Genomic DNA, 57671 nt, shown 5'->3' with positions numbered 1-57671 from the left:
TTTGTAGCATCAAATGGCGTTAAGATTATCCTCTGCGACTTATATTCCATTAGTCTGCTAAAATTCGATGTAGATATCCGTTTTGCAGATGCACACTTTCTATGAGTTAGCAATCATTCTAAATATGATGACATCATTCCTTTCGCCTATTTAAACTCAAACAAATGATCTTCAGAAAAAATAGGCGTAATATTTTCCGTGTCAAGAAAATATAAAGATACTTTTAACAAAAAGGCATCCGATTTTTGCTAAAAGTGACAAAAAAGGCGATGAAATCCGCAAAATACTCCATGAACACTAAAACAATTCAATACCTTTACCAGTGGGACCGATATTATGACAATTTATCAAGCACGCACGGATCGAGAGCTCATAGATATCTTAAGAAAAGATGATCACGAAGCCTTTAACGAGATTCACGAGCGATACTTTGAAGATTTATTAAAGTCGGCCTATAATATTCTCAGAGATCGAGATGCCAGCATGGACGTCGTTCAGGAGGTTTTCGTATGGTTCTGGGAACACCGACAGAATCACCACATTAATAGCGTTAAGGGATATCTCTTAACCGCAGTCAAATATCAGAGCTCTAATCATATACGTAATGGCAAAGTACGCGAAAATTTCAGATTAGCGAATACAGAAACCAGCTTTACTGTCAATGAAGAAAGCCTCGAACTAAAAGAGCTACAGTCTATTATAAAAAGCTTCACAGGGAGTCTTCCTGAAAAATGTGCTGAAATTTTCAGGATGAGCAGGGAAGAACACCTTTCCAATAAAGAAATCGCACAACAACTGGGAATCTCAGAAAAAACCGTTTCCGGTCAGTTATCCCGTGCCCTCAATAAACTGCGGTCGGACTTGGGAAAAATGCATTTTTGGATGTATTTCTTTATGTAAAAAAAATATTTTCATTTCTTGTAAGTAATTCGCTTTCTGAAGTTACTTACTTATATGATGGCATTAAAATGAATAAGGAAGAATTCATAATTCTAGCGGGAAAAGTAGCAGATGGCCTGGCAAACGCAGAGGAACTTTCGTTGTATACTGCTGGCTATGAATCATATCAGCAGGATCCGGAAATCTGCGCTGAATTGAGCAAAGATGTTGATCAACTAAAAAAACATTCTCTCACAGCGGTCTGGGCGCAGATCAAGTTTGATCCACCTGCATCCTCAACGTTAAGTACTCCAATCCAGTCTATAGCTCTGGAAAATTCCGGCAAAAAATCTCACAGGTCTAAATGGATATTTACCGCCGCCGCTATCGCTACTATTGTGCTTGGTTTTTGGTTTTTCAGCTATCGAACATCCAGCTTACCAGGCACCTTCCATGACAAGAATTGGGTAAAAAGCGATATCGGCCCTGGCAGCAGTGGTGCGACAATCACTTTGGCAAATGGGAAAGTGATCCCGTTGAGTGAAGCTAAGAATGGAGTGATCATCAGTGGATCTTCTCTAACCTATAACGATGGCTCGCATATCGCTTCAGACAATGACAGGCAGGTAGGAAACATAATCGCGAACACGACCAAAGGTCAGACCTATCAACTTACGCTGCCGGATGGCTCCAATGTGTGGCTCAATGCTGCAACAACTCTGAAATTTCCTTCGACCTTCACAAACAAAAAGTTTCGGGAAGTGGAGCTCGACGGTGAAGCATACTTTGAGATTTTTAAAAATAAATCGCAGCCATTCGTTGTGAGAACCAAAGCAAACGGGTCACTCCCGGTGCAAGAGATTAAAGTGCTCGGAACGCACTTTAATGTAAATGCTTATGCAGATGAGCGTCAGATTACAACAGATTTACAAGAAGGAAGCGTGCAGGTGTTTGCCCAAGGCTTCTCAACCCGTGTACTCAAGCCGAACCAACAGGCACGCTTAACCGCGGAACAGCTGGATGTAGCAGAAGCAAACGCTGCCAATGCGATGGCATGGAAAAATGGCGAACTTAAATTCGATGATGAATCCCTTGGCTCGATCATGAGAAAAATTTCCAGATGGTACAATGTGGAAGTGATCTATGAAGGAACAGCTGCTGACCAGACTTTCTGGGGAACCATCTCTCGTTTTCAGAACGTATCAAAAGTTCTTGAAAACCTAGAATTGACAAGCACCGTTAACTTTAGGATCGAAGGAAGAAAAATAATTGTCTATCAACTAAACCAAACCAACAAAAACATGAAAAGAAATCTACGACAGCGGGAATAGTAAAAGGTCACGGTTAGTTTAATAAGGCGTGAAAGTCTCTGAACCCTTTCACGCCTAAAATCTGGGCTAACCCTCATCCGGATAAGATTCGGATAAAAAATCAGCTAAACGATTAATGTATTAACCCAAACCAATACGAAGGTATGAATTATTATGCTTTTAACAACCCAATAGTGCCTAAAACGCTATTGCAACAAATAACGAGAGTTATGCGAATTACAGCATTGCTTATGCTCGCTGTGCTGACACAGGTAAGCGCGGCAACATTTGCCCAGAAAATTACGATGAGGAATAAAAACGCCTCATTGAGGGATATTTTTGAACAGATTAAAGTGCAAACCGGCTACAACGTAGTGGTAAATTCCGCGGAGCTAAAGAATGCAAAGATACTGAACGTCAACTTTAATAAGCTGGAGCTTGAAAAGGTCATGGATGAAATTTTGCAGCCACAAAACTTGGAATATGTATTCAATGACAAAACCATCATCGTACGGGCAAAAGAGAAGAGCATTCTTGATCAGTTAGGTAACTTACTGTCTGCCGACATGAGTGTCCAGGGCCGGATATTGGATGAAACGGGCAACCCTGTAACCGGGGCTACAATTACCCTTAAAGGAACAAAGCGGGCCGTAATTTCACAGGGAAATGGGACATTCAGATTGGACAATGTGGAACAAGGCGGAATTCTTGTAATCAGCTTTACCGGCTATACAACTATGGAACTCATGGCTGAGGCCGATATGGGTAACATCACGCTGAAAATATCTGAATCCAAGCTGGATCAGGTACAGGTAATAGGATATGGAACTACAACCAGGAGGTTTAATACGGGTTCAGTCAGCACAATAAAATCTGAGGAAATCAAAAATCAGACAGTAATCAGTCCGATACAGGCCTTGCAGGGAATGGTTCCAGGATTGTTTATCCAACAAGGTAACGGCATGCCTGGAGCTGCGTCCCAAGTATCCATCCGGGGAAAGAACTCACTCACCTCCGGAACTGTTCCTTTGTACATTATTGACGGTGTGCCGTTTGACGGAAACCCGATAGAGCGTTCTGGATCGATGTCCAGTGACCAGGCAAACGGCAGTTCAGACCCGCTTAATGCTATAAATCCTAGCGACATCGAAAGCATTGATGTGCTTAAAGATGCGGATGCAACCTCAATATATGGAGCCAGAGGTGCAAACGGGGTCATTATCATAACAACAAAATACGCCAAGTCCGGGGCGACCACCTTAAACGGAAGCGTATTCACAGGCGCATCTAAAATTAATAACTTTGTCCCAGTATTTAGCACGGCCCAGTTCCTAGCTGTTCGTAGAGAAGCTTTTGCCAATGATAACATCACTCCCACAACCCTGAACGCTCCGGATTTGCTGTTATGGGATAAAAATTCAGATACTGACTACCAACGATATTTAATGGGCAAGTTGGCACCTCAAACCGAAGCGAATATTTCCTTTTCAGGAGGTAACAGCAGCACAGGATTATATATCAGTGGCTCCTATCGCGAGGAGGGATCAGTTTATCGTTCCGACTTTAAATATCAGCGTGGTTCCCTGCATGCAAAATCATTCCATACTTCAGACAACGGTAAATTTAGGGCTGAATTCTCTGTCATCTATTCAGGGGATCTCAACAAAATGCCCGCCTCAGATATCGCAAACCTTACCACTAACTATCCCAATAATTACCCTTTAAATAATCCGGACGGGACCCTCTATTTTCATCCCCAGTTCAACACAAATCCGCTTGCCTTACTGAGAAATTACGGGAAAAACACCGCAAAAACTTTTGTAGTGAATGCTGCTTTAAATTATAGCTTCCTTTCGAATCTTAAGATGAAAATCAATGTTGGTCAAAATTCTCTTTCCCAAGATGTCATGTTCATTTATCCAAGTACTGCGATGAACCCTACACAGATGACAGTTAATGGTGGCGGAGGCAACTATACCAATAATAACAGCACAACATACATAGCTGAACCGCAATTGGATTTTAACACACAAATTGCAAATGGAAAGCTTAATGCGACCTTAGGCGGAACTTACCAATTCAGGGATTATAAGCAGCCATACTATGTTGCAGCTGGGATGTTTTCTTCTGATGCACTTTTGGAAAACTACACTTCAGCAGGGAGGATTTACTATCAGACCAGCTCAAGTTCACAATATCGCTTCGCTTCTGCTTTCGGTAGGGCGGTATATAATTGGGACAGCAAATATATCTTAAGCGGAACTTTCCGCCGGGATGGATCCTCGAGATTCGGACCCGGGAAGCAGTATGGAACTTTTGGATCTATCGGCGCTGCCTGGCTGTTTACAAGTGAAACATTTATGAAGGAAGTGTCCTGGTTAAGTTTTGGAAAAGTTAGGGGAAGTTATGGAACAGTAGGCAACGACCAAATTGGAGACTATGGTTACTTACAAACTTATGATGCTATGTATACGCCGTATGGTGACAACCCAAGTATTCAGCCATCAGGTATCGAGAATAAAGAACTTAGCTGGGAAACGACCAGAAAATTAGAGATAGCGTTCGAACTTGGTTTCTTCAATGACAAACTAATGTTCAATACGGCATGGTTCAGGAACCGTTCCAGTGATTTGCTTTCGTATTTCCCAATAGGGGGACAGACTGGCTTTACCGGTTATACGGCTAACATGGACGCATTGGTGCAAAACATGGGTTGGGAATTTGAACTGAAGGCATCTCCAATTAGCAAAGGGCCTTTCAATTGGAATTTATCCTTCAATATAAGTGCATCCAACAATAAACTCCTTTCATATCCGGGACTTGCGGGTTCTTATAATGCAAGTCGCCTGATGATTGGCCAATCATTGAATAGCCTTACACTTTACCAGTTCACCGGTTTTAAAGATGGCATTGCCCAGGTCGCGGACATAGATGGCGACGGACAGATCAGTCCCGGACTCAAGGCCAATGGTATGGGTGACTACATCATCGCAGGCAACACTGATCCTAAGTTTTACGGCGGTTTTTCCAATAATTTAAAGCTTGGAAATTTTCAGTTGGATGTGTTTTTAAATTTTGTTAATAAGGATGGCCTCGCACCTACCAGCTTTCCGGGTTTATTGAAAAATCAATTAACTGGGGTAATGAACAGTGGATTTAAGCCAAGCACCAATGTAGGTTCAGCCTCTTATTCGTCCTATGAGAACTACTATGTAAATTCTGATGCCAAAGTCGTTGATGCATCTTTCATCAGGCTTAGAAACGTTACCCTTTCTTATAACCTGCCGGAAAAATGGATCTCGAAAGTCAAAATCAAGAGTTGCAGGATTTTTGCATCGGGACAGAACCTATTGACCATCACCAATTACAAAGGATTTGACCCGGAAACCCTTCAATACAATCCCGTGGGCTATCCTATCCCGTTACCAGCACCAGTTTTCCCTCCACTGCGGACAATTACCGGAGGTTTACAGTTTTCACTTTAAGGCACATATCATGAAAAAAAGCATATATATACTGACCATCGCAATTTGCGTGTTTATCTGGAATACCTCGTGTAAAAAATTAATCACTGTACCACTACCTAACAACAAGCTGGTTTCCTCCACGGTGTTCCTAGACTCTGCAACCTCTCAATCTGCAGTATACGGACTTTATAGCAAATTTTATAACGGTTTTGTGGGTGGGATCGGTTATTACAGCTACAACATCACCCTCCATCCCGCACGACTGGCCGATGAGATGTATCCAGTCTCCAGTACAGCTGATAATTTTTACAGCAACAGCCTGGTCTCCACCAACGGTGATGTGGAAGGTCTCTGGAATGACTCTTATTCCTGCATTTATATTGCCAATAGCATTATCCAAGGGGCGCAAAATTCACCAGCAATTTCTGCTGGATTGAAACAGCAACTGATAGCGGAGGCCAAGTTCGTGCGTGCACTTTGTTATTTCTACCTCGTTAATTACTATGGACCGGTACCACTGGTCACCACCACTGATGTCAGTATAAGCAGCAAAATACCAAGAACATCCGTTGCACAAGTCTATGATCAGTTGGTTGCCGACCTTAGTGAAGCTGAAAATTCGCTTTCCGCGGACTATTCATGGTCACATGGAACTCGTACCAGGGCCAATAAATGGGCCGCCAGTGCGATGCTATCCCGTGTGTACCTGTACATAGGCAAATGGCCGGAAGCTGAGGCTGCGGCCACAAAAGTGATCTCCCAGGAAGGCTTATATCGTGTTGTCAAAGACGATCTGGCGAATGTTTTTCTCAGTGAGAGCAAAGAAACTATCCTGGCATTTTACAATGGGGGAAATGGTTTTCCATACCAGAGTTTATATACCCAGCTTAGACCAAATACACTTCCAAATTTCGCTTTGAACAGCGCACTACTCAATGCATTTGAAAAGGATGACATTAGACCATCTAAATGGATAAGCAGTATCAGCTATGATGGAAACAATTACAGTTACCCTTCAAAATACAAAAGTTCGGGTAACAATGAAGAATACCAGGTTTTCTTGCGTATTTCCGAGTTATTGCTGATCCGTTCAGAGGCTAGGGCATATCAGAACAATTTCCTTGGGGCTAAATCAGATATAGATCAAATACGCAGCAAGGCAGGGCTTGGGGGAACTTCTGCTAATGATTTGCCTTCATTTAAAATAGCTTTGGAACATGAACGCCAAACTGAACTTTTTCTTGAATGGGGAGACAGGTGGTTAAACCTAAAAAGAACGGGACGCGCTGATGCTGTATTAAAACCAATAAAGGGGTCAATATGGCAATCAACTGATGTGCTCTACCCGATTCCCCTACAATCTATCAGCACTAATCCAACACTAATACAAAATCCTGGCTACAATTAATTCATACATCATGTGTCCGCATCCTTGCAACACCATATTTAAACTTGAACAATGAAAAACTTATATTTATTGCTATTATGTCTTCCAATGATATCATTTGGTCAATCCGGAAGATACCAGATTAGCGGCAAAATCGGCAGTGCTAATGATCAGCATTCGATTTATTTATATAGAAGTGAAGCCGGAGCTTCGCAAATAGATTCCTGTATCATCCAACATGGAAACTTCACTTTTACCGGATCTGTTGCAAAATCCGATTGGGCACACTTGACCCTGACCAAACCAGGAAATCATAGATCCTACGTATTTCTGCCTACTCCGCTTATGATATATTTGCAACCCGGACAGATCACCTTACACAGCGTGGATTCCTTACTGCATGCAAAGGTAAAGGGGAACCCGCTAACAGAAGATTATCAGCAATTTCGTGACGAAATATTACCTTACGAGGAGCAGCTCTACCAATTCCGGGAATCATACATGAATGCAATTGAATCAGGCAGTATCCCTGCTTTCAATGCGGCGCACGGGGAAAAGCTTACCGAGGTGAACAAGTCCGTTGATAAAGTAATCGAAAAATTCATTAAAAGCCATCCTGAGTCATTGGTGAGTGCACATCTTATCACAGACAGGCCAGGACCAGGTCCGGATCTGGGCAAGAAGGAAGCCCAGCTCAATAGCCTGTCTTTAAAAATCAGAAACACACCCGCAGTTAAACAACTTTATCAAGTGATAGCAGCTACCAGCAGAACCGAAATTGGTAAACCTGCTCCTGAGTTTTCTCAAAATGATACGACAGGAAAAGCTATTGAGTTGAAAGACTTCAGAGGAAAATATGTGCTGCTTGACTTTTGGGCAAGTTGGTGCGGGCCTTGCAGGGCAGAGAATCCAAATGTAGTAAAAGCATATAACGCCTATAAACATAAGAATTTTACGATAATCAGCGTTTCGCTTGATAAAGCCATTGGGCGAAAATCCTGGATAGAGGCGATAAAAAAAGATGGTATGCCCTGGTTACATGTTAGTGATTTGAAATATTTTGAGAACGAAGTGGCCATACTTTACGGTATACAATCGATTCCACAAAATTTTTTAATTGACCCGAATGGTATAATTGTATCAAAAAACTTAATGGGGGAGGAATTAGAAAAGCAATTGGGAATACGACTCGGAAAAGACTAATATTGTACTTGGCTTTTAAACAGCCCTTGGAATATTCTTTTCCGACGGATGTTGTCCATTTAGCTAGCTTAGGAACCTCTCGTACATTACACCCATAATTAAACAATCAGCTTATGAAAACTATCGAAGAATCAATCACACAATATGGCCATGCCTGGAACGTACAAGGACTGGAAAACATAAAAACGGCACTAGAGGATTGCTGGATCCAGCAAAGTACTTATGTTGACACTCAAAATGAAATGGTTAAGGGCATCGATGGCCTTGCCTCACTTATCAACGGATTCCACCACGTGGCTCCGGGTCATACACTCCGACAATTGTCCAAAGTCGATTTTCACCATAATTGCGGGCGATTTAAATGGGAAAATATTGGCCCAAACGGTGATAAAATGGAAGGGATGGATTATTTTGAGTACAACGACGATAACCAAATTACCTGCATTGTAGGTTTTTTTGGCCCCTTTACTAATCTTTAAAAGCAGGCATTGATTGTGTATTGGATAATTTACCTAGTTTCAGCTGTTTTGCCTAGAAACTAAGCGCTGAAATTAGGTTTGGACTAAATATTACAGGCAGCTAGCTAGTTGACGTAATACTATGATCGCGGGCCTACTTATCTCAATAAAGGAATTTTGGTTATGAAAGTCCCGATTATAAATTCAGATTAATGATTTGCAATTATCCAAAGTGGGCACTACCTTGGCTCATATTCATAAAAATATCTATGCTTCTCAATAAAAAATTATTTTGTTTCGCATTATTCACCGTATTTGCTTTCTGCTGTAACGCCTATGGTCAATCCGATTTAAACCATGTAGAAGGCGACATGAAAGCAATCAATACCCTTTTAGATCGGGGTAAGTTCAAAGAGGCTACCTTAGCTGTAGACAGGATCATATCCGCTGGAACAATGATGCCACCTGAAATGATATATGAGTATGCTAGGATCTATGGCCTGGCCGGTGACAAGGTGAAATCGGTAAAACTGCTAAATGTAGCGATCGACAAAGGTTTCTGGTCAATAAACAGGGTTAAGGAAGATAACGAGCTAAAAGCCATAATCGGTGACGCTGAAGTAGACCATGTACTGAAACGGATCAGGGGATTTACGGCACTCTATACTAGTGGAAAAGCATTTCTTTCCAATGAAGAAAAGAAATTAGTCATTGACCTGGTTAGACAAGGGTTAAAAACTCATTATTTTGATGCGAAAAAGGCTAATGAAATGTCCGAGGAAGTTTTGCGTATGTTCGATGAGGGTTTTTTTAAAGGAAAAGATACGCTCAACGTCTTTACCGATGAATTAGTCAAATACTTCCGTGATAAAACCAATGATAAACATTTTTACATTGGAGTTGATTACAACGAGCTGACCGAAAGGGTGCCTAATTTAAGCGTGACCACTGAAGAGGAACGAAACTTTGGTTTTCGGGAGGTGGCAGTTCGAAACGGCAACATTGGCTATATTCGATGGGATGAATGTATAGCTGGGCCAGAAGCTTATGAGACAGCGCAAAATGCACTTAATCTGCTACGTTATACCAGGGCAATTATTATCGACATCAGCGAAAATGGCGGTGGCAATGGAGAAATCTCAACTTTTCTTTATCATTATTTATTCAAATCCAGCGACAAGCGGTTTGAGACACTGTTGGTTAAGAAGTGCAAAGATGAGTCTGAATGGCACCGAAGCGAACCTCCTGTAGCACCATTGTCTGGAGGGCCAGATCTGGGAGATAAGCCCATCTATATCCTCACTTCTGGCAATACATTTTCTGCAGCAGAATACTTTGCATTCATGATGAAAGAACTCAGGCGTGCTACCATCGTCGGTAAAAACACGGGTGGAGGCGGAAACCCGGTAAATTTTGTCAGCGACGGTCGGTTTATGATGTACGTGCCGACCTGCCAAATTATGACAAAAACAGGAAAGTCACTGGAAGGCAAAGGGGTCTCGCCCGATATTGAGCTTATAACTCAGGAATGGTCCAATGAATTAATGCAAGTGGTCAATGCTGACCTTGAAAAAAAGTCAGATAGTTATAAAGATCTCCGGAATCATCGGTCAGATTCCGAATCTCCCTAAGTTATTCGAAAAATACTACTTTGAACAGAATTCTTTAGGTTTCTCGGGTTTTAAAATATCCTTATAATTTCACCAAAAACCTGGTGCTTAATAATCGACAATTTCAAAATAATTTAATTAGCTCAAATGTTTAGGCTTCAGTTTTTGCGCTGCGCGTTTTACTATTTCAGCAATGCGTCTTTGTCTCGTCTCTGTTCTTCTGGCAAGTACGAGCCATTGAAGAATAGCCTTTTTGGGAGATTTGCTAAGACTTTCAAAAAACTCCCCTGCCACTGAATTACTTTTAAGCTCTGTATTTAGATCAACAGGGATAATTAATTGGTCGACAAAGTCCAGAATTGTCCATGAACCATTTTGCGTTGCAATATCAACCCTCAAATACCCGGCATCAGTCATCAAGCCTTTTTCAATAAGCTGAGCCACCTTAACTTTGTTGATTTTTGATCAGGTACTAACGTGTTTACGTTTGCTGAAAAATTGATGTGATCTTTCGGCGTCAATCTTTATTTTCTTGCTGTCTATCCAACCAAAACATAGCGCAACATCTACTGATTCGCTCCATGATATTAATTTTTTTAGAAGTTTTAATATAGCAAACAAGCCATACAGACTGTTCGGAAAGATGGTTTCGTGCTAACCATTTCCTCCAGTCCGCAAGGCTCGTCGGATAAAATATCTCGATTTCTTTTTTCTGCTTTTACTTAACTACGGTAGCTTCTAGCTCCACAGTTAATGTCGCAAAAAGTCCTTTTACTTCAAGCAGTGTCGTAGATTGCTGTATACCGTGTTTCTGAATGAATGGTATGTAAACATCCATGCAAGTGGTAAAAAAGTCTTGTGTAGACGTTGTATACACATTCAGTCTTACGATGTTTTTACATTCATAGCTAGATTCGCTGATAAGCTGCTCTAAATTTGCAATTGTTTGAATGAATTGCGAACGCATATCTGCATTGCTTGGAACCCCATTGGCATCAATAGCTACCTGCCCAGAACAATAAAGTGTGCTATTAACGTTTTTTACTTCGACAGCCTGTACCGAATTTGTGCTTTTACCCCAAGTCCAGGGATCAAATGTTTGCTTTTCCATTTTTGTTGTTTTTAAATTACAATGCAAAGATGAAGCAGTCTTGTGACAGCCCTATGTCAAGGGTAAATAAGGATTAATGGTATTTATCAAAAAACTCCTGTAACGTCATATTATGCAGCGAAAATTTTTCTGTTAGGACTTCCAAATTGGTAATCCTGTCAAGCCTAAAATACCTGAAGGACTTTCGTAGCTGGCACCAGGCAATTAGTAGCCAATTTTCAGTCGTACTAATGAGCGCGAATGGTTCGATAGTTCTGCTGGTTGTTTTACTTTTTTGGTTGGTGTAGTTAACTTTTGCCAGATAACAGTTGGTTAGTGCATACTGTAATTGTGAAATGTTGTTGCTGTTTCTCTCTCGATTTTGATTTTGATCAAACCGGGTTCTTTCCGACAGTAAATTGGCTTTGTCCTTTCCTGATGGACGAAGAACTGCTTTAATTTTGTCGATTGCCTCAGTATAATCCCTAATAAAAGAGGTGTCCTTATTCTTTAAAACCAATTGTTCTGCAAGAATTAAAGCGTTTGCCTGGCTTTCTGAGAACATAACAGGAGGGATTTTATACCCTTCCATTAAAGTGTAGCCTTTGCCTTCTTCAGTCTGTATTGGAACACCAGCTTGATCTAACGCTTTGATGTCACGATAAATTGTTCTAGCACTTACCTTAAATTTGTCGGCAAGACTTATAGCAGTGGTAAGTCGTTTAGTTTGCAATTGAGTTAGAATTGCGGTCAAACGGGAAAGCCTTTTCGTATCGTTATCTTTCATTACTCTAAAGTAGCTATTTCTCAAGCGCTAAAAGACAATCGTCCGGAACTCAATTCAGCGGAGTAAAAATATAGAAATCTTTCTTTAAAATCTGCCATAGCGATAAATTACCGCCAAGCTGGACAGAACCATTTCCTGAAATACTCAAACAGTGCCCTAAAAACAAAATTTGGACACAACAAACCGGGATCTGGAAACATTCCTTTTTAAGCGTTTACCGAAGTTTGCTTATTAGATTTTAAAACACGAAAACAATGCGAAAAGTAAATTTTAAAAACAGAGACTGGGACATAATTGGAAATCTGCACTTTCCGGAAAATTTCGATTATAAAAAAAAATATCCGGCCATAGTCTGCGTACATCCGGGAAGCAGTGTAAAAGAACAAACCGCGGGACTGTATGCAGCCCAACTTGCCAAAAACGGATTTATAGCTTTAGCTTTTGATGCATCTTTTCAGGGTGATAGCGGTGGCAAGCCGAGATTTTTGGAGGATCCAGCAACCAGGGTTGAAGACATTCGATGTGCCATAGACTATCTGACCACGCTGTTGTTCGTTGACAACGACCGCATTGGAGCTATGGGTGTTTGTGCAGGTGGTGGTTATGCTGCCAATGCATCCATTTCGGAAAAAAGGATCAAGGCAATCGTAAGCGTAGCGGGAACCAATGCAAGCAGGGCTTTCAGGGAAGCAAGCCCCATCGAAGTGCTTAAAGCAGTTGCACAACAACGCACCGCCGAAGCGGGTGGTTCTGAAAAACTAATCAATAACTGGATACCTGATTCGGCCGAGGATGCGAAAAAGTCAGGCCTAGAGGAAATGGATCTATTGGGAGCCATAGATTATTATAGGACACCTCGCGGGCAACATCCAAACTCTACTAATCAGCTGCTTTTCACGAGCATGAGCAATCTGATCATGTTTGATGCTTTCCATTTGGCCGAATATTTCCTCACCCAGCCCCTCTTGATTATCGTGGGCGATAAGGTTGGGGCCTTTGGTTCTTATAGGGATGGTTTTGAGCTATACAACAAAGCTGCGTCTGCGAACAAAAAGATCCATGTTGTAAAAGGTGCAGATCATTATGATCTATACGACAAGCCAAATGCTACGAATGAGGCATTAGAACAAATGGTTCCCTTCTTTCTGGATAACCTTTGAAAAAGTTAAATTTACTCAATTTGATACCTAAAAAGACAAGTAATTTCATCCATTTAATCTAGCTGTGAATTCACTTATCAAAACATAAGCGGTCGTTTTGCTGGATCACAGGCCTAATTCTAACCATAAAACTGGTTCTATTTGTGAAATTCCAATACCAGCTGATGGCTATCAAATGAAAGAAAATGAGTTAAATGGGGAATACTAATCGGCTTTGGCGTATTCCTAGTTTCCCTAAACAGGTCGGCTTCCTGGGGTATGATCACATCTGGATTGCTGATAGCGACACCATTCGGCACTATCAAAGCAAGATTGGCAGCGTTTTTTATCCTAGATGGAGTTCTCACCAAACAATTGTGGTGGCTAATGATAGAATTTGTAGCTTTATTACTATTCGGCTTTTTGTATTACCGGCCAAAGCACCAAAAACAAACAAATGAATAATCTCCAAAACACACACAAATATGAAAGTCTTTGATTCCCTATCTGATTTTCACCGGTTACTGTCCATTTCGCCGCCATTGCATCCCTTAGTAAGCGTGGTGAAGGTTTCCGAGTTGCACACCATCAGCTCTGATATCTGGAAAAAGTTTACAACCAATTTTTACACGATTTCGTTGAAGAACAACATCCAGTCAAAAATAAAATATGGACAGAACTATTATGATTTCGATAATGGCACGATGACTTTCATCGCACCAAAGCAAATTCAATCTGTTGAGGTTCAAGCAGCGAACAGTTTCGATGAGACTATAGGAACAGGTTATGTACTAATGTTCCATCCCGATTTTTTAAGAAAACATCCATTGGCCTCGGCGATCAACAACTACACCTTCTTTTCCTACGAAGTAAATGAAGCTTTGCACCTTTCAGAAAAGGAAGAAAATAGTGTGATTGCAATTTTCAAAAAGATTGAAGAAGAATATCACCATATCGACCGTCATACACAAAGCGTAATTCTATCGCAGATAGATTTACTACTGAATTATAGCAACCGCTTTTATGAAAGACAGTTCATTACCCGAAAGGCCATTAATGATGATCTACTTACCAGGACCGAACGTCTTATCAATCAACATTTCGATAACGAAAGCGGTCTGCATAAAGGCATTCTTACCGTAGAACACCTAGCTAGCGAGCTGAATTTATCTGCCAACTATCTGAGTGATGCCCTACGTTCGCTCACCGGTCAAAGCGCCCAGCAGCATATCCAAGAAAAATTGATTGCAAAAGCAAAAGAATATTTAACTACGACTAATTTATTGGTTTCGGAAATCGCTAATAACCTGGGCTTTCAGCGTACTCAATCATTTAACAAACTATTCAAAAATAAAACCGCAATGTCGCCCTTGGAATTCAGGCAATCGTTCAACTGAAAATTTTCCAGCGTAGCCTTGATTTTCCTAGAGTGACTGAAATGTTCCTTCTATTATTTAAGAGCTGTATAAAAATAAGGCATACAACGGACGACTGAAGGACAAATGCCATCCCACAAACCCGATAGCCAGATCTTCTGACAGTCAACTAAAATAAAAAACCTACCGCACAGGAAAATTTCTAGCTGAAATGGATTTGGCTTATCTAAAATCAGCACCGTGCGGTGCAGAAAAGACCAGTGGTTAGTATAAATTTGCAAAATGAACGAATTTATAGATTACATTCTACAGTTTCAAAACTTGAATCAACAACAGATTGATTTCATCTCAAGTAAAGCAACCAAACTAAAAATTGCTAAAGACGATTATTTTTGTGAAGCAGGAAAAATCCCAAGACAAGTTGGCTTTTTAGTTAAGGGAATTTTTCGTATTTGCTATTACAATAGTAAAGGGGAAGACATTACAAAGTATTTTATTGAGGAAAGTAACATTGTTGCTGATTATTTCAATTTTAAAAAACAACTAGAAGCATCGATTTACTTGCAGGCTGTCACGGATTGTGAACTCCTTGTTTTTTCAAGACAAAACTGGGAAAATACAGCGACTACAATTGTTGGCTGGGAAACTATTGTTGATAAAATGATACAAAACTACTTATTACAGAAAGTTAAAAGAAGAAGTTCGTTAGTGGAACAGGACGGAAGATCCCGCTATTTAGAATTTATTAAAGATTTCCCTACGCTTGTTAACCGTGTTCCACTTGCTTACATTGCTTCTTTTATAGGAGTTACACAGTCATCGTTAAGCCGAATAAGAAAAAATATCCGATAAGCTGCTTTTTGCCATATGACAAATGGCTACATTTTTAAACCGCTTACTTTTGTTTTATAAACAAAGAGAAAATGACTTCAATTATTATAACAGGAGCAAACAGCGGAATTGGCTTTGAGTGCGCAATGCAGATGGCCAAAATTGCACCAGATGAACAAATTATTTTGGCTTGTAGAAATGTAGAATCAGGTAATCAGGCAATTCGAAAAATAAAGAAAAAAACCAATCATACTAATATAATCTGTTTGGCTTTAGATTTGGCATCACTGCAATCAGTGAGAGATTTCAAAACAGCAATTTCAAAACTGCCCAATCCGGTTATTACATCCATTGTAAATAACGCAGGTGCAATATTTGACAAGTTTGCGTACACTAAAGATGGTTATGAAATGACCTTTGGTACAAACCATTTAGGAGGATTCTATTTGACGCTATTAATGTTACCATATTTACATAATAATGGAAGTATAGTGTTTACGGCTAGTGATACTCATGATCCTACAAAAAACACAGGTTCAGCACCACCAAATTACACAAGCGCAAGTGATTTGGCCTTCCCAAAAGTAGAATCAGAAAAATTAACCATAAAAGATACGCAAAGACTTTACGCTACCTCAAAACTCTGTAATGTTTTGACAACGTATATCTTGCAAGAGAAATTAGTAAATACAAACATCAGAGTAAATGCTTTCGATCCGGGTCTAACCCCAGGTACAGGTTTGATAAGATTTGTTCCTGCTCCCGTCCGACTTTTCCTCTATTTGAGTTTTCGTGTTCAAATGTTGTACAGGCATAATACCAATCTTCCCCAGATTTCGGGAAGCCGACTGGCTAATCTTAGTTATGCAAAAGAATTTCAAAATCTGAAAGGAATTTATTTTTCTGACGGAAAAGTAACAAAGTCTTCACAGGAATCTTATAGCAAGGATTTCCAAAATGATTTATGGAAATCCAGTATAGAACTAACGGGCATTAAGACGGAAGACACGAACATTCCCCTAAACTGACAATTACAATAAAATGATTTCTTATAGAGAACAGAATATAACTGTTGGCCTTCAGCACTTTTAATGGCATAAGCCAAATAAGGAACTATTTCGACAAATGTAAGATTGAAATCAACCTTGTCAAGTCTGCTGTGTAATGCATACATCTAAATACATCAATCATTGCTAGAATTAAACTATAAGGATAAACTGGCTTTTGCAACTTTAGTCGATTTCTTTATACTTTTGGTTTGAAAGCTTCTTTCTTGGCTATTAGCAGTAAATCCCGCAATTACCTCAATCTTTTCTTTTTTCTCAAGGTTCATTTTATCGGCCTCTATTGGCAATAGCCTGTACAATTCGCTAGTTATCAATTCTTGGATATCGGACTTGATTTTTTTATAGTTTTCTTTTATATCCTCTTCTGTGACGTCGCGGATCTCAGGAAGCTTTAAGTAATCCTGTTCTTCGGCTCTGATCACCGAATGGTTGTTGACTATTTCCGCATGAAACATCTTGAGTTCTATTTTCTGATCAGGATTATCCGCCACAATCCCAACAAACTGCCCGGAAGAAAGAGAAGCAATCTTACTGGCAGGAATCGCAGAATCCATCTGGGTAGACTTGCTCAATGACGTATCACTGCTGTTGATACTCAAACTCTCCCGATCCTGCACGATCTTCCCAAACGTTTTAGATAACTTCTCCGCCCCATCCCCACTGACCTGACCACTGATGATGTTACCTGAAATCCCCGCAATGATATTCGCCTGCTCCGCCCCATATTCCTTCTTAAGCTGCTCTATTGACTGGATACCAATCGTACAGCTCACCAAGTTACTCCTTGCCGTAGTGATCGTTGGCACCAGATCAGCCACCAAAGTCGGGTACTCATCAAATATCAGGCTGCATTTAAGTCTACTTTTTTGATTGGCCAGCTTTAAGATCCTGGCCACATACAGCGACAACACCGCTCCATAAGTTTGCAGCTTCTGCGGGTTGTTACCCAAACACACAATTTTAGGCTCCTCAGGATTGTTGATGTCCAGCGTAAAATCATTACCACTCAATACGTAATACAGTTTAGGAGAGACCAGACGGGCCATACTGATCTTGGCACTACCGATCTGTCCCTCCAGCTGGCCCCATTCTTCTTTCTCCCAGGCAGAAACAAAAGGATTTAAGAGTGCCTGGATTTCCTCCTCCATAGTCAGCACTGTAAACAGTCTTTTGTAATCGACCATCATCAGCTCTATCGCATGTGGGAGCGTACAATACCTGCCGTTTTCATATTTCTTCAGGAACCAGATCAGTGCCGTTACAAAACTTATGGCCGACTCCACGAAGAAATCACCCTGCTTTTTCAGCCACTCCCGGTTCAGTCCCAGCATAATTGTCCTCGCCGATTCTGTCGCATCGGTGATGTCAATCATCCCTTTTGGCTCCAAAGGATTGCAGCGGTGCATGATCTCATCGAAATTGATCACATAGAATGCCGGTTTCACCTTGTAGTTTTTTACATATTTAGGCAGCTTGTTATACGCCAGTGTCGTTAAATCGGGGTATTTAAAATCATAGACCAGCATGGAAAAACCTTTTTTTAAATGCTGGTCAATGACATGCCGGATATAAAAGTACGTTTTCCCCGCACCTGCACTTCCCGACAGCAACGTACTTCTGAAAGGATTGATGATGTTGATCCAACCGTTCCGCTGTTTACCCTTTAACCAATACTTTGTCGGCAGGTTAATGCTGAACTCATTTTCCAGCAGCCGCTCTTCCTGCGGAAAAGTTTCGTTTTCCTTGTTGAAAGTATCGCCGCTCAGGTTGACCTTCAGCAGTCTGGATAATAAATTCCCACCTGCCAAAATCAACAGGTAGCCGAAACCAGTTGCACCCATGTACAACAGCGACGCTGTTTCTGCACCGGTGTTTATATTAAGAAAAAAATGGCTCACCACGTAAAGTGTAATACCGGTGGCCAGGTAGGTGGTGATCGTTTGCTTCCTCAACTTTTCATCCTTCTTTCCTTTTGCAGCTACCAAGGAAACGATTTGCAAAAACAATGCTGCTGACTTGGAAAACAGTTCGGTTTTAAAAACGGCCATCACCCTGATCTTTTCCAGGATGTTATCGGTCAGCTCTGCCCTTAATCCCCATAACTGAAATGCGGGATAACAAAATAGGTAAAAATGGATGGCTAGGATGACCAGACTCAGCAGCCTGGTAAAATCCGTGATTTTGCGTAATGCCTGTACGTTTTCTCCTGTTTGCATAATATCGGGTTTAAAGGTTTAACTTTTTACGTTTTCGTTTTTTCGGTGGTCCACCAGACTGGTCAAACTGCTCTTTCAACATCGGTTCTAAAAGATTCGGGACGGTGTCGGTAAGCTCTTTTAATTTGGGGGTGAAGTCGATTCTGTCAATTTGGTTCGTTGACTTTTGGCTGTTTTTGATTGACATTTGTAAAGTTTCCGTTGACTTTTCTTTACGGCCGAGACTGATCAGAATGGCCTTTGCACTGTAGGCCTTACCCAGATCACTACCTTTAAATACGATCTTGTTCCGATGATCTACATAGGTGATCCCGAAAGCCTGCCCATTGGCACCGATTCTGAAAATTGCCGCAATTCCTGCCGCTTTTAAAGACTTGGTGAACGCTTCCTGGCCTGCCGGTTTATTGCCAATCACTTTGTCAATTGCCCCTTTGAGTTGTGGCTTATACTGCTGCCTGCTTTCTACATGTTTTTCAAACTGTTTTTCCAATTCCGGTAGCGTTGGCTTGGCGTACAGAGAACTTGATTTAATGGGAATGCCGATCTTATTCCCTTTTTCATCCAGAAGGCTATAGATCAGTCCTTTTTTTTGGAACATCAGCGTGTCTTCCGCTCCACGATCGGCAACCACATTGAACTGTTTCAAAACTGCGTTCAACTCTGCCAGCGAAGTAAATTTATAGGTGTTGACTACCGCAGTAACGGTATTACTAACCGCCCGCTTGGTGGGTAGTCGTCCATAATTAACTTTTGTGATGTCGATGGCTTTGATCCCTGGCTCCGGTTTATATTTCTTTCCTTCCGCCTTGACCAGTTTATACTCCATCTCAATTTCCCTTCGTGCTTTTTCAGACCGGATCGCTCCGATATTGTGCAGGTCAATCCGCTCACCACTAGCCTGGATATTCGTGGTTACCAAATGAATGTGGTCATGACCAGCATCGTTGTGCCGGTATGCTAGAAAGGGCTGATCACCAAAGCCAATTCTATCCATATAAGTGACCGCAATTTGTTGCAGGGTATCGTCTTTTAGTTTTTCAGCGGAATCGAAATTCAGGGAGATATGCAGGGTATTAGTCTTGACCTTGGGATTCAGCATCAGCAGGTTTTCAAACCGGTGCAGTTTCTGGCTGAAATTCATGCGGTCAATGTCCCCGGCAAATCCACTCGCCAAGATCAGTTCGGCTTTTCCTTCCAGCACTTTGTTTTCGTTGTAATGCAGCGCTCCCCTCATGCTTTTCCCGGTTATGATCTTGGCAACCATTTTTCAGCAAGACGGTTAATTAGCAGGAGCAAAGTGTCGGTTTTTCCTTCCACCGTTTCATAAAGCTTTATAATTTTTGTAACCTGGATATTTTGTGAGGGCACTCTTTTATCACTGTGAAATGCTTTGGTGATCTGATTGATGTTGATTCCGATTGCTCTTAGTTCTTTTCTTATTAATGCCAATTCTTCCATGGCACTGTTGAGCGTAATGTCTTTGTAGAACAGGGTGATCTTTTCCTTACTGAGGATCTTACGTGCGGCTTCCCCAATTGTCCGGCAGTCGCTGCTTGTGCTGATCTTTTCGAGCCTATGGAAACCGGCATCTGTCAGCCTGATCCGTAGTACCCTCGTCAGGATTTTTTCAGGTTCTGGTGATTTTTTTCTTGGCATTACCTTAGGCTTTTTATAGTTCCGGAAGGGGCAAGTTCCGCAGCCCCTTCATTTCTTGTGGCAACAAGCAAAGAGATTTTCGTAGACGAAAATACATCTTTGCTAGGCTCAGGCGAGACTAAGATTGATCTGGGTTTCTGTTGAGAAATCCGGTTTAAAATTGTCATCATCCTGATCTACTTTACTGAGCCCCTAGTCTTTTATAATAGAAGTTTTGTTCCTCCTGATATTGTCTTTGCTCTTCCTCCATCGGAAGCATTGATCGTAAAAGTTGACGGATTTTTTTTCGTTCCGGAACCGATTTTCTCTTTGGCAACGGCTGCTTATAAGTAGGCTTTGATATTGCATTTTCTAGTTTAATTTTTAATTCTGTTTTCATGGCATGATTTATATCTGCCAAAGATTGAAACAGAATGTGATGAAGAAACCCACGCTGGGAGTGAACTGGGAATGTTTTGAATTTGTTCGTTTAAAATTGAGATCCGTTGCATGTTTTTATTAAACATACATGCTCCAAAAAAACCTTATTAATAAATAAAATCTGTAAATTTGACTTGGAGCATTAGCTTAACAGGTAAAGCTAGGCAACTGACGTGCGACCAATCAGTTCGTGAGTCAATTGCCAAGTTGTAGGTTCGAGTCCTGCATGCTCCTTCATAATTTGGAACAATCAAACGCATATATCGCTTTTAAGAAACGTACCCAAGAAATTTTCAGCTTTGCTGTTCTTGTAACATCTAGTGTCCCTATATTGAAATATAACATTACGCTTTACAATAAGGGCAGCATAAAAAGAATTTCAGAACCAGATTATTTTCAGCCTTCAGTAATTTATGAAATTAACGACTCAACGTTATCGGACTTGAGAGAAAATGGTTTAGATGAGGAAAAATTGGCTCTTCTTTTAGAAATGAAAGATACTCCTTTAAATAATAGAGAATTTAAAGATTGTGTCGTTAAAAAAATAGGAGAAACCGCTTATAAGACACATAGGAATATTTTAAAACGTCAAAGTGGTGGCTACATATCAAATTTGTATGATTGCACAAGCGGGTATCAAACTAAATTAGCATCATATTTATTCTTTTCGCTATTCTCTTACTTCGAGGCATTTATTGGCGAACTCACAAAAGAAGTGATTGAACATTTTCAGCGACTCGATGTTCCTGAATACCTGTCCGAAATGCAAACTCTTAATCTGACAAAAGAATATCGAAATCTGAATAATGTGTATGATCCAAGAAAAATAGACAAGTACAAGAAATACAGCAGAGACTTGCAAACAAAAGGTTACCAAAAACCGGAAAATCTAATGTTTTCATCTATGCTTGATTTGCTAAAGTCTACTAGTGAAAATATGAAAGCTAATGAAATTCCAGCTTTCTTGAAAAAATTCTATTTTTTTGAAATGGATGAAATTGATAATGACACATACCATAATTTCCGAGATAATAGAAATTCAATAGGTCATGGGGCTACATCTTTCATTCCTACACTTAAAAATGTAACTGACGCTAATAAATTCTTTCGAAGGATTAGTAAAGAAATTGATTCACATGTTACAAGACACTACATGAATCTGACGAATTTTCAGAATCCCAGATAGGATCTAATATCAATCAAAACCATCTCAAAGAACGAAGGGATAACATAACTCAATGTTAGATATATTGCACCCACAATTGGGATTAAATTAGCCATCGCTATCTAAGCATGTTGCAATCCCTCTTAACTGTCCGAGTTTTTTTTACCTAATTTAATTAGTAACAGCCAATGATTCTCAGATACTAATGAATTAGTCGATGTGAATACTCGGGGTAATGATTAGGAACAACTGTTCTTCCACTTATGACTCCCATTTGCTACCCCAGATGGGAATAGACCCAAATACTTCTTGCCACTTTGCGACAATAAAATCGTGAACTTATGGAGAATGAATTTTCTGATATTGGTGGGATTAGGCCTGAAATGGCCCAAAAAATACTAGCGAAAAATGGGGTTGAAGTAAGTGTCGAAGAAGCAAAAAATGTTTTGGAATTGCTAACTTTTTTAGTTAACTTGTCTATGGATCAGCTACTTGACCAGGAATAAAAGGTTGCCTGGAACGTCCGAAAAGCCCATTTTTTAATTAATCCATTTTTATGAAAAAAGTATTTCTTTACATCCGTGTCAGCACAGATGAGCAAGCAGACAAAGGCTATTCCCAACGTGACCAACAAGAACGTCTGCACCGTTATTGTCAACAAAATTCTATTGAGGTGTTGAAGATCATTTTTGAGGATCATTCAGCTAAAACTTTCGTCCGTCCGGAATGGAGCAGAATGCTGGTGGATCTAAAGCGAGTTAAATCCAGACCAGACGCCATTCTATTTACCAAGTGGGACAGATTTAGCAGGAATGTGAGTGAGTCTTATCAAATGATCGGTGTCCTGTCGAAATTAGCAGTTCAGCCGATCTCTATCGAGCAACCTTTGGACATGACGATTCCAGAGAGTAAAATGATGCTCGCCATCTACCTGGCAGCTGGAGAGGTGGACAATGACAGAAGAGCGCTAAATGTTTTCTACGGTATGCGAAGAGCTAAAAAGGAGGGTCGGTTCATGGGCACAGCACCCCTTGGATATAAGAATCTTTCAACTCCCGATGGTAAAAAATACATAGCGCCATACGAGCCTGAGGCTGGAATTATGAAATGGGTATTTCAGGAAATCTCCAGGAATGTATTTGCTGTTGATCAGATCAGGAAAAAAGCTAATCAGCTAGGATTGAAATGTACCAGGATGACTTTTTGGAGGAACATCAGAAATCCGATGTATTGTGGTAAACTGGTGATCAAACAACACAAAGATGAGGCTTCTTACATAGTTGACGCCCAGCATGAGCCTTTGATCTCTGAAGCTCAGTTCTATGATGTTCAGGATATCTTAAATGGGAGAAAGCGGGTGCCTGCTGCAAAATTACTCTCTATGGAATTGTTGCCACTGCGGAACTTTTTGAAATGCAATAAATGTCACCGCATGCTTACTGGAAGTTCCTCAAAGGGCAAGCGTAAACATTACTATTATTACCACTGTGATTCTTCCTGCGGAGTAAGGTATAATGCAGAGGAGACGAACAAGCTTTTCTTGAAACTACTTAAGTCCTGGGTAATCAATCCGGCTGCTGTGGAGCTCTTAAAAATGGTAATATCCTCAGTATACAAAACTCGAACAAAAACGGAGTTCAATCTGAAGACGCAAGTGATGAATGACATCACCAAACAAAACGAAAAAATCGCAAAAGCCAGAAGGCTGCTTTTAGAGGAAGATATCGAGCCTGCTGATTATAAAGAGATAAAAGCCGATTGCGACGCTGTAGTCGCACGTTTAGAGGTGAAATTGCAGGAAGTTTCAGAAACGAAAATGATCCGGCTGGACATCAACAAATTAATGGATAAGATCATTACTACGTTTTGCAACCTCGACAAAGTTTTCCAAAAAGCTCCGCTCAAAAAACAACGGCACATTCTGTGTTCACTTTTTCCTGAAAAAATCGACTTTAACGGAGCCAAACATCGAACACCTCGGACAAATTCAATAGCGCATGTAATATGGCTGATTAACAGGGAGTTAAGAAGCTTAAAAACAAACACAGCGCCTGATTTTCAGACGCTGTATCAGAAGGTGGTCCCGACGAGAATCGAACTCATATCTAAAGTTTAGGAAACTTCTATTCTATCCGTTGAACTACGGGACCCGCAAACACCATTTAAGATCACTCTCAAACGGCAGGCGCAAATATAACAATAAAACAATGTGATTTAAGAAAAATCTAAACCACAGCTTTACTAGATTTAACGTAGAATACCTATTCCTAGCACACCACTACCAGATCTTCGAAGTCCTTATCCATTATAATACCAATACGTCAAAGAACTTTTCCAGTAGCCGTCCCGGCTACTAAACTCCATTATCCTTTAGGGAGGAACCGGCCTGATCCAGTCCGCATATTTCACAATCGTACGCTTATGCCTTACCAGCTCCTGACTTACACCCCCACAGTGCCAGCAGGCCACTCAGCAGCACATGCTCCTTCTTCAGCACGTTTACCGCCCTCGCTATTCTCGCTATTTCATACCCACCTCCTTTCTTTTACTTTTTGTGACCTTAAAATTCAGTGTCTGGTAAGGACATTCTTTTTACGCGCTCTTCGCGCCTTAAAAAGTCAGTCCGAAAGCAGATCACTTAATTTTGCTCTTTGTGACCTTAAAATTCAGTGTCTTTTAGAGGGCATAGCGTTCTTCTTGCGAAGCTTGAAGTAATGCAGCCCGATAAAAGAGCACTGAATTTCCTAATAGCCTTATCAAACTCCCCAACACTCCCTTCCCAACTAAACACCGTATGCAGATTATCCTGCGACCCCGGATGCTGCACCCATACCTCCAGCAACACCATCCTGTTCCCGCACCTGTAGGACAGCACCCACTCATTACCTTTGCTGTCCCGCAGGTCATAACACAACTCATGCCCGCCGCCCGATGCGATCGCAATCCTGTGCTGCTCCATCGTTGCTACAAACTGCAGCGCATTACACAACTGTGCGACCTTAAACTGCTGCCCCTCACGCTTCAACGTCATGCCGGCCATATTGCCATGCATCATAAAAATGTTCAACTGTAACCTCATTTCCTGTCTTTTAATTTTTGATACTGCAAATTTACCTACACCAAAAACCACGGGATCAGGCAACATGCAGAATGGCAATCGCTGTCGCTATTCCGCTGAATTTTGGCAATCGTTGTCACACTCTGTGAGGATTTCCTGACTGATCTTTATAGAAATGGCAGGATGATTCTTTATAAAGCAAACTTTTCCAAGCGCTGCAGTGTTTAGATTGCAAAACCTAAAAACATGAACAATTTTTTCAGAGGGATTATTGCCGCATGGGGCGCTAAGAAATTGGGAGGAGGCTGCCTTTCTACAATTGTTATATTTATCCTGATCTACAGCTTGCTGGGAAAATGTAATAATAATAAGACGCGTGCAGCCGAGCCAGTTCAGAAAAAGCAACCTGTGGCTGTTTCCAGATAGAAACAAATTCAACTAAAACAAATATGATCAGCGAAATCATCAAACTTGAAGAAGCCATTATTGACGCATTTATTTACAGCGATGTTGCGGTATTAGACCAGTTGCTACATGTAGACCTGGTATTTGTGAACCACAAAGGAATGCTCATCTCCAAGCAGGAGGATCTTGCCCCGCATTTGAGTGGAGATCTGAAAATTACCGGTATTTTGACCGCTGACCAGCACATCAGTATTTTCGGAGATACTGCTGTTGTATCGGTATTTAAAGATATTAAAGGCAGCTATCTCGCTGAAGATTTTGAAAGCCGGGTCCGCTTCACCCGGGTGTGGAAATTGTTTGAGCAAGGTTGGAAAGTGATTTCCGCAACCAGTGTACCTTTCCAGTAATGGCCACGGTTTATCCAAGCAATCAAATGAGTATTACCACTTACTTACAAATATAGCCATGCCTGAACTACCTGACTTAGAAGTATTCGCCGCTAACCTGGAAAAGCGGTTCAAAAATAAAACCCTGGAAAATCTGGAAGTTACCGTTGCTAAGAAACTCAACGTTTCTGAAAAGGAGCTTAAAGCAGCGCTCACCGGTCATCAGCTCCGGTCCGTTCTTCGGGAAGGGAAAACCCTGCAGCTGCATTTTGGCGGAGGAAATGTGTTGGGGCTGCACCTGATGTTGCACGGGGAGATCCAGCTCGTGCAGCATGATAATGAGGTAAAGTTCAAGATCATTGAATTCTATTTTAAAGGAGATGACAGCTTTGCCCTGACCGATTTTCAAAAGGCGGCTACTCCTACGCTTAACCCAGGACCTGTTACTGTGCCCGATGCATTATCGCCTGATTTCAGCATTGCTTATTTTAAAGGGGTACTTGCAAAGAAAAAGGTAGCTGTAAAACAAGTATTGATGGATCAGAAAATTGTCCGTGGCATCGGCAATACTTATGCGGATGAGATCCTCTGGCACGCCCGCGTTTCGCCGTTTGCCGTGGCCAAACTAATCCCCGAAGCGAAGATTAAAGATATCCACAAGGCGGTAGATGAGGTTTTAAGAAAAGAAATCATGAACCTAACCAAGGCGATCCCTGATAGTTTTAATGCCGAAGTGTATGATTTTTTAAAGATCCACAATCCCAAATTGACCGAAAGTCCTACAGGTCAGAAAATCCGGGTTGATAAAACCGGCGGCCGTAAAACATATTATACCATTGAGCAGTTAGACTTTCAATGAAACGCTAGTAGATTGATCTTATGATTCCTTAACTTCCGCACATGATTTTAGAAGTAGCCGTATTAAACATTGTACCCGGAAAGCATCTGGATTTCGAAAATTCTTTCAAGCAAGCGCAGCGAATCATTTCCAGTATGAAGGGCTATATCAGTCATGAACTGCAAAAATGTGTTGAAAACGATCACCAATATATTTTACTCGTAAAATGGGAAACTTTAGAAGACCACACTGTCGGTTTTAGAAACTCTGATGAATATCAGGAGTGGAAAGCACTGCTACATCATTTTTATGACCCGTTTCCAACTGTGGAACATTACCAGATAGTTTTGGTCACGTAATAAAACCCGAAATATTTTTTTTAGTTACATTCCTGTATGGAAGCATCCATGTTTTATTGATAAATTTGTTAAAACATATGACAGAAAAAGATGGAATGCAAAAACTGTAACACAGAAATAAGCTCAGCTTATTGCCCGGACTGTGGACAAGCTACGAAACTCAAAAGGATCAATGGCCACTACATCGTTCACGAGATCGAACATGTATTGCATTTTGAACGCGGCATTCTTTACACTATTAAAGAACTTCTTACCAATCCGGGCCATAACGTAAGAAAATATCTCAATGAAAACAGGAGCAGATTGGTAAAACCAATCGCTTTTATAGTCATCAGCTCGCTGATCTATTCAATTGCAGTTAAGCTTTTCCACGTTGAGGACGGCTATGTGAATTTCGATGCCCAGGACGTTTCCACCCAACTGCCCGTAACAATTGCTTTTCTTGAATGGGTGCAGGGTCATTACGGATATGCAAATATCATAATGGGGGTTTTTATCGCTTTTTGGGTAAAAAGATTTTTCAGGAAATACGAATACAACTTTTTTGAAATCCTGATCCTGCTTTGCTTTGTGCTGGGGATAGGAATGTTGATCTATGCGGTTTTCGGAATTATTGAAGGACTGACGCATACCAAAGTAATGCAGGTAGCAGCAGTTATCGCTTTAGTATACACCATCTGGGCAATGGGTCATTTTTACGACAAAACGAAACCTTCCAGCTATTTCAAGGCGTTTGGAGCGTACATGCTGGGGATGATTTCATTTACTGTCGTTGCCCTGGCAATAACTATAACGGCTGACATAATGATCTGACACTAGTAATATTACCTGATCACACTACCGTTATTGTGCTTCGCTACAGGTGCCACAAAGGCTAACTTTCCTTCTGAATTTTCTGACATCAGGATCATCCCCTGCGACACAATACCCTTGATCTCCCTCGGTGCCAGGTTTACAATCAGGCTCACCTGCTGACCAACGATCTCTTCCGGCTTATAGTACTCCGCAATGCCAGATACCACCGTACGCTGGTCTATGCCTGTGTCCAGTGTCAGTTTCAGCAATTTCTTGGTCTTCTCTACTTTTTCCGCAGCAATGATCGTCGCCACGCGGATATCCACCGCACTAAACTGGTCGAAATCTATGTTTTCCTTAGCAGGGTTGACCACTGCAGAAGCAGCTATATTGTCTACCTTACTCTGGTTGAGCTTATCTATTTGTGCCTGCACTTCTTCATCTTCTATCTTTTCAAACAGCAATACCGGCTCGTTTAGCTGGTGTCCTCTGTGCAGCAGGTTTATCTTTCCGGCCGACTCCCAGAGGTGTCCGCCATAGTTGAGCATCTTCATCAGCTTATCTGCCGTAAAGGGCAGGAAAGGCTCTATCAGGATTTCCAGCGTAGCACAGATCTGCAAACTGATGTTGAGGATCGTGCGTACACGGTCTTCATCTGTTTTGATCACTTTCCATGGCTCTGTATCTGCCAGGTATTTATTGCCCAGGCGGGCTACATTCATCACTTCTGTCAATGCCTCTCTAAAGCGGTAGTTTTCCAGCGAAGCACTTACCTTAGCAGGATACGCCGCCAGTTCATCTATCACCAGCTGATCTTCCGGCGTAATGCCCATGCACATCGGGACCTTACCGCCAAAATATTTATGCGTAAGCACCACCACACGGTTGACGAAATTGCCCAGTACCGCTACCAGCTCATTGTTGTTCCTTGCCTGAAAGTCTTTCCAGGTAAAGTCATTGTCTTTCGTTTCAGGCGCAGTAGCGGTCAGCACATAGCGCAATACATCCTGCTTGTCTTTAAACTCGATCAGGTATTCATTCAGCCATACCGCCCAGTTTTTGGAAGTTGAGATTTTCTGTCCCTCCAGGTTCAAAAACTCATTGGCCGGTACATTCTCTGCCAAAATATAGCCCCCATGTGCCATCAGCATGGCAGGGAAGATGATACAGTGAAATACGATGTTGTCCTTACCGATAAAGTGTACCAGCTTAGTCTCCTCATCCTTCCAGTACTCCTCCCAGTTGCCCTTTTCCATTTCATTCTGGTTGATGTAATATTCCTCGGCCATCGGGTTCCACACATCCAGACGCGCATATTCAAACAGCGCTTTAGTAGCAGAAATATAGCCAATTGGCGCGTCAAACCATACATACAGCACCTTGCCGTCCGCACCTTTTACAGGAACCTTAATGCCCCAGTCCAGGTCGCGGGTCATGGCGCGTGGCTGCAGTCCGGCATTCAACCAGCTCTGGCACTGCCCAAACACGTTTGGCTTCCATTCCTTATGTCCGTCTATATAAGTCCTTAACCGGTCCTCGTATTTATCTAATGGCAAAAACCAGTTCTTTGTTTCTTTTCTTACAGGTGGTTCACCTGACAAGGTTGATTTTGGATTGATCAGGTCAGTAGCATTGAGCGTGCTTCCGCAGTTCTCGCACTGATCGCCATAAGCATTTTCGTTTCCGCATTTCGGACAGGTGCCGGTGATGTACCTATCGGCCAGAAAGGTCTGTGCCTTTTCATCATAATATTGTTCGGTAACCTCTTCCGTAAAAACCCCTTTATTATAAAGCGTTTCAAAGAAATCTGAAGCCGTCTGATGGTGCATCAGCGAAGAAGTACGGTGATAAATATCGAAGGAGATGCCCAGTTCCCTAAACGAATCACCTATGATTTTATGGTATTTATCTACGATCACCTGTGGGGTAACGCCTTCCTTTTTTGCCTTGAGGGTAATTGGCACCCCATTCTCATCAGATCCGCATACAAACTTCACATCCCGTTTATTGGACCGCAAATACCGCACATAGGTATCAGCAGGCAGGTAAACGCCAGCCAGGTGACCAATGTGGACCGGTCCATTTGTATAAGGCAATGCTGCCGTAACGGTATATCTTTTTATTTTACTGTTATCCAAAACTATTTTTATTAATTTGTCAAAGATAAGTGTTTTTACGCCATGATTAAACAGCCCCGATATTTAAAAAAAGGAGATAAAGTTGCGATTGTCTGTCCGGCCAAGAAATTGCCGAAGAGCATTGCAAGCGGAATTGCCATCTTAGAAAGCTGGGGACTGGAGGTGGTAAAGGGTCAAACAGTGAGCGCGGCATACCACCAGTTTGCCGGAGACGACGCCCTGAGGGCTGCTGATATCCAGGGATTTCTGAACGATCCGGAGATCAAGGCGATCATCGCCGGAAGGGGAGGCTATGGCACCGTCCGCATCATCGACGAACTGGATTTTACAATGTTTAATGAAGACCCCAAGTGGATCGTTGGCTTTAGCGACATTACGGTATTGCTATCGCATGTGTATGCAGCCTTAAACACGCAGAGCATCCATGCACAGATGCCTTATACTTTTGATGATGCCACATCTGCCTCGCTTGAATCTTTAAGAAAGGCACTGTTTGGCGAGCTGAATGAATACAGCTATCAAAGTTCTTTTCCCAATCGGCCTGGCCAGGCTGAAGGGGTACTGATAGGCGGTAATTTGACATTGCTGGTCATGGTGCAGGGATCTCCGTCTGAAATGGACTATACAGACAAAATTCTTTTCCTTGAAGATGTAGGGGAGTACGAGTTTTCCATAGACCGCATGATGCGGATGCTAAAGCGCAGCGGTAAACTGGCGGGCCTAAAAGGCTTGATAATAGGTGCATTTAACGAGATCAAAATAGAAGACATCCCCTTTGGCTCCAGTCCTGAGCAGGTGATCTGGGAGGTAGTGAAGGAATATGACTATCCGGTCTGCTTTAATTTCCCGGTAGGGCATATTGACAACAATATGGCGATGGTGGTAGGGAAGGAAGTGAAGTTAAATGTAGAAGAGGGAAACGTGGGGCTGACGTTTACCAGTGCTTGATACTAATCCACAATCGCAGAAGAGAAATAGCCAAAATTCGTGTAAAAGAATTTGCCTCTCGATATACTTAATATGTGATTCAAATGCTCCATGCTGAGGTTTCAAAATTCCGGCGATAATTTCAAAATACTACACGATAGTTAATTATTATGAATTAAATATAAATAATTTGATTAATTTAAAATCATAACAATAAATTATACGACCATAAATAGAAATAATGATTGTATATTTGTTTTAAAATGAATTTAGAACGGTATAGCTATTTTACATACAACGACTACTATGATTATAAATTTTATAGTGATGAGCCTAAAGGGAGTATTAGAAAGGTAGTAATGTTTACTAAAATCCCTAACATAGACCTGACCATTTACAATTTGGCATTTGGAGATCAAGATCTTAATACTGGGAAAATAGATGATTCGGTAATTAGTAATAATCAAGACAGGAATAAGGTTTTGGCCACCGTAGCAAATACGGTTGTTGAGTTCTGTAAGCGACATGGCAACAATTTTATCTATGCTATTGGGAGCACTAACTCCAGAACACGGCTTTACCAAATGGGGATAGCCGGATTATGGGATGAAAAATGACGTGTGGATACCATTTCAACCAAACACTATAAGTTATGAAGCATTTTTGTTGAAGAGAAAGTGATTCATTATATTTACATTAATTATAAAAAGAAGGAATTATGCCCGCTGTAATAAAAAAGAACGAAACGGTAAAAGGTTTTGGCCCACCCGTAGTAATTAATAAACTTAGAAGCAAGGCCAGTGAGCTTTTCGCATTAGAAAAAGCCGAAGAAGCAGGAGAGAAACTAAAAAAAACTACAGGTCTGCCTAGCTTCAAAACAAAATAGCAATTACTTAAATTGCCGAAGCTACTAGCCTCACCATCGAAGAAATCAAAGCTTTAGTATAACTCGTAATGTAAAAAAGGAGATTTGAGTGATTGATGAATTTGTATCATATTAATCAAATTTATAGTCAAACTGGCCGTCAACAACCTTTATATCTGGGCATTCGTCAAATTTTGACAGTGTAAAATCGAAAACTCCAGAGATTATCTTATTTTTCATGTCCAGTTTAGTAATTATAAGTGAACCAGTCACACAACTCTCGTATTCACATGAAGTCTCAGTATTACGATATCTTGCACAAAAAGGTGTGATTCCTGTATCTGTGGCCGTAAAATTTAAGAAAATATATTCCGTGTCGTGTTGAACTAAAATATAAAACTTACCCTCTGAAATTGTTATTTTACTGCTGGGATAAAAAAAACCTCCATTAGGAACAAAAATTCTGTCATTTACAACACATCCAAATGTATTTTTACCTACTTGGCTTACATCTGGAAGCTTATTTAACCTTTCAACATTTGATTTTTTGCACGAAGAAATCACTAATGACACATATAGAAATAATAGAATGGAATATTTCATAATTATCTTTAAATTAAAAATAGATGATACGAATATAGACAGTTACTAAGCAGAATTACCTAGTAACCAAAGGGCATTAAAGCCGCAGGATGATGTTTGTCATTGGAGATTGTTAATTAATAGTGAATGATATTATAAATATACAAACACATAGGTTAATTATAAACAATAATGAATAATGTTGTATTCTATAGTAGCAGTCAAAGAACTGATATGTAAAAAAGCCACCCTGACTTATAAATCAGGATGGCTTTGCTTTTACTAAATGTATTTTCTATTTCTTTTTAAACGAAATCGGGAAAGTACCATAAAGTGTACCTGGAGGTTTTTTGTCAGCAGGTAATTCATAGTGTCTAAGTGCAACTGAAAATATTAATTCACATGGTGAAACAAAGTTAAGCGCACTCGCTGGATCGTGATCGGTCCTAAAATATTGTGATCCATAATTACCGTAGTTTACGGATGCAACGGTAGTTGTATTGTTAGCCGGATTAACCGTTACAACTATCGGTAGTGCATTACTTGCAGGGTACTTAAATGATAAGTGAGTCTCATCAATGATCGTTACATCTACAGTTTCACCAGCTCCGTAATCTGCCCATTTATCTCCTATAACAGTATAAGGAACAACCGTACCGATAGCACCATAATCAGACATTTTGAATGTACACACGGCTTCATAACGGGTTGAAACACTAGATCCGGCTGGACTTGCTACTCCCGCTCCATAAGCAACGCCTACAGTAGGGAAGGCTAGATATTTCTTACCGTTGGTTAGTGTTAGATCCGCACCAATGTCGAATCTATCGCCTAAAGCAACACTACTTCCAAACAATGTCTTCAACTGCAATCCTGTGACAGTTAATTCTGTTGGGTAAGTTGTAACATCTGCTTGAAGAAGTTTAACAGTATTATTGTCATTATTTTTCCTAACAACAATATCCATTTTTGCAGGCTTATCACCATCTGGGAAGTACAATCCAACACTATACTTTGCAGTAAAACCATCTGGATTTTGACTAGAGATAGTTGGATCTCCACTGACTTTTTTAATTGTTGGCATAGGTACCTCAATAAATTCAGGCACATTTGCGTTATCACTTTCTCTGCAAGATGAGATCAGAAAAAGAGACATAAAACTATATAATATTAATTTTTTCATATGATCTAAAGATTAAGGTAACCAAAATGGTTTAAATGTAGCTGGATCTTTTTGAGCTGGAGCACTAGTATTCACTTCAAGCTCGTTAGTATACCAAGGCAAAGTTAATGGAAAGTTCCTGTTCAACTGAACCGGAACTGGTTTCTGAGGAAGAGGTGGCTGAACTTGTCCACCTGGTGCCATAGTTGCATCCTTAGGGTTAAACAACACAGGAAAACCTGTTCTTCTGTAGTCAGTATATTGATCTACCGAACTTCCAAAACTTGAGATCCATTTCTGAGTCATGATAGATTCAAGCTGTTGAGTTGGCTTCGCATCGTACTGAGCCAATACATCAGCAATATATTTAGTAGTAGCAGCGGTTGAAGCAACAGCAGGAACTGTTTGAGCAGGTTTTACATAGGTTGTGATTACATAATCTACTTGCTTAAATGATTCCTTCATTGCTGCATCTAATTTTGCTTTAGCATCCCCAGTAACCAAACCAACTTTCATAAGCTCAGCTTCAAGATACAATTTATCAGCATAGGTAATGAAACGATATGGAGCAGCACCTGTTGCATCTGCAGCAGTAATCTTTCCTCCTGTACCAGCAGCTTTACCACCACCGTCATCATATCTTCCACCTACTGGATAAATCCCGATCAACGTAGCATTGTTCTGTTGTGTCCTGTCTCTGTCCGCACCTACTGAACCAAAATAGATAGATACGAAACCAAGATCACGGTATTCGGTAGGTTGAGAACTTTCAGGAGTCTCTGTTGGTTTTAATTGATTAAAGAAGTAATAAGGAATTCTAGGATCAGTGATACCAGTATAGATTTTCGAATTTTTACCTTTTAGTATCTCAAAAAACCAAGGACTGATGTGCTGACCTCTTTGAGAAGCATAGTAATCTGCAAAGCCAGGGTTTCTATCATCTGTTGCACCGTTAGGGCCATAAGGTAATAAGAAACTTTCATTGGTTGTACTGATTAAATCATTCTCTGTGATCAATGCATTTACATCTGTTGATACATCTTTAATCAACCTTTGTTGAACCAATAGTTTCAATTTGATTGTTTTTGCTGCTTTTCTCCACTTAGCGATGGTACCATTGTAGATTACATCATCAGTACCTGGCTTCAACACATTAGAATTAGCAGAGGTTGCAAAATCCACAACAGCTGCATCTAAAAGCTTGATCAATTCAGGATAGATATCCGCGCCTTTATCAAATTTAGGGTTAGCATTTCCTTCCAGCAATTTATTAAATTCTGAGAAGGGAACATCGCCAAAAGCATCTACAAACTGGCTAAAAGCATACGCTTTGATTACTTTACCAATTCCTGCATAATAAGAATTTCCATCAGCAGTAGCTTGTCTGATAATTACATCAGTATTAGCCAGTACATTTCCATACATGCTAGTCCAGGCTGTCTGGATATTGAAGTCATTACCTGTAGATCCGTATTGATCAGGATCTTCCCTGGTAGATAGCTGGTGAGTATATACTCCTAAAATCTGAGATAATCCCTCACCCGTAGCCAAACTGTGTCCCAATTCCTTCTCTACCAATGGAAGCAATTTTGAAACGGCTATTTCAGAAGGGTTATTAGGATCGGTATTAATATCTAGTTGCTTTTTACAGGCAGTAGCGAATAACAGTACTACCGGTATTATATATTTTAATTTTCGTGTCATATCAAATAGGTTTTATTTGTTAGAAAGTTACACTTAGGTTGAACCCGTATCTTCTGGTAGTAGGTGCAGCAGCAAGTTCAATTCCTTGAGTAGTACTTGCTCCATAACTGTTAACTTCCGGATCAAAGTTTGAATACTTAGGGAAGTTAGGTGCAATGAACCATAAGTTCCTACCTGTTACACTCAATCTTAAAGAACCGATTGGCACTTTTCTGAATAGTGATTTAGGGAAATCATAACCTAAAGTTACCTCTCTCAATCTGTATACTGATGCATCATAAGTGTTCCACTCTGTTGCAGTATTGGTAGCAAAAGTCTGGCCCAAAGTAGCGTTTGGAGAGAACCAAAGATCATTTTGAGTTAAGCGGGTTGCGTTTTCAATTTTATTTCCGGCACCATCTAAAATCGCTTTTCCAGTAGTTGGATCACCATATACACCTGGGATGATAAATAATCCATCTCTGTTTTCTGTATCCCTGGTTACACCTCTACCAAGCTCACTTGCAATGGTAGTAGAATACATCTGACCGCCTTTTGTCATATCAAACAAGACACCCAAAGAAAGGCCTTTGTAAGAGAAGGTATTAGTAATACCTAATTTATAGCTAGGGTTTGGATCACCGATCATAGATTGCTCAGTATCTTCGATCATACCGCCTGTAGCAGGGTTGATCAATAAGTTACCTTCGTCATCTCTCAATGATTTAGTTCCTCTTAAATAACCGAAAGGCAAACCAGCTTCAAGGTACGGAGAAATAGTAGTCAAAACGCCTCTCAATGAAACCCTGTCCAATCCTTCGATTAAACTGGTAACAGTATTGATGTTTCTAGTGAATGAACTGTTGATTTCCCAGTTGAAATCTTGCAATCTCACCGGACGAACAGTTAATTCAATTTCCTGACCCTCATTTCTCAAACTTCCAAAGTTGGTATATAGCGAGCTAAATCCAGATGATTCAGGAGTTGCAATACTCGCAATCTGGTTCTCTGAGTCCTTTTTGTAGTAAGTGAAATCCAATTCTACTAATTTGTTGAAGAAGCTCAATTGAGTTCCTATCTCAAACTCTTTGGTAAACTCAGGCTTCAAGTTTGGATCCGCGGCAGTAGCTCCAAGGAAAGCAGTACTTTGTCCAAGGAAGTTTGTTCCAATTCCGAAACCGTTAGTTAAACTATATGGATCAGCATCTCTACCCACCTTAGCATAACCAGCTCTGATCTTAGCAAAATCAAGTATGTTGCTTTCCAGTTTCAGTGCATCTGTAATGATCAATGATCCTGACACACCTGGATAGAAATAACTTCTGCTGTCAACAGGCAAAGTAGATGACCAGTCATTTCTACCAGTAAAGGTTACATAAGCCCAGCCCTGATAGCCTAAACTCAAATCACCATAGATACCCATTAATCTTCTTCTTGAGTAAGTATCAGAGTTAAAGATTTGCTGAGATGTGTTCGCTAAAGAGTACACACCCCTTGTTACAAATTTATTTCCTGTATTTACATCTCTGGTAGTAGTCCGCTGATTGTAGCTATAACCCACAATGGCCCTTAAGCTGAATTCATCAGCTATTTTAGGTGCAAAAGTGAAATATAGGTTTGACTCAATTTCTTGTCTGCGGTAATCATCCAATACCAACCGGCCCAATCCTTCAGCTGCTCTTGAGCTGATTTCAGTAATCTCTCTTCTGTTTAGCCTGTTTACGTTACTTCCTAAGGTAAAATCTGCTTTTATCCAGCTGATCAATTGCGCATCTGCATGCATATTGGCAACTACACGCTCTTCAGCAGTAGCAGCTGTATTGTACATAGCTGACCATCTTGGGTTGTCAAACTGACCACCACCTAATGGCGTGATGTTATTACCCAGTTTATCTTCATATGGTAAGTTCAAATCCCAGTTTCTTGCTAAAAACATTGTTCTTGCAAACTGTGATGCAGCTCCTGCAACCTGGTTCTCACCAAATACACCACCCAATTGATTAGAGCGTGTGTAACTTAAGTTACCACGAACATTTAATCCGATGTCTAATTTAGTGCTACCACCCAAACTGATGTTTGATCTTTTATAATTAGAATTTTCAACATACCCATCGTTGTTCAATTGTGATGCTGTCAAAGAGAAGGCTGTTTTTTCATCCCCACCGTTAAATGACAATGAGTTTTCAATTACAGCACCATTCTGAAACAAATCCTTAACGTTGTTAGGATAAGCTTTGTAAGCCACTTTAGCACCAAACATCTCAGGATAAGCTTTTAAATAATCAGGCCAGGTCGCGATTGAATCTAATGTTCCAAATTTAGGCCCCCATGAACCGTTTGAAGCCGAATAATTATACTGAGATCCTGCTCCGTAATCATTTTGCATAGTAGGCAAGTTAGCCACCTGCTCAATTGAAACTGAACTTCTGTAAGAAACCTCAAAACCTTTGTTGCTTCTTTTTGCATTACCTGATTTGGTAGTAATTAACAATACCCCATTAGAAGCTCTTGAACCATACAATGCACCAGCTGCAGATCCTTTAAGGACTTCCATGCTGGCAATATCATTTGGATCTAAGTTTCCGATACCACTTCCGTAAGCACCACCACCTGAGGTCTGGCTGCTGGTTGTGATCTGGTCATTACTATATGGTACACCGTCAACCACGATCAATGGCTGGTTATCTCCATAGAATGATGAGTTACCCCTGATCTGGATACGGGTAGCCGCACCAGGTGTTCCCTGTGAAGTACGAATGTCCACACCGGCAACTTTACCTTGTAATGTTTTTAACAAATCCGGCTCTGATTTTTGAAGGATCTGGTCTGGAGAAACTTTACCAACGGCATATCCGATAGCTTTAGCTTCCCTTGAAATACCTAACGCTGTAACAACAACTTCAGAAAGGCCTCTGGAATCTGTGCCTAATGTTACGTTCACTACATTTGTTGAACCCACACTAACGGTTTGATCCAAATAGCCCAAATAAGTAAATTGCAATTGTGTAGAACCGGAAGGAACGGTTAATGAATACTGTCCATTGGCTGCAGTCTGAGTGCCGCCTTTAGCTCCCACGATTCTTACAGTTACGCCCGGCAATGGCTTGCCATCTTCTTTATCTGTAACTGTACCAGTAACTGTTCGATCCTGTGCCATCGCAGTACCTGCGACAAACAGTAGAATGAACAAACTTTGTAAAAGTTTTTTCATAAAAAATAAAATTTAGGTTAGTTAATAATAATGGCTAAATATACCGATTTTGGTATGCATGCATAATTATTTGATAAAACTAGAATGACAAATGACAATTCTATGACCGAGGTTCAGTGTCATCTCCTCTCATATTAGACAGATTTACAGAATAATATTCCGAATTTTCAACATACACCGATATTTATTCTATTATCGGAGGCCACCAGGGCGCCTAATCCAAATATTTAACTTTTTTTAACAAAATCAACTGGTAATTTTACTTATATACTGTGCAACAATTTTTTAACAACTGATTATTAGCCTAATTGACCAGAAAAACAGCATTGGCAAACATTTGTTTGCCACTTTCCCAAAACGAGCGAAAAACAAGATCTGTACCGAGGTAAATAATCGTTCCCTTTCCAGCAGGTTCGACCCCAAACAGCATGCCACTGGCAAATTTTTTAATTATTGATTTACCGGCAATCCCTGCCATATAGCTGTCCGACTTCAATAAACCGATATTCCAGCCTTTATTTAGTGGCTCATAGATCTTATCGTCTGTCTTTAAAGCATAATAATAACTGCCCAGTCCTGCGCTAAGCGGGTGGCTCTGATCGATATCGACCCTAAAAATCGCTCCGGGAATCGTTTCAGACAAATCATCCATGTGCTTCTGTCCGTATTTTCGCAGGGCAGCAAGCTTTAGCTCGTCCTGCTTTGGAAATTCTTTTAGTTTGATGTTAAAGGGCTTTTTCCCGGCTATTGCCGCAACAGCTTCCTCAAACAGAATCACCTTCCCTCCACTGTTAATCCAGCCCTCCAGCTTTTCCAAAACACTATCGCTATAGGTTCCGCTAGGCATGATCAGCACATTTATTTTATTAATGTCCAGACCTGGTATATTTTGGGGCAGGATCATGGTAACCGGATAATTGAGCTCCTGGTCAAAAAAATGCCAGATCTCACCTACTCCCGGCGAGGAGATCCCCGCGCCCGCAGCAACTGCCACCTTCGGTACCTTCAGGATCGGGTAAACAGATGAACCCAGATCCTTCCCTTTTTCTACATAGCCGCTCGCAGCGGGATAAAATGTCTTATTCAGGCGCTTTTGGATGGCCGCCAACTTAGCCGCCAAGCCTTTTATTTGCTTTTCATTCTCTGTTCTGTAAACCAGCAATGACCCGGAAGAGAACACACGCCCTCCAATGGTGAAGCCTTGTTCAGCAATCCGTACCTTAACACCCATCCTTTGCAACGCGATCAGCACCTGGGCATCTTCGATTGAATTCCACGCAAATATCCAGGCATAAGGCCTGTTCAGTTCTGGAACCTGTTCTTCTTTTTCTTCTATGTTGTTGAAGTTTCCCTTCAGTGGCTCTTTTATTCCATAAGCTTTCAATCCATAGGCAAAGGGTAGCGCCCAAGCCGTAATATCATAGGTATTGGAATCTGTGATCATCGTCTGTGGCTCAAACAATACATTTGCCAGCACCGCCTTAGGCTGCATAAGATTTACAATGAGGTCATTCCGTTCAATTTTAAAGTTTTCTGTCTTCCTGCTTTCATAATTATATCCCCTCAAACTTTTATCCTGTCCGAAAGCATACTCAATCCCGTTCTTCTTTAAAAGTTCGGCCAGACGCCTGATCCTGGCAATATTCTGGGCTTTAACTACATAGGTCTTAAAATTGCCGGGTGGCGACACCATTGATCTTTGAAAATACAGCTTAAATTCTGCTACCAGCTGAACTGCATGCTTGGAAACCATCTCCAGCGTAGACATACCCGTTGTATAATGGTGCTCGATCCGGTCTTTAAGCGTTAGGGTATCTCCTTCTAGGGTGATTACCGCCAGTCCTGCTCCTATTCCTCCCTGCTCATAGGTCATACCGATCGACCCATTATACAATGGATAGGTATCCCCATAGGAAGGGTACAACAGGTCAAACCGCTCTTTAGTGAAGTACTGCCAGCCCCGCTCATCAAAATACTTTGCATTGTTCTGGCCTACCGTAACCTGAAAGTCTTTTTGCCAGGCGGTAATGTCCTGATGGATTGGCTCTGCTGCAGGGGCAAAATAATAAGGCTCATTATAATTCTGCTCGTGAAAATCTACATGCACCTCAGGCATCCATTCATGGTATAATTTTAACCTATGCTGGGTTTCAACCTGGCTCTGCCATGCCCAGTCCCTGTTCAGGTCAAAATAATAATGGTTATACCTTCCTCCCGGCCAGGGCTCTATGTGTTCTCTCGCTACCGGGTTTGGATCTGGCTGGTCTCCGCTGACGTCCTTAAAATAATTGATATACCGTTCCCGCCCATCAGGATTGAGACAGGGATCAATGATGACCACTGTATTTTTAAGCCAGTCTGTTATTTTTTTGTTTTGACCGTCCACCAGGTCATACAGCATCCTCAGTGCAGTTTCCGTAGAGCTTGCTTCATTTCCATGTACATTATAGCTCAGCCACAATATTGCCGGCTGGTTATTTGGTTTGGCCAGTTCCTGCCCTCTGCTCAAACTCAGGTTGTCTTTTCTGATCTGCTCAAGATTGGCAATGTTCTCTTTTGAGGATATGATCGCTACCAACAGCGGTCTCCCTTCGTAACTTTTGCCGTAATTTACCAGTTTAAGATTTTTACTGCTGCTGTCCAGGTAGGAAAAATAAGCAACAACCTCATCATGCGGGGTAAATGCTGTGCCTAGGGGATAACCCAAAAATGCTTCGGGCGATTTTAACTGAGCTTCTGCTGTCCCAAAGCCCAACACCAAAATAAAGAAAGGAAGTAAAAAGTATTTCATATTTCTTTGTTTCTCTTTCATAGTGTAATTTTACCCTATATTTTTATTTCCTATGACCAGCATCAGTTCCTTGTATCAAATCTATTTAAATCACCCGACAATCTGCACAGATACGAGAAATATTACTGAAGGCAGTATTTTCTTTGCGCTTAAGGGAGATCATTTCGATGCCAATACGTTTACTGAGACCGCTTTACAGAGCGGTGCGGCATATGCTGTGATTGACAATGCCGAATATCAGGTCAATGACAGGTGCATCCTTGTACCGGATGTACTGCAAACATTGCAGCAACTGGCTTCGCATCACCGCAGCCAACTAAATATCCCGGTAATAGGCCTCACAGGGACAAATGGCAAAACAACTACCAAAGAACTGATTAGGGCGGCGCTATCCGGAAAATATAAGACATTTGCTACTAAGGGCAACTTAAACAACCATATTGGTGTGCCGCTGTCCATCTTGTCCATAACGGATGAAATAGAAATAGCAGTGATAGAAATGGGGGCGAATCACCAGAAAGAGATCGAATTTTTATGCAACATCGCTCGGCCTACACATGGCCTGATCACCAACGTAGGCATGGCACATCTGGAAGGATTTGGCGGATTTGAAGGGGTAAAGAAAGGGAAATCAGAGCTGTATACTTATCTTGCACAGCATCAGGGGAAAGTATTTGTGCGCAGTAATAATCCCAGTTTACTGGAAATGAGTGTCGCCACCGCACTGGATAAAGATAAAATAGTATGGTATGGTACTGAGCCTGGAAATTTCATCTCTGGAGCTTTGCTTAAGTCCGATCCTTTGCTGGAAATATCCTGGACCATGCAATCAAAAACCTATTACACTTCAGTAAACCTGACTGGCGCCTACAATTTCGAGAACGTCTTGGCAGCAATCTGCATTGCGGGATTTTTTGAGGTGGGTGCTGAACAGATCAGCCAGGGACTTGCCAGCTATATGCCAACCAACAACCGCTCTCAGATTATTAAAACTACACACAATACGGTGATCTGTGATTTTTACAATGCAAATCCAAGCAGCATGTCTGCGGCTTTAAAAAATATCGCGCTTTTAACCGCGGCGCATAAAACACTGATAATCGGGGATATGTTTGAACTGGGTGACGAATCTGCTGTTCAGCATGACTTGATCGCAGAGGAGGCAGCAGCATTGAATGCAGACACCCTGATCCTGATCGGAAAATATTTCTATTTATTAAAAGACAAATACAAAGGGATCTTTTTCCATACTCCGGCTGAGGCAGCTGAATACATCAGCGCAAATCCTGTACAAAATAACCTGATACTCCTAAAGGGTTCAAGAGGTATGGCGCTGGAACAATTACTGCCCTTGCTGTAATACCGTTATTCCCGCGTCACTGATTCCTTTTAGCGGATTATCGCGCATATTCTGCTCTATTTCAATTTCATAATTACCAGGCGAAGGAAAGTGATAATTGGCAAACAAAGGTAGTGAATAGGTAAACAGGTTGCCGGAACCCGAACCGTTCCACTGTCCGTCTGGCTGCGCCAGCCTGTATTCATAGCGCTTTGTCTGCATCTTTTGTCCAGCACCCTTTATATGCAGCAGGATGAAAATATTTGAATAGGCATAGTTAGCAGCATGCCTTAATTTAAACCGGATGGTGTAAGGCTTACTGTTGTCTGTAATATTTAAACTCACCTTAACCTTATTCGCATAATTCCAGTTGCGCGACGGCATCGCGACATTACTATCAACAATTGCATTGGTATTGCAACCCTGCAGTAATAGTACCGTCAAGACAACAGACAACAGCCAAACTTTAAAATTAGTCATCTTTAGGCTTTTCCTTCGGTTTCTTCCTGCGGTTATTTCTGTTCTTATTCTTGCTGACTGATGGTTGGCCCGTAGGCTGTCCTGTCCCTTGCTGAGCAGCACCCTGCGGAGCTCCCTGCTGAACCTTAGGTTGACCTGGCTGCTGAACAGGAGGCTGTCCACCCTGTTTCGGCTGCTGCGGTCTTCCGCCCTGCGGCCTGTTCTGACCCTCAGGTCTGCTGGGTCTGTCAGGCCTGCTATTGCTTCGGCCTTCATTTCTGCTGCCCGATGCGGCCGACTTACTATTCCTGCCACCTTTGTTCCTTGATTTGTCATCCAGGCGGGTCAGGCTATCCTGTCCAACTACATTTTCATAGTCCGGTGATTTCTCAACAAATGCTGCAGGTGTCATTTCAACAGCTTCTTCTTTAAGGTTGACAGGCTTTTGTCCGCTCTTGTTCATCGCCATGATCTCTTTTACCCTGCTCACCTTCAGCGGGATCCAGTCTTCCGCATTCGGATAGCTGAACCACATAATCTTCTTGAAGATATCGGTTTTTTGGTGACGCGCAGTGCCTATTTCTGTATGCAGGCTTTCTATACGGTCAGGAATATCCTTTAAGGCATCCAGATAGGTATCCAGCTCATAGTTTAAGCAACATTTCAGCTTACCGCACTGACCGGCCAGCTTTAAAGTATTTAAGGAAAGGTTCTGATACCTGGCCGCCGCAGTAGAAACCGTTTTAAAATTAGTAAGCCAGGTAGAACAGCACAATTCGCGACCGCAAGATCCGATCCCGCCCAGGCGGCCTGCTTCCTGGCGCATGCCGATCTGCCTCATCTCAATCCTGATCCGGAAAGTCTCGGCCATCTTTTTGATCAGTTCTCTAAAATCGACCCTGCCTTCCGCTGTGTAAAAGAACGTCGCTTTGGTACGGTCTCCCTGGTAGTCCACATCGCTGATCTTCATAGAAAGGCGAAGGTCCAGTGCCAGCTTTCTCGCCTTATGCATGGTTTCCCATTCCAGGTCTTTGGCAATCTTCCATTTTTCTACATCAGTCTCTGAAGCCTTCCGGTAAACTTTTCTGGTTACCTGGTCCATATGGGTTTTACGGCGCTTCATCTGCATCCGCACCAACTCTCCCGTAAGGGAAACATGGCCAATATCATAACCACCTGTCGGGCCTTCTACTGCGATCAGTTCACCGATTTCCAAGTAAATATTATCAGCATTCAGGAAGAATTCTTTTCTTGCCCCCTTAAACTTAACTTCTATTACTTGAAAAGGTATATAATTTGAAGGCATGTCAAGATTTGACAGCCAATCGTAAACTTCCATTTTTCCGCATCCGCCTGTGGCGCATGAACCATTACTTTTACAGCCTGCGGGAGCACAACCGCCGCTACCAGTAGAACAACTTCCACATCCCATATTAATTATATATATATTGAGTCCCTTTCGGGAGCGTTTTAAACTTAATTATTTTTACTAGCTGTAAAGATACATCTAAAAACAGAATTTTGGGGTTGGCATTTCTTTCGATATGATAATGTGCCTTTTCCAGTTCTGAAATAATGGCATCCGCCATACTCAGGTCCAGTACATGCTTTGATAACTTCTGTGCTGTCTGCAATGCCGAAACAGGCAGTTTTACCAGTTCATCTGCTCCGCTGATCAGCAAGCTGCACTCACGCATAAAGCTGATTCCGTATTTTAAAAAATTCTTTTGGTTCTCTCTTCCCCAACCTGCTATTTGCTCCACAAACCCCGCCATATCCAATACCCTGTTGCCATATCCCATCCTCAGCCATTCCGCAAACCGGTCTGCATGCTCATTCTGCGTGCTGGCAACCAGCTGCTTTGCCTCAATCAGATTGCCATCGGCCAGGAAACTGTATTCCGTAGCCTGATTCTCAGACAATCCAAATTCCTGCATCAGGTAGCTTTCCACAATGGCGTAGTCCAGCTTAGGGATTTTTACAATCTGCGTGCGTGAGAGTAACGTGCTCAGGATTTGCTCCTGATTATTGGCCACCAGTATAAACAGTGTATTAGCAGGTGGTTCTTCGATTATTTTTAACAGGGAATTTCCCTCTTTATCCAGGTATTCCGGCAGCCACATGATCAGCACTTTGGTATCCCCTTCAAAAGCTTTATAGCTCAATTTTTTGATGATATCATGACATTCCGCAATGTTAATATTGGCCTGTTTGTTCTCCGCACTGAGCTTGGATCGCCATATGTCCATGTCAAAATAAGCATCTTCGAGCAGCATGCCCCTCCATTCTTCCAGGACATCGACCGCTATTTTTACATCTTTAGATGCAAAGAACGGGTAAGAGAAATGAAGATCCGGATGTATATACCGCTCGTATTTACGACAGGAAGAACATTCACCGCAACTATCTTCAGGTGTTTTATTAAGGCAATTGATGTATTGTGCATAGGCAATAGCCATTGGTAATGCCCCACTGCCATCGCAAGAGAGAAATAACTGGGCGTGACTGACCCTGTTTTCCACAACTGTCTGTATCAGCTGTTGCTTGATGCTTTCCTGCCCTATGATTTTTCTAAATTGCATTTGGTGCAAAATAGTAAAATTTTAAGATATATTTAACTGGCCCAGCTGTCCCGGTCCAGGCTCCGGTAATGTATCGCCTCTGCCAGATGCTCGAGCGCTATCTCTTCCTTTCCGGCCAGGTCTGCAATTGTCCTCGCGACTTTTAGGATTCTATCATATGCCCTGGCCGATAAGCCGAGCTTCTCCATTGCTTTTTTAATCAGCACCTGCCCCGCATCATTGATCTTGCAAACTGTCCGTACCATATTAGGACTCATCTGTGCATTGTAATGTAAATTTGAATTGGCAGAAAACCGGGTATCCTGGATATTACGTGCTTTAATAACTCTTTCTCTGATACTTTCACTGCGCTCGGCTTCAATGGTGGAGGTCAACTCCGTAAAATCAACAGGGGTAACTTCTACATGCAGGTCTATGCGGTCCAGCAATGGGCCTGAAATTTTACTTAGGTATTTCTGAACGATACCCGGACCGCATAAACATTCCCTGGATGGATGGTTGTAAAAGCCACATGGACATGGGTTCATAGAAGCAATCAGCATAAAGCTGGCCGGATAATCTACACTCATTCTGGAGCGGGAAATGGTTACGTGTCTATCCTCAAGAGGTTGTCGCATCACTTCCAGCACACTGCGCTTAAATTCTGGCAGTTCATCCAAAAAAAGCACCCCGTTATGTGCCAGAGAGATCTCTCCTGGCTGCGGATTGGCACCACCTCCAACCAAAGCCATATCTGAAATCGTATGGTGCGGACTGCGGTACGGCCGTTCTGTCATTAGGGAATCTGCCGCGCTGAGCTTACCTGCTACCGAATGGATCTTGGTAGTTTCCAATGCTTCGTGCAGGTTCAATGGGGGTAAAATAGTAGGCAGCCTTTTGGCCAGCATGGTCTTTCCCGCCCCCGGCGGCCCGATAAGGATGAGGTTATGTCCTCCCGCAGCTGCGATCTCCAGTGCCCGTTTGATATTTTCCTGCCCCTTTACATCAGCAAAATCATGCGGATAGGTGTTTACTCTATCAAAAAACTCATCCCGCGTATTGACTGCAACCGGCTTGAAAATCTCTGAGCCGTTGAAAAAGGAAATCACCTCCGTCAGGTTCTTCATTCCATACACCAAAAGATCACTTACGATAGCCGCTTCCCGGGAATTGCCGGCAGGCAAAATAAAGCCTTTGAAACCTGCTGTTTTTGCCTGAATGGAAATAGGCAAGGCCCCCTTGATGGATTGCAGACTGCCATCCAAAGAAAGTTCACCCATGATAAAATAGTTGACGATATCCGGATTTTCCAGTTGCCCGGAAGCAGCCAGTATTCCTACGGCAATGGGCAGGTCATAGGCTGAGCCCTCCTTGCGGATATCTGCCGGGGCCAGATTGATCACGATCTTTTGTCTTGGCATTTTTAGCCCGCAGGCCTGAATAGCACTTTCTACCCGCCTCAGACTCTCTTTTATGGCATTATCTGGAAGGCCTACGATATGGTATTTGTTGCCTCCGCCAATACTTACCTCGATCGTTATCGTCAATGCGTTTACCCCAAACACCGCACTGCCATAAGTTTTTACAAGCATAATTTAGCTACAGAATTGTGTAGGCTAAAGTATACTGAATTAAGGCTGGGACACAAAAAAAAGGGGAAGTTTATTTTACATTCTTCCCTGAGGCATCTTGGGCATGTTTTTCATCATCTTCGCTGCCGCAGCAGGGTTAGAGAATTGCTTCATGACTTTACGCATGTCTTCAAATTGTTTGATCAGCTTCGTAACCTCTTCGATGGAAGTACCCGAGCCTTTAGCAATACGTACCCGCCTGCTTTGAACAATGCTGTCAGGATTTTCTTTTTCAAAAGGAGTCATTGACTGGATCACTGCCTCCACGCTTTTAAAGGCATCGTCTTCGATATCCACATTCTTCATCATTTTACCTACACCAGGTATCATGCCCATCAGGTCTTTCATGTTACCCATTTTCTTGATCTGCTGTATCTGATTGTAGAAATCGTTAAAGTCGAATTTATTCTTGCGTATTTTCTTTTGAAGTTCAGCGGCTTCTTTCTCGTCAAACTGCTGTTGCGCACGCTCTACAAGGGATACCACATCACCCATACCCAAAATACGGGAAGCCATCCTTTCCGGATAGAACACATCCAGGGCTTCCATCTTCTCGCCGGTACCGATAAATTTGATCGGCTTGTTAACTACTGACTTAATAGATAAGGCAGCACCACCACGGGTATCTCCGTCCAGTTTAGTAAGCACAACACCGGTAAAATCAAGTCTGTCGTTAAATACCTTGGCCGTATTCACTGCATCCTGTCCAGTCATAGCATCCACGACGAATAGAATTTCGTGAGGCTGGGTCTTGGCCTTAACTTCAGATATCTCATTCATCAGGCTTTCGTCGATTGACAAACGGCCTGCGGTATCTATGATGATTACGTTATTGTTGTTCTTTTTACCTTCTGCAATACCTTCCAATGCAATCGCAACCGGATCTTTAGAATCTTTGTTAGCATACACCGGCACCCCAACCTGCTCACCAAGTATCTGCAACTGATCTACCGCAGCAGGACGGTAAACGTCACCGGCTACCAGCAAAGGTTTTTTACCTTTACTTTTAAGGTAATTGGCCAGCTTGCCTGAAAAGGTTGTTTTACCCGCACCGTTTAATCCGGCGATCAATATAATGGTGGGATTGCTCTTAAGATCCAGCTCGGTCACCGCTCCACCCATCAGGGCGGTCAGTTCGTCGTTCATCACCTTGGTCAGTAACTGACCTGGCGAGACTGCAGTAAGTACATTCAGGCCAAGCGCCTTTTCTTTTACTTCATCGGTGAAGCTTTTGGCAGTTTTATAATTTACGTCGGCATCTAATAAAGCCTTACGGATCTCTTTCATGGTCTCTGCCACGTTGATCTCTGTAATACTTCCCTGTCCTTTTAGAACCTTAAATGCGCGGTCGAGTTTATCCTGTAAATTTTCAAACATTTCTGTAATGCTTTTGGTAAATTATTGTAAGCCCCAAAGTTATTAATTTTGTGGCAAACAGTAGCGTAATATTTATGCGTAATAAAATTTCGCTGGTTTAGCGCGGAAGTGAAAAAGCAATCCCCATAGAAAGGTTCTGGCTGGCTTGCACCTCATTGTCTGAATCTTTATCGAAGATCCCAACTCCGTTGATCTGAACATTCATAAAACGGTTGACTTTAGCCTTTAAGGTAACATCCAAACGGTGATCTACATGAACCAAAGGCCTGTCGTAAGGTATGAACATATTGTACCTGGCATAAAGGAACAGATTCTTAGCGATCTGTTTTTCCCCAAAAGTACTGGTGATCTGGAAAGCGAGCTCATTCCTAAAGTTTTTGTCTTTTGGAACACCATAAAACTCAGTTTTTGTAACTTTATGGTTCCTTGCAGTATCGGCATCGATAAGGGCATCCATATCCGTAACGAAGGTCTGTTTTGCCGTACCGGTACCTAACCTGGTAGAGAAATAAGCAACTGGCTTATACTCGAAACCTATCGATTCTGTCAGATAAGCGGGAGAGAAAAACTTTGAGATAAGCTGATCCCGCTCTTTATTCTCACTATCCCTATAATAGGCATACCCACGGTCAAACTGAGTTTCCAAAGTCACCGACCCGAAGAAGAACCAGCTTTTTGACAATTGCAACCCGGCCTTATGATCCCAAAATAACCTGTCTTTCGTTTTCTTCGGTAACTGCTCTTTATTTTTTATTTTACCGTACTCCAGCCTTAAATCGCTGGTATAACTATAGCTTTCTTTAGCATAGGCAGCCCGGTAATTGATCATACCACCAATGGCCATGGAGTTTACTCCCCCTGCTTTCCAGTTCTTTGAAAAAGCACCCTGGTTCACATCAATACCAATTGCTGTGTTAGTTTTCCAGTAATTAACCTTTTCATTGATCGTTATAGGGGCAATCTGTACGGGCTTGAACACCAGTGACCCTGACCTGGTAGGCAAAGGACTACGTTTTAGCTTAATTTCCAGTCCCTTGGTATCAATAGGAATGGTGTCCACCTCCTGAGCAAAAAGGGATGCAGATGTAGTCAATAAAAGTAATAAGAGGCAGATATTAAAACTCTTCATTAGTACAAAGAAAAACAAAAATGTGACTTATTAAAAGTTTATTAACAAACAATTTCCAAAAACCCCAGGTTTTTAGAAGTTTTCTACAGTAATTTTAGGCAATGGCTGCAGCCTGAAAGCAGCAGGATTTCGCTTATAGCTGGCGTAGCTATTCTTTAAAAAAACAACAAAAGCATAGTCCGATGCAGCCAGAACAAAATCGTACGAAGGCCGGTATTGCTGCATAAAATCATCCAGTTCATAATCTGTCAGCCGCAGCACCTGCTTCACATAGTCCCGCTTGAACCGAAAGTCTATGATCGCTTCCCGGTAGTCACGTTCCAGTATTTTCTGCAAATGACGGGCATTTTTTCCCTCCCTGCTGAGCAGATTATAAATCGCATCAATGCCCAGGCCTACGCCGCCCATGCCCAGGTTCAGCAGATCTTTAGCCTTACCCTTATCCAGTGCATATTTATATTCTTTCATGGTTTTCTCATGCGTCTCTTTCGGAGAAAGCCGCCGCCCTTCAATGGAAACCTCTTTCAGGTTAATTCCCAGCGACTTTAACTGAAAATATAGGGAAGCTTGTCCTTTAAGGATTACCGTGTCCACCGCATATCCCTGCAAAACGGCAAACAAAGTATCACCCACCGAAGCCTTGATCTTAAATTCTCCTTTTGGGGTATTGTAAATCCCTTCATCATTTCCGGAATTGTAGATGTATACCTTTGCCAGGCGATGTTTGGAATCACTGTCTACCACAAAACCCTGCACGGTACCAGTTTGCGCAAAAGCCTTTATGGAAAAGCAAAACAGCAAGAAAAAAAAACAAACTACTTTCATTGGAGAAACAAAGCTACAAGATATACAACGCTTCAAGCATAAGTTAACATTATTTAACTAGAATCAGCTTCTGTCCAATTTTGATGCCAGCATCTGTCAGCTTGTTCAATAGCTTTATATCATCGATTGAAATACCAAAGCGGTTGGAGATATTGAACAGCGTATCGCCTTTCTTTACTACGTACGTATCAGGTACGGTTACAATGGCACCAGGAGCCACAGTGTAGACCTTTGCCGTACCTATCTTTAATGTATCAGGTGCCTTAATGATTTGCTTTGAAGGAGGAATTTCCACAGGGGTAAATTTCTTCTTTTCCTGCGGAATATTTGCATTGATTTCGGTGAACACCCTGTCTTCTCTTTTCAACTTCTCATTTTCGGTTTCAGACTCATCATATTGTTGAAGCTGATATTTATCAATGATGTTGATCAGCATATCAGGATATTTCGGATTGGTGGCGTAACCAGCCTGTTTCAGTCCCAACGCCCAGTTTTTGTAATCATTCTTATCCAGTTCAAATAGCGCGCTATAGCGTTTCCTTTTTAGGAATTCAGAGTGGTCCCGGTAAGATTCCCTTGCATCTTTATATACCCTGAAACAATCATCGGCTTTGTCATCGTCTTTATAATAGCCTTTCCCTTTCCAGTCTGAGGTACATTTGATCCCGAAATGATTGTTGGCAAACCTCGCAAGGCTGCTATTCCCACTTCCGGATTCTATGATGCCCTGTGCCAGCGTAATACTGGCAGGAATCCCGTATTTATTCATTTCCTCAACAGCCACAGACTTAAAGGCCTCTATATAGCTCAGGGTAGTGTGCGATTTAAAATCAGGATTGGCCTTGGTAGCAGTCTTCTCGATCTGTTTATTACTGCGGCTGTATTTTCTCGACTTACAGGCCGACAAAAAAAGTAGCGCCAGCGCCAGGGATAATATACCTTTGTTCATATATTTATTTTTTTCTGATAATGAAAAGACCATCTCTGACCGGCAGGATAAGTTTTTCTACACGGTGATCTGCGGCTATCTTATCGTTAAAATTAGTAATATTTTTTGTGTCTTTATCCTGTGATGCATGAAGTACCTTGCCGCTCCATAGTACGTTATCAACAATAATGAGCCCTCCGGGCCTTACCCTGTCAAATACCAGATCGTAATAGGTTCCGTTATTCTTTTTATCTGCATCAATAAATACGAGGTCAAAAATTTCCTCCAGTGCAGCAAGGGTTTGATTGGCATCGCCAATAATATACCGGATCTTATGGTTGTCTGCCGATTGGGCAAAATTAGCCCTCACCATATCCTCCAGCTCTTCATTGATGTCAAGGGTATAAATCAGTCCCTCAGGTTGAAGGCCTTCTGCCAGGCATAAGGTAGCATATCCTGTAAAAGTACCCACCTCTAAAATTCTTGCAGGGGAAAGCATTTTGCTCAGCATGCTCAATACCCTGCCCTGATAATGACCCGATAGCATACGGGGCATCAACACCTTCAGATTGGTTTCTCTGTCTATTCTTTGCAGCAGTTCGCTTTCGGGCTCACAGTATTTCATCAGTAATTGCTGCATGTCGTCATTGATCAGGCTCATACTTTGATGTAATTATAAACGTGGTTGCTCCATAAAATATTGCAGAATGATCGTAGCAGAAATGGTATCTACCCGTTCTTTGTTTTGACGGTCATGCTTTTTCAGTCCGCTTTGCATAATCGCCTGCTGCGCAAGTTTAGAGGTAAAGCGCTCGTCAATCCAATATTGCGGAATGTTGGGATAGATTTTTTTTAAACTCCTGGCAAAGCCCTTGACATGCTGGGCAGAATCAGACGGAGATCCGTCCATTTGCTTAGGGTCGCCAAAAACAAATGCCTCCACAGGCTCTCTAAGAAGGTATTTGTTCAGGTATTCCAGGATGTCTTTGGGGTGAATGGTGTCCAGTCCAGTTGCAATGATCTGCAAGGGATCTGTTACTGCAATCCCGATCCGCTTTGTCCCATAGTCAAATGAAAGTATTCTTGCCATAATACTTCAAAGATAACAAAATTGGGCTTACTCAAATTCTTCGTCTTCCTCTTCTTCCGGAACGTATGAAAGGATGGCCTGGCCTATGCTATTGATTTCCTGATCTGTTTCAAAGATCGGAGTAGCGGTTTCAGGGTCTAATTTTAACCATTGAAGGTCCGTGTCTTTTTGAATGGAGACGTATTCTTTTCCATTTTTAAAAATCACATAAGTATCGTTTCCTTCAGGAAAAACGGCATAATCAATGTTTCCTATTACAATATCGAAGGGTTGCTGCATAAATTACTTTGTCAGAATTTGTTCCGGTATGCAACAAAGATAATTAAAAATCGAATTTTAGCTTTACTCCGGTTCCCATCAACCTAAGGTTATCTTTAGTTACCTCTCTCATCGGCACTTTCATAAAGGGTTCTATAGAGATAGATTTGTCCTTAGCAACCTTTTGCTTATACCCGAATGAAAAGTTGTAAAACCCGATATAATTATTGCTTTCTTTTTCTGATTCAGGCGCATTTTCAGTTACCTTTTCGCTGACAATCAACGTCTTGAATTCATTACTTCCGGCAAAGGATGCTGACGACCGGTCTACCAGTCTTTCCTGGATATAATTATTGCTGCGTTGCTGGTCGATCACAGCAAAGGCCGAAACCCCAATGTTTGCATATATGCTTTTGCTTAAATTGTATTTAATGTCTATCGGAATATCAAACCCGGTAACTTTTTGCTCTATAGACTCCAGACTTTTACTTTCACCAGCGATTGCAGAATTGCTGCCAGGTGAGGCCATTTCTAACGGGTTACCAACGCTTCTCGATGCGGCCATCTCATTATAGGAGATGCCGGAGTTAAGAGAGACTTTATCAGACAAGGCATAGCCCATACTTACACCATAACCCATGTTTAGCTTTCCGGCATTGCCAAAAGAAGGTGAAACAACTACGCCTACGGCCCACTTGTTATTTTCCTTAACTGCCACCTTGGCTGTTTTTTCAGACGGGACAATTTTATTAGCCTCATCTTTTAAAAATTCCTCAAAAGAAGATTTTTTTGGTTCCTCCTGCGTCTTAGCCTCTTGCGCTATCCCCGTACTGGCAACTACTGTGGCAGCATTTAACTGGGAAGCCACTTGCTTAACCTCCTCCGGAACTTGAACCATTGCAACAAGGCCACTTTCCGGATTTTTCGCTATTTCTTCCGGTTGGCCTATAACTGGCAATTCTTTTTTTACTGACTGCTCAATTGTCAAATCTAATGGACTATAAGCGGGGGTAACTTCTTTACCCTCTGGCGCAATACTTGGTTTAAGCCCGGCAACATCCTGAGGATTTCCCTGCGACACATTTACCGGCACGTTAACCTGAGTGCTGTTAGTAAACCAGAACAAAGCCATTCCAATTAAAACAACTGCGGCAGCGCTGCTTAAACGGCCTATCCAGATTACCAGTCCAGGCCTGTTACTTTCCTTTTTACTGAAGTGTTCCCATGCACCTGGAGCATAAACCTCCTCATAAGTAGCCAGGCTATCTTTTATGTGGGCGATTACCTCGTCTTCAGATGGTTTCATATGATCAACTGGCCGCATATGAATTAGTTAAAGTTTTCGAATACAAGTTTCTTAATTTATTTTTTGCCCTGGTCAGATAAACCCTGCAGGAGCTTTCCGGTATATTTAGCATTTTAGAGATCTCATCGTGTGAGAACCCTTCAATTTCATACATATTAAACACTAAACGCTGCACTTCGGGCAACGCATTGAGGAGTTTTAAAATATCCTGAACATTTAAATGAGTAATGGCGTTCACTGATGTTATTGGTTGTTGTTGTTCGGTAATATCATCTACGTAAAGGTGGGTTTTCTTAGTCCGTAAAAAATCAATAGCAGTACGCGATGAAATCCTGGCCATCCAGCCCTTAAAGGCTTTTTGTGCTTCAGCCTCGTTTTTGGGAAAACTAAACTGTCCAATATTCTTAAAAATCTTAATAAAACTATCGTTTACCAATTCTTCGGCATCATTTCTTTCATTTACATACCTCAAAATTACGCCAATTAAATAGCCATAGTATGATTTATAAACCATCTCTTTACTCTTGTTGTCGTTTCTTAAACACCCTCTTATAACTTCCTCAAATTTGAGCATTCTGTCTTACTGAAATTAAGGATTTTCGTGTCAGCCATATAATGTAATTGATAAAGGCTGTTCTGACGAAACACCAGAACAACCTCTAATTCAACATTTTGTATTAATGAGTATAAATATCGCCCCTAAATTTCAGACTATCAATAGTAGCATCTTTAAGGCCTTTGGCATAAATCGTATAGGTTTTACCCTTTTCGATTTTTACGTTTGGCAAAGTAGCTTTAACAGTAGTGTTTTCCTTGATATTGAAAGTTACACTCTCTCCCGGATCAACAGCACTAAAAGCAGTATATTCATAGAATGCTTTATTGGTAAAAAGATCTGTATCTTTTCCTTGAATTCCCAAATTTAAAGCAGGTGCATCTTTACTCAGGTTGATAAAACGAACTTTAGCTTTGTCCGTTGCAGGAGCTGAAAGATCATCTTCAATTAAAAGGAACTTCTTGGTGTTGGTAGACAAAGTGTCCAATACAAAAAATGAATATCCTTTACCCTGCACAAGAGGAAAAGACTGTGAAGCTAAAAATTTGTTCGCTTTTCTTTTGGCAATTCCAATAGTTCTGGTACCAGGATACAGGTTTAAGTAGGCTGATTTAACATTATACTTAAACGGATTGGTATTGATGATTGTCTGATCGATTACAAAGTCCAAAGACAGGGTATCTGCAAAAGCATTGATTACTTTAAGACCAGATATTTGCTGAGGCTGAGGATCGTCTTTTTTACATGCAACCAATGCCATTGACAATGCAAGTACGGCAATGAAGGTTTTCGTTATAGATTTGAAATTGTTTGTTATTTTCATGATGAGATTTTAAATTTTTTAATAAAACAATAGGTTAACGGCCATTAACTCTTTTGTATTAAAACGCATGAAGGCAGATAAACGCTACAATAGATTTCAAATAATATCTAAACAAAACCCCCGCTATGCAAAATATATAGCGGGGGCTCCTATTTTTAAACAATGAAAAACTTAGATCAGCTCTACACTTCTGCTTACAAAAGCCGTAAGCTCTGCTCCGGTCAGCATCCCCTGAGCAAGTAGCGCAAGGTCTACTGCCTGTCTGGCAAGTTTAGCCTGTGTATCTTCATCGCCGGCCGAAAGAATCTTAGCCACCAATTTGTGGTTGCCGTTGATGGCCACCTTGTAGCTGTCTGGCATATTGCCATAAAAGCCCATTCCTCCACCCATTTGCGCCATATCTTTCATCCTCCGCATAAACTCGTCCATGGTGATCGTAACCGGGAGTTCTTCAGGGTTCAGCCCTACAATTTCCACCGTATAGCCCGGCTTACTGATTGCTTTTTCGAAAACTTCTTTTACTTTTTTAGACTGATCTTCTGTCAGCACAGACTCCACCTGGTCATCTTTATCTATCAGCTTGCTCGCAACACTGGAATCCACGCGTTTTAACGCTGTTTTCTCCAGCTTCTGCTCCAGGTGCTGAACAAAATGATTGTCAATAGGCGAATTCATCAAAAGCACATCATATTCAAGTTTATTTGCTGACTGAATAAAGCTATCCTGTTTTGCCGGATCATTTGAATAGATGTACACAACCTGCCCGTTCTTGTCCAACTGAAAGTCCTTTACTTTATCATGATACTCTTCTAAAGTATAATGTTCATTTTTGGTATTGGTAAGCAGGGCAAAATCTTTTGCCTTATCATTAAACTTCTCTTCACTCACCATCCCGTATTTTACAAACAGGCCAATGTCAGTCCACTTTTCTTCATAAGCTTTACGGTCTTTATTGTATAGTTCCTGAAGTTTATCCGCTACTTTTTTCGTGATATAGCTGTTTATCTTTTTAACATTGCTGTCTGCCTGCAAAAAGCTTCTCGATACATTCAGTGGAATATCAGGAGAATCAATCACTCCATGCAGCAGCATTAAAAATTCAGGCACAATGTCTTTCACCTCATCGGTAATGAATACCTGGCGTGAAAACAGCCTGATCTTATTACGCTGCATCTCAAAATCGTTCTTCAGCTTAGGAAAGTACAATACCCCGGTCAAATTAAAAGGATAGTCTACATTCAGATGGATCCAGAACAACGGATCCTCAGAAAAAGGATACAACTGCTTATAAAAAGCCAGGTAATCTTCGTCTGACAAATCTGCAGGTGCTTTTGTCCAGATAGGATTAGTTGTATTGATGATATTGTCTGTCTCTACGCTCTTTGACTTAGGTTTTCCTTCTTCATCTTCGCCATCCGGCTCCTGTTCCGTCTTCGTGCCAAACTTAATAGGCACTGGCAGGAATTTGCCGTATTTATCCAGAATGCCTTCCAGCTTGAACGTTTCTAAGAATTCTTCCGACTCTGCATTGACGTGCAGGATGATATCTGTTCCTCTAGTCGTTCTGCTTCCTTCAGTGATCTCAAAAGTAGTACTTCCGTCACATACCCAACGCGCAGGTTCGGCACCTTCCTGGTAGGACAGGGTCTGGATCTCTACCAGGTCAGACACCATAAAGGCAGAATAAAAGCCCAGTCCAAACTTGCCTATGATTTCATTGGCATCTTTGGCATCTTTAAACTTCTCTACAAATTCGCTTGCCCCTGAGAATGCTACCTGGTTGATGTATTTCTTTATTTCTTCTGCAGTCATCCCAAGTCCGTTATCAGAAATGGTGATGGTCTTTTTCTCTTTATCCAGGGCCACTTCTACAAGAGGATTACCCAGTTCACCGCTATATTGGCCAAGGGCTGCAAGACGTTTGATTTTTTGTACCGCATCAACGGCATTGGATACAAGCTCTCTTAAAAAGATCTCGTTGTCTGAATACAGGAATTTCTTGATGATCGGGAAAATGTTCTCCGTGTGAATGGATATGGTTCCTTTTTCTTCTATGCTCATATGTTAACTCATTTTTAAGTACATAGCCACACTATCAATGCTTATTCCAAACTCATTTTGTTGTCAA

At 41.5% G+C, this 57671-nt stretch carries 53 protein-coding genes and 2 tRNA genes; 24 read left to right on the top strand and 31 right to left on the bottom strand.

The genetic code is table 11. The annotated features are described in order from the left end of the window. Positions 1-336 precede the first annotated feature (336 nt). The 7 genes from EZ437_RS04010 to EZ437_RS03980 all read left to right on the top strand — a co-directional run bounded on the left by EZ437_RS04010 (position 337) and on the right by EZ437_RS03980 (position 10335). Complete coding sequence (locus EZ437_RS04010; protein ID WP_131593476.1) at positions 337-900, top strand: RNA polymerase sigma-70 factor; 564 nt, start codon at positions 337-339, stop codon at positions 898-900. Continuing rightward, on the top strand, positions 879-2210 hold the full coding sequence (locus tag EZ437_RS04005) for a FecR family protein (RefSeq protein WP_131593474.1): 1332 nt from the start codon (positions 879-881) through the stop codon (positions 2208-2210). Before EZ437_RS04010 ends, EZ437_RS04005 begins: the two co-directional genes overlap by 22 nt. A gap of 209 nt (positions 2211-2419) precedes the next feature. Further along, on the top strand, positions 2420-5674 hold the full coding sequence (locus EZ437_RS04000) for a SusC/RagA family TonB-linked outer membrane protein (RefSeq protein WP_165500335.1): 3255 nt from the start codon (positions 2420-2422) through the stop codon (positions 5672-5674). A 10-nt stretch (positions 5675-5684) separates the two neighbouring features. After that, positions 5685-7064, top strand: coding sequence for a RagB/SusD family nutrient uptake outer membrane protein (locus EZ437_RS03995; RefSeq protein ID WP_131593470.1), 1380 nt, complete (start codon positions 5685-5687; stop codon positions 7062-7064). 51 nt (positions 7065-7115) lie between these two features. Beyond that, a complete protein-coding gene (locus tag EZ437_RS03990; protein ID WP_131593468.1) occupies positions 7116-8246 on the top strand; it encodes a TlpA disulfide reductase family protein in 1131 nt (376 codons plus the stop codon). Positions 8247-8359: 113 nt separating this feature from the next. Next, a complete protein-coding gene (locus EZ437_RS03985) occupies positions 8360-8725 on the top strand; it encodes an isomerase (protein ID WP_131593465.1) in 366 nt (121 codons plus the stop codon). A 350-nt stretch (positions 8726-9075) separates the two neighbouring features. Continuing rightward, entirely contained in the window at positions 9076-10335 is a 1260-nt protein-coding gene (locus tag EZ437_RS03980) for a S41 family peptidase (protein WP_165500334.1), read from the top strand. A 117-nt stretch (positions 10336-10452) separates the two neighbouring features. On the opposite strand, the gene EZ437_RS21810 is transcribed toward EZ437_RS03980, so the two are convergent. From EZ437_RS21810 to EZ437_RS03965, 3 genes are all read right to left on the bottom strand, one after another. Next, entirely contained in the window at positions 10453-10758 is a 306-nt protein-coding gene (locus EZ437_RS21810; RefSeq protein WP_225869486.1) for a YdeI/OmpD-associated family protein, read from the bottom strand. A gap of 274 nt (positions 10759-11032) precedes the next feature. Then, positions 11033-11425, bottom strand: a complete 393-nt coding sequence (locus EZ437_RS03970) for a RidA family protein (RefSeq protein WP_131593461.1) — start codon at positions 11423-11425, stop codon at positions 11033-11035. 73 nt (positions 11426-11498) lie between these two features. Continuing rightward, positions 11499-12191, bottom strand: coding sequence for a helix-turn-helix transcriptional regulator (locus tag EZ437_RS03965; RefSeq protein WP_131593459.1), 693 nt, complete (start codon positions 12189-12191; stop codon positions 11499-11501). Positions 12192-12445: 254 nt separating this feature from the next. Here EZ437_RS03965 and EZ437_RS03960 point away from each other — a divergent pair, with 254 nt between their 5' ends. Continuing rightward, on the top strand, positions 12446-13351 hold the full coding sequence (locus EZ437_RS03960; RefSeq protein WP_131593457.1) for an alpha/beta hydrolase: 906 nt from the start codon (positions 12446-12448) through the stop codon (positions 13349-13351). A 137-nt stretch (positions 13352-13488) separates the two neighbouring features. Here the strand turns inward: EZ437_RS03960 and EZ437_RS03955 are convergent, their stop codons facing one another. Next, complete coding sequence (locus EZ437_RS03955) at positions 13489-13698, bottom strand: hypothetical protein (RefSeq protein ID WP_131593455.1); 210 nt, start codon at positions 13696-13698, stop codon at positions 13489-13491. Between the two features lie 117 nt (positions 13699-13815). Between EZ437_RS03955 and EZ437_RS03950 the strand changes: the two genes are divergently transcribed. The 3 genes from EZ437_RS03950 (at position 13816) to EZ437_RS03940 (ending at position 16565) form a co-directional block, all read left to right on the top strand. After that, complete coding sequence (locus EZ437_RS03950; protein WP_131593453.1) at positions 13816-14727, top strand: helix-turn-helix domain-containing protein; 912 nt, start codon at positions 13816-13818, stop codon at positions 14725-14727. A gap of 261 nt (positions 14728-14988) precedes the next feature. Then, a complete protein-coding gene (locus EZ437_RS03945) occupies positions 14989-15558 on the top strand; it encodes a Crp/Fnr family transcriptional regulator (RefSeq protein WP_131593451.1) in 570 nt (189 codons plus the stop codon). Between the two features lie 71 nt (positions 15559-15629). Continuing rightward, complete coding sequence (locus EZ437_RS03940) at positions 15630-16565, top strand: SDR family NAD(P)-dependent oxidoreductase (RefSeq protein ID WP_131593449.1); 936 nt, start codon at positions 15630-15632, stop codon at positions 16563-16565. Positions 16566-16741: 176 nt separating this feature from the next. Here EZ437_RS03940 and mobC (EZ437_RS03935) read toward each other — a convergent pair whose 3' ends face one another. The 4 genes from mobC (EZ437_RS03935) to EZ437_RS03920 form a co-directional block, all read right to left on the bottom strand. Beyond that, positions 16742-18820, bottom strand: a complete 2079-nt coding sequence (gene mobC, locus EZ437_RS03935; protein WP_131593447.1) for a conjugal transfer protein MobC — start codon at positions 18818-18820, stop codon at positions 16742-16744. Between the two features lie 10 nt (positions 18821-18830). Further along, positions 18831-20084 carry a relaxase/mobilization nuclease domain-containing protein gene (locus EZ437_RS03930; protein WP_131593445.1) on the bottom strand — a complete coding sequence of 418 codons (1254 nt, stop codon included), beginning with the start codon at positions 20082-20084 and terminating at the stop codon, positions 18831-18833. Next, entirely contained in the window at positions 20066-20476 is a 411-nt protein-coding gene (gene mobC / locus EZ437_RS03925; protein WP_131593443.1) for a plasmid mobilization relaxosome protein MobC, read from the bottom strand. The genes EZ437_RS03930 and mobC (EZ437_RS03925) overlap by 19 nt, the downstream gene beginning before the upstream one ends. Positions 20477-20657: 181 nt before the next feature. Next, complete coding sequence (locus EZ437_RS03920; protein WP_131593441.1) at positions 20658-20855, bottom strand: hypothetical protein; 198 nt, start codon at positions 20853-20855, stop codon at positions 20658-20660. Positions 20856-21032: 177 nt separating this feature from the next. Between EZ437_RS03920 and EZ437_RS03915 the strand changes: the two genes are divergently transcribed. From EZ437_RS03915 to EZ437_RS03905, 4 genes are all read left to right on the top strand, one after another. Continuing rightward, positions 21033-21130, top strand: a tRNA-OTHER gene (locus EZ437_RS03915). Positions 21131-21137: 7 nt separating this feature from the next. Continuing rightward, positions 21138-22082: a HEPN domain-containing protein gene (locus EZ437_RS03910; protein WP_131593439.1), complete on the top strand. Its 945-nt coding sequence runs from the start codon at positions 21138-21140 to the stop codon at positions 22080-22082. Between the two features lie 320 nt (positions 22083-22402). Continuing rightward, on the top strand, positions 22403-22567 hold the full coding sequence (locus EZ437_RS21510) for a hypothetical protein (protein WP_165500333.1): 165 nt from the start codon (positions 22403-22405) through the stop codon (positions 22565-22567). A 50-nt stretch (positions 22568-22617) separates the two neighbouring features. Then, the gene (locus EZ437_RS03905) at positions 22618-24177 is read left to right on the top strand and encodes a recombinase family protein (RefSeq protein ID WP_131595143.1); all 1560 of its coding nucleotides are present in this window, start codon (positions 22618-22620) and stop codon (positions 24175-24177) included. On the opposite strand, the gene EZ437_RS03900 is transcribed toward EZ437_RS03905, so the two are convergent. Next, positions 24140-24211: transfer RNA gene (locus tag EZ437_RS03900), tRNA-Arg, on the bottom strand. The two genes, EZ437_RS03905 and EZ437_RS03900, sit on opposite strands and share 38 nt — an antisense overlap. A 509-nt stretch (positions 24212-24720) precedes the next feature. Beyond that, positions 24721-25140, bottom strand: coding sequence for a hypothetical protein (locus EZ437_RS03895; RefSeq protein WP_131593437.1), 420 nt, complete (start codon positions 25138-25140; stop codon positions 24721-24723). 225 nt (positions 25141-25365) lie between these two features. On the opposite strand from EZ437_RS03895, the gene EZ437_RS03890 reads away from it, so the two are divergent. The 5 genes from EZ437_RS03890 to EZ437_RS03870 all read left to right on the top strand — a co-directional run bounded on the left by EZ437_RS03890 (position 25366) and on the right by EZ437_RS03870 (position 27920). Beyond that, positions 25366-25545 (top strand): hypothetical protein, encoded by a 180-nt coding sequence (locus EZ437_RS03890; RefSeq protein WP_131593435.1) that lies wholly within the window; start codon positions 25366-25368, stop codon positions 25543-25545. 23 nt (positions 25546-25568) lie between these two features. Then, a complete protein-coding gene (locus tag EZ437_RS03885) occupies positions 25569-25931 on the top strand; it encodes a nuclear transport factor 2 family protein (RefSeq protein WP_131593434.1) in 363 nt (120 codons plus the stop codon). A 58-nt stretch (positions 25932-25989) separates the two neighbouring features. Next, positions 25990-26769 carry a DNA-formamidopyrimidine glycosylase family protein gene (locus EZ437_RS03880; protein ID WP_131593432.1) on the top strand — a complete coding sequence of 260 codons (780 nt, stop codon included), beginning with the start codon at positions 25990-25992 and terminating at the stop codon, positions 26767-26769. 41 nt (positions 26770-26810) lie between these two features. Continuing rightward, positions 26811-27107, top strand: a complete 297-nt coding sequence (locus EZ437_RS03875; RefSeq protein ID WP_131593430.1) for an antibiotic biosynthesis monooxygenase family protein — start codon at positions 26811-26813, stop codon at positions 27105-27107. Between the two features lie 90 nt (positions 27108-27197). Then, positions 27198-27920, top strand: coding sequence for a DUF3667 domain-containing protein (locus EZ437_RS03870; protein WP_131593428.1), 723 nt, complete (start codon positions 27198-27200; stop codon positions 27918-27920). A gap of 11 nt (positions 27921-27931) precedes the next feature. Here the strand turns inward: EZ437_RS03870 and metG are convergent, their stop codons facing one another. Further along, positions 27932-30040 carry a methionine--tRNA ligase gene (metG, locus tag EZ437_RS03865; RefSeq protein WP_131593426.1) on the bottom strand — a complete coding sequence of 703 codons (2109 nt, stop codon included), beginning with the start codon at positions 30038-30040 and terminating at the stop codon, positions 27932-27934. A 42-nt stretch (positions 30041-30082) separates the two neighbouring features. Between metG and EZ437_RS03860 the strand changes: the two genes are divergently transcribed. The 3 genes from EZ437_RS03860 (at position 30083) to EZ437_RS21505 (ending at position 31853) form a co-directional block, all read left to right on the top strand. Then, positions 30083-30988: a S66 peptidase family protein gene (locus EZ437_RS03860; RefSeq protein WP_131593424.1), complete on the top strand. Its 906-nt coding sequence runs from the start codon at positions 30083-30085 to the stop codon at positions 30986-30988. A 242-nt stretch (positions 30989-31230) separates the two neighbouring features. Next, a complete protein-coding gene (locus tag EZ437_RS03855) occupies positions 31231-31584 on the top strand; it encodes a DUF6934 family protein (RefSeq protein WP_225869485.1) in 354 nt (117 codons plus the stop codon). Positions 31585-31685: 101 nt separating this feature from the next. Further along, a complete protein-coding gene (locus EZ437_RS21505) occupies positions 31686-31853 on the top strand; it encodes a hypothetical protein (protein ID WP_165500332.1) in 168 nt (55 codons plus the stop codon). A 111-nt stretch (positions 31854-31964) separates the two neighbouring features. On the opposite strand, the gene EZ437_RS03850 is transcribed toward EZ437_RS21505, so the two are convergent. From EZ437_RS03850 to EZ437_RS03830, 5 genes are all read right to left on the bottom strand, one after another. Next, complete coding sequence (locus EZ437_RS03850; protein WP_131593422.1) at positions 31965-32435, bottom strand: hypothetical protein; 471 nt, start codon at positions 32433-32435, stop codon at positions 31965-31967. A gap of 274 nt (positions 32436-32709) precedes the next feature. Next, positions 32710-33597: a hypothetical protein gene (locus EZ437_RS03845; protein WP_131593420.1), complete on the bottom strand. Its 888-nt coding sequence runs from the start codon at positions 33595-33597 to the stop codon at positions 32710-32712. Positions 33598-33609: 12 nt separating this feature from the next. Then, a complete protein-coding gene (locus EZ437_RS03840; RefSeq protein WP_131593418.1) occupies positions 33610-35280 on the bottom strand; it encodes a SusD/RagB family nutrient-binding outer membrane lipoprotein in 1671 nt (556 codons plus the stop codon). Between the two features lie 19 nt (positions 35281-35299). Next, entirely contained in the window at positions 35300-38470 is a 3171-nt protein-coding gene (locus EZ437_RS03835) for a SusC/RagA family TonB-linked outer membrane protein (RefSeq protein WP_131593416.1), read from the bottom strand. A gap of 304 nt (positions 38471-38774) precedes the next feature. Continuing rightward, positions 38775-41282, bottom strand: a complete 2508-nt coding sequence (locus EZ437_RS03830) for a M14 metallopeptidase family protein (RefSeq protein ID WP_225869484.1) — start codon at positions 41280-41282, stop codon at positions 38775-38777. Positions 41283-41313: 31 nt separating this feature from the next. On the opposite strand from EZ437_RS03830, the gene EZ437_RS03825 reads away from it, so the two are divergent. Continuing rightward, the gene (locus EZ437_RS03825; RefSeq protein WP_131593414.1) at positions 41314-42621 is read left to right on the top strand and encodes a UDP-N-acetylmuramoyl-tripeptide--D-alanyl-D-alanine ligase; all 1308 of its coding nucleotides are present in this window, start codon (positions 41314-41316) and stop codon (positions 42619-42621) included. Here EZ437_RS03825 and EZ437_RS03820 read toward each other — a convergent pair. The 15 genes from EZ437_RS03820 to htpG all read right to left on the bottom strand — a co-directional run bounded on the left by EZ437_RS03820 (position 42604) and on the right by htpG (position 57604). Then, positions 42604-43080, bottom strand: a complete 477-nt coding sequence (locus EZ437_RS03820; RefSeq protein ID WP_131593412.1) for a gliding motility lipoprotein GldH — start codon at positions 43078-43080, stop codon at positions 42604-42606. The genes EZ437_RS03825 and EZ437_RS03820 overlap by 18 nt on opposite strands. Next, positions 43073-44491, bottom strand: a complete 1419-nt coding sequence (ricT, locus tag EZ437_RS03815; RefSeq protein WP_131593410.1) for a regulatory iron-sulfur-containing complex subunit RicT — start codon at positions 44489-44491, stop codon at positions 43073-43075. The genes EZ437_RS03820 and ricT overlap by 8 nt, the downstream gene beginning before the upstream one ends. Before the next feature lies 1 nt (position 44492). Next, on the bottom strand, positions 44493-45641 hold the full coding sequence (locus tag EZ437_RS03810; RefSeq protein WP_131593408.1) for a DNA polymerase III subunit: 1149 nt from the start codon (positions 45639-45641) through the stop codon (positions 44493-44495). A 32-nt stretch (positions 45642-45673) separates the two neighbouring features. Continuing rightward, the gene (locus tag EZ437_RS03805) at positions 45674-47212 is read right to left on the bottom strand and encodes a YifB family Mg chelatase-like AAA ATPase (RefSeq protein WP_131593406.1); all 1539 of its coding nucleotides are present in this window, start codon (positions 47210-47212) and stop codon (positions 45674-45676) included. A 75-nt stretch (positions 47213-47287) separates the two neighbouring features. Next, positions 47288-48628: a signal recognition particle protein gene (gene ffh, locus EZ437_RS03800; RefSeq protein ID WP_131593404.1), complete on the bottom strand. Its 1341-nt coding sequence runs from the start codon at positions 48626-48628 to the stop codon at positions 47288-47290. A 97-nt stretch (positions 48629-48725) separates the two neighbouring features. Next, on the bottom strand, positions 48726-49757 hold the full coding sequence (locus EZ437_RS03795; protein WP_131593402.1) for a DUF3078 domain-containing protein: 1032 nt from the start codon (positions 49755-49757) through the stop codon (positions 48726-48728). Between the two features lie 72 nt (positions 49758-49829). Next, the gene (locus EZ437_RS03790) at positions 49830-50582 is read right to left on the bottom strand and encodes a phosphoheptose isomerase family protein (protein WP_131593400.1); all 753 of its coding nucleotides are present in this window, start codon (positions 50580-50582) and stop codon (positions 49830-49832) included. A gap of 49 nt (positions 50583-50631) precedes the next feature. Then, positions 50632-51531: a glucosaminidase domain-containing protein gene (locus EZ437_RS03785; protein WP_131593398.1), complete on the bottom strand. Its 900-nt coding sequence runs from the start codon at positions 51529-51531 to the stop codon at positions 50632-50634. Between the two features lie 4 nt (positions 51532-51535). Beyond that, a complete protein-coding gene (locus EZ437_RS03780; RefSeq protein ID WP_131593396.1) occupies positions 51536-52171 on the bottom strand; it encodes an O-methyltransferase in 636 nt (211 codons plus the stop codon). A gap of 12 nt (positions 52172-52183) precedes the next feature. Continuing rightward, positions 52184-52600 (bottom strand): Holliday junction resolvase RuvX, encoded by a 417-nt coding sequence (gene ruvX, locus EZ437_RS03775; RefSeq protein WP_131593394.1) that lies wholly within the window; start codon positions 52598-52600, stop codon positions 52184-52186. Between the two features lie 27 nt (positions 52601-52627). After that, positions 52628-52879, bottom strand: coding sequence for a hypothetical protein (locus tag EZ437_RS03770; protein ID WP_131593392.1), 252 nt, complete (start codon positions 52877-52879; stop codon positions 52628-52630). A gap of 43 nt (positions 52880-52922) precedes the next feature. Beyond that, positions 52923-54164, bottom strand: coding sequence for a hypothetical protein (locus tag EZ437_RS03765; protein WP_131593389.1), 1242 nt, complete (start codon positions 54162-54164; stop codon positions 52923-52925). Between the two features lie 4 nt (positions 54165-54168). Further along, complete coding sequence (locus EZ437_RS03760) at positions 54169-54738, bottom strand: RNA polymerase sigma factor (protein ID WP_131593387.1); 570 nt, start codon at positions 54736-54738, stop codon at positions 54169-54171. Between the two features lie 103 nt (positions 54739-54841). Then, entirely contained in the window at positions 54842-55543 is a 702-nt protein-coding gene (locus EZ437_RS03755) for a DUF4397 domain-containing protein (protein WP_131593385.1), read from the bottom strand. Between the two features lie 171 nt (positions 55544-55714). After that, the gene (htpG, locus tag EZ437_RS03750) at positions 55715-57604 is read right to left on the bottom strand and encodes a molecular chaperone HtpG (RefSeq protein ID WP_205942635.1); all 1890 of its coding nucleotides are present in this window, start codon (positions 57602-57604) and stop codon (positions 55715-55717) included. Positions 57605-57671 lie beyond the last annotated feature (67 nt).

This window comes from Pedobacter psychroterrae, from assembly GCF_004331695.1.
Lineage (GTDB): Bacteria > Bacteroidota > Bacteroidia > Sphingobacteriales > Sphingobacteriaceae > Pedobacter > Pedobacter psychroterrae.
The sequence above is the reverse complement of the archived record's forward strand: the minus strand, read 5'-3'. Positions and strand labels throughout refer to the sequence as shown.

Coding starts and splice junctions, on each gene's coding strand:
- EZ437_RS04010 (WP_131593476.1), top strand. CDS start 337: ATGACAATTTATCAAGCACGCACGGATCGAGAGCTCATAGATATCTTA.
- EZ437_RS04000 (WP_165500335.1), top strand. CDS start 2,420: ATGCGAATTACAGCATTGCTTATGCTCGCTGTGCTGACACAGGTAAGC.
- EZ437_RS03995 (WP_131593470.1), top strand. CDS start 5,685: ATGAAAAAAAGCATATATATACTGACCATCGCAATTTGCGTGTTTATC.
- EZ437_RS03990 (WP_131593468.1), top strand. CDS start 7,116: ATGAAAAACTTATATTTATTGCTATTATGTCTTCCAATGATATCATTT.
- EZ437_RS03985 (WP_131593465.1), top strand. CDS start 8,360: ATGAAAACTATCGAAGAATCAATCACACAATATGGCCATGCCTGGAAC.
- EZ437_RS03980 (WP_165500334.1), top strand. CDS start 9,076: ATGAAAGCAATCAATACCCTTTTAGATCGGGGTAAGTTCAAAGAGGCT.
- EZ437_RS03970 (WP_131593461.1), bottom strand. CDS start 11,425: ATGGAAAAGCAAACATTTGATCCCTGGACTTGGGGTAAAAGCACAAAT.
- EZ437_RS03965 (WP_131593459.1), bottom strand. CDS start 12,191: ATGAAAGATAACGATACGAAAAGGCTTTCCCGTTTGACCGCAATTCTA.
- EZ437_RS03960 (WP_131593457.1), top strand. CDS start 12,446: ATGCGAAAAGTAAATTTTAAAAACAGAGACTGGGACATAATTGGAAAT.
- EZ437_RS03950 (WP_131593453.1), top strand. CDS start 13,816: ATGAAAGTCTTTGATTCCCTATCTGATTTTCACCGGTTACTGTCCATT.
- EZ437_RS03945 (WP_131593451.1), top strand. CDS start 14,989: ATGAACGAATTTATAGATTACATTCTACAGTTTCAAAACTTGAATCAA.
- EZ437_RS03940 (WP_131593449.1), top strand. CDS start 15,630: ATGACTTCAATTATTATAACAGGAGCAAACAGCGGAATTGGCTTTGAG.
- mobC (WP_131593447.1), bottom strand. CDS start 18,820: ATGCAAACAGGAGAAAACGTACAGGCATTACGCAAAATCACGGATTTT.
- EZ437_RS03930 (WP_131593445.1), bottom strand. CDS start 20,084: ATGGTTGCCAAGATCATAACCGGGAAAAGCATGAGGGGAGCGCTGCAT.
- mobC (WP_131593443.1), bottom strand. CDS start 20,476: ATGCCAAGAAAAAAATCACCAGAACCTGAAAAAATCCTGACGAGGGTA.
- EZ437_RS03920 (WP_131593441.1), bottom strand. CDS start 20,855: ATGAAAACAGAATTAAAAATTAAACTAGAAAATGCAATATCAAAGCCT.
- EZ437_RS21510 (WP_165500333.1), top strand. CDS start 22,403: ATGGAGAATGAATTTTCTGATATTGGTGGGATTAGGCCTGAAATGGCC.
- EZ437_RS03905 (WP_131595143.1), top strand. CDS start 22,618: ATGAAAAAAGTATTTCTTTACATCCGTGTCAGCACAGATGAGCAAGCA.
- EZ437_RS03895 (WP_131593437.1), bottom strand. CDS start 25,140: ATGAGGTTACAGTTGAACATTTTTATGATGCATGGCAATATGGCCGGC.
- EZ437_RS03890 (WP_131593435.1), top strand. CDS start 25,366: ATGAACAATTTTTTCAGAGGGATTATTGCCGCATGGGGCGCTAAGAAA.
- EZ437_RS03885 (WP_131593434.1), top strand. CDS start 25,569: ATGATCAGCGAAATCATCAAACTTGAAGAAGCCATTATTGACGCATTT.
- EZ437_RS03880 (WP_131593432.1), top strand. CDS start 25,990: ATGCCTGAACTACCTGACTTAGAAGTATTCGCCGCTAACCTGGAAAAG.
- EZ437_RS03875 (WP_131593430.1), top strand. CDS start 26,811: ATGATTTTAGAAGTAGCCGTATTAAACATTGTACCCGGAAAGCATCTG.
- EZ437_RS03870 (WP_131593428.1), top strand. CDS start 27,198: ATGGAATGCAAAAACTGTAACACAGAAATAAGCTCAGCTTATTGCCCG.
- EZ437_RS03860 (WP_131593424.1), top strand. CDS start 30,083: ATGATTAAACAGCCCCGATATTTAAAAAAAGGAGATAAAGTTGCGATT.
- EZ437_RS03855 (WP_225869485.1), top strand. CDS start 31,231: ATGAATTTAGAACGGTATAGCTATTTTACATACAACGACTACTATGAT.
- EZ437_RS21505 (WP_165500332.1), top strand. CDS start 31,686: ATGCCCGCTGTAATAAAAAAGAACGAAACGGTAAAAGGTTTTGGCCCA.
- EZ437_RS03850 (WP_131593422.1), bottom strand. CDS start 32,435: ATGAAATATTCCATTCTATTATTTCTATATGTGTCATTAGTGATTTCT.
- EZ437_RS03845 (WP_131593420.1), bottom strand. CDS start 33,597: ATGAAAAAATTAATATTATATAGTTTTATGTCTCTTTTTCTGATCTCA.
- EZ437_RS03840 (WP_131593418.1), bottom strand. CDS start 35,280: ATGACACGAAAATTAAAATATATAATACCGGTAGTACTGTTATTCGCT.
- EZ437_RS03835 (WP_131593416.1), bottom strand. CDS start 38,470: ATGAAAAAACTTTTACAAAGTTTGTTCATTCTACTGTTTGTCGCAGGT.
- EZ437_RS03830 (WP_225869484.1), bottom strand. CDS start 41,282: ATGAAAGAGAAACAAAGAAATATGAAATACTTTTTACTTCCTTTCTTT.
- EZ437_RS03825 (WP_131593414.1), top strand. CDS start 41,314: ATGACCAGCATCAGTTCCTTGTATCAAATCTATTTAAATCACCCGACA.
- EZ437_RS03820 (WP_131593412.1), bottom strand. CDS start 43,080: ATGACTAATTTTAAAGTTTGGCTGTTGTCTGTTGTCTTGACGGTACTA.
- ricT (WP_131593410.1), bottom strand. CDS start 44,491: ATGGGATGTGGAAGTTGTTCTACTGGTAGCGGCGGTTGTGCTCCCGCA.
- EZ437_RS03810 (WP_131593408.1), bottom strand. CDS start 45,641: ATGCAATTTAGAAAAATCATAGGGCAGGAAAGCATCAAGCAACAGCTG.
- EZ437_RS03805 (WP_131593406.1), bottom strand. CDS start 47,212: ATGCTTGTAAAAACTTATGGCAGTGCGGTGTTTGGGGTAAACGCATTG.
- ffh (WP_131593404.1), bottom strand. CDS start 48,628: ATGTTTGAAAATTTACAGGATAAACTCGACCGCGCATTTAAGGTTCTA.
- EZ437_RS03795 (WP_131593402.1), bottom strand. CDS start 49,757: ATGAAGAGTTTTAATATCTGCCTCTTATTACTTTTATTGACTACATCT.
- EZ437_RS03790 (WP_131593400.1), bottom strand. CDS start 50,582: ATGAAAGTAGTTTGTTTTTTTTTCTTGCTGTTTTGCTTTTCCATAAAG.
- EZ437_RS03785 (WP_131593398.1), bottom strand. CDS start 51,531: ATGAACAAAGGTATATTATCCCTGGCGCTGGCGCTACTTTTTTTGTCG.
- EZ437_RS03780 (WP_131593396.1), bottom strand. CDS start 52,171: ATGAGCCTGATCAATGACGACATGCAGCAATTACTGATGAAATACTGT.
- ruvX (WP_131593394.1), bottom strand. CDS start 52,600: ATGGCAAGAATACTTTCATTTGACTATGGGACAAAGCGGATCGGGATT.
- EZ437_RS03770 (WP_131593392.1), bottom strand. CDS start 52,879: ATGCAGCAACCCTTCGATATTGTAATAGGAAACATTGATTATGCCGTT.
- EZ437_RS03765 (WP_131593389.1), bottom strand. CDS start 54,164: ATGAAACCATCTGAAGACGAGGTAATCGCCCACATAAAAGATAGCCTG.
- EZ437_RS03760 (WP_131593387.1), bottom strand. CDS start 54,738: ATGCTCAAATTTGAGGAAGTTATAAGAGGGTGTTTAAGAAACGACAAC.
- EZ437_RS03755 (WP_131593385.1), bottom strand. CDS start 55,543: ATGAAAATAACAAACAATTTCAAATCTATAACGAAAACCTTCATTGCC.
- htpG (WP_205942635.1), bottom strand. CDS start 57,604: ATGAGCATAGAAGAAAAAGGAACCATATCCATTCACACGGAGAACATT.